The organism is Streptomyces adelaidensis, assembly GCF_016598475.1.
In the GTDB taxonomy this organism is placed as follows: Bacteria; Actinomycetota; Actinomycetes; order Streptomycetales; family Streptomycetaceae; genus Streptomyces; species Streptomyces adelaidensis.
Window position 1 is genome coordinate 1 of record NZ_JAEMUX010000058.1, and the last position, 55,537, is coordinate 55,537.

General features: G+C 71.7%; 52 protein-coding genes and 5 pseudogenes. 25 read left to right on the forward strand and 32 right to left on the reverse strand.

The window, feature by feature from the left end:
* The 5 genes and pseudogenes from I8N67_RS43015 to I8N67_RS28125 form a co-directional block, all read right to left on the reverse strand.
* A partial coding sequence (locus tag I8N67_RS43015) for a hypothetical protein (protein ID WP_234046418.1) occupies nt 1–467 on the reverse strand: 467 nt, incomplete at its 3' end.
* Nucleotides 468–791: 324 nt separating this feature from the next.
* A pseudogene (locus I8N67_RS28110) lies at nt 792–1,097 on the reverse strand (L-lysine 6-monooxygenase); the annotation flags it as partial.
* Complete coding sequence (locus I8N67_RS28115; RefSeq protein WP_234046419.1) at nt 1,040–1,279, reverse strand: hypothetical protein; 240 nt, start codon at nt 1,277–1,279, stop codon at nt 1,040–1,042. The pseudogene I8N67_RS28110 and the gene I8N67_RS28115, both read right to left, overlap by 58 nt.
* Nucleotides 1,279–3,156 (reverse strand): ABC transporter ATP-binding protein, encoded by a 1,878-nt coding sequence (locus tag I8N67_RS28120; RefSeq protein ID WP_200306884.1) that lies wholly within the window; start codon nt 3,154–3,156, stop codon nt 1,279–1,281. The genes I8N67_RS28115 and I8N67_RS28120 overlap by 1 nt, the downstream gene beginning before the upstream one ends.
* A complete protein-coding gene (locus I8N67_RS28125) occupies nt 3,153–4,997 on the reverse strand; it encodes an ABC transporter ATP-binding protein (protein ID WP_200306886.1) in 1,845 nt (614 codons plus the stop codon). The genes I8N67_RS28120 and I8N67_RS28125 overlap by 4 nt, the downstream gene beginning before the upstream one ends.
* Nucleotides 4,998–5,242: 245 nt before the next feature.
* On the opposite strand from I8N67_RS28125, the gene I8N67_RS28130 reads away from it, so the two are divergent.
* The gene (locus tag I8N67_RS28130) at nt 5,243–6,805 is read left to right on the forward strand and encodes an amidohydrolase (protein WP_200306888.1); all 1,563 of its coding nucleotides are present in this window, start codon (nt 5,243–5,245) and stop codon (nt 6,803–6,805) included.
* A gap of 112 nt (nt 6,806–6,917) precedes the next feature.
* Here I8N67_RS28130 and I8N67_RS28135 read toward each other — a convergent pair whose 3' ends face one another.
* Together I8N67_RS28135 and I8N67_RS28140 are read right to left on the reverse strand one after the other, a co-directional pair.
* On the reverse strand, nt 6,918–7,868 hold the full coding sequence (locus I8N67_RS28135; protein ID WP_200306890.1) for a Dyp-type peroxidase: 951 nt from the start codon (nt 7,866–7,868) through the stop codon (nt 6,918–6,920).
* Between the two features lie 273 nt (nt 7,869–8,141).
* On the reverse strand, nt 8,142–9,128 hold the full coding sequence (locus tag I8N67_RS28140) for a LacI family DNA-binding transcriptional regulator (protein ID WP_200307023.1): 987 nt from the start codon (nt 9,126–9,128) through the stop codon (nt 8,142–8,144).
* Between the two features lie 224 nt (nt 9,129–9,352).
* On the opposite strand from I8N67_RS28140, the gene I8N67_RS28145 reads away from it, so the two are divergent.
* On the forward strand, nt 9,353–10,042 hold the full coding sequence (locus tag I8N67_RS28145; protein ID WP_200306939.1) for a hypothetical protein: 690 nt from the start codon (nt 9,353–9,355) through the stop codon (nt 10,040–10,042).
* A gap of 144 nt (nt 10,043–10,186) precedes the next feature.
* Entirely contained in the window at nt 10,187–10,651 is a 465-nt protein-coding gene (locus I8N67_RS28150; RefSeq protein WP_200306941.1) for an RpiB/LacA/LacB family sugar-phosphate isomerase, read from the forward strand.
* Here the strand turns inward: I8N67_RS28150 and I8N67_RS28155 are convergent.
* The 4 genes from I8N67_RS28155 to I8N67_RS28170 all read right to left on the reverse strand — a co-directional run bounded on the left by I8N67_RS28155 (nt 10,623) and on the right by I8N67_RS28170 (nt 15,164).
* Entirely contained in the window at nt 10,623–11,627 is a 1,005-nt protein-coding gene (locus I8N67_RS28155; RefSeq protein ID WP_200306943.1) for a serine/threonine-protein kinase, read from the reverse strand. The two genes, I8N67_RS28150 and I8N67_RS28155, sit on opposite strands and share 29 nt — an antisense overlap.
* A complete protein-coding gene (locus I8N67_RS28160; RefSeq protein WP_200306945.1) occupies nt 11,620–12,321 on the reverse strand; it encodes a hypothetical protein in 702 nt (233 codons plus the stop codon). Before I8N67_RS28160 ends, I8N67_RS28155 begins: the two co-directional genes overlap by 8 nt.
* 5 nt (nt 12,322–12,326) lie before the next feature.
* Complete coding sequence (locus tag I8N67_RS28165; protein WP_200306947.1) at nt 12,327–14,651, reverse strand: FHA domain-containing protein; 2,325 nt, start codon at nt 14,649–14,651, stop codon at nt 12,327–12,329.
* A 102-nt stretch (nt 14,652–14,753) separates the two neighbouring features.
* Nucleotides 14,754–15,164 carry a hypothetical protein gene (locus tag I8N67_RS28170; RefSeq protein WP_200306949.1) on the reverse strand — a complete coding sequence of 137 codons (411 nt, stop codon included), beginning with the start codon at nt 15,162–15,164 and terminating at the stop codon, nt 14,754–14,756.
* A gap of 426 nt (nt 15,165–15,590) precedes the next feature.
* Here I8N67_RS28170 and I8N67_RS28175 point away from each other — a divergent pair, with 426 nt between their 5' ends.
* Complete coding sequence (locus tag I8N67_RS28175) at nt 15,591–15,974, forward strand: nuclear transport factor 2 family protein (RefSeq protein WP_200306951.1); 384 nt, start codon at nt 15,591–15,593, stop codon at nt 15,972–15,974.
* A 108-nt stretch (nt 15,975–16,082) separates the two neighbouring features.
* Nucleotides 16,083–16,361, forward strand: coding sequence for a DUF1905 domain-containing protein (locus I8N67_RS28180; protein ID WP_200306953.1), 279 nt, complete (start codon nt 16,083–16,085; stop codon nt 16,359–16,361).
* Nucleotides 16,362–16,441: 80 nt separating this feature from the next.
* Here I8N67_RS28180 and mgrA read toward each other — a convergent pair whose 3' ends face one another.
* Nucleotides 16,442–17,440, reverse strand: a complete 999-nt coding sequence (gene mgrA / locus I8N67_RS28185) for an L-glyceraldehyde 3-phosphate reductase (protein WP_200306955.1) — start codon at nt 17,438–17,440, stop codon at nt 16,442–16,444.
* Nucleotides 17,441–17,567: 127 nt separating this feature from the next.
* Here mgrA and I8N67_RS28190 point away from each other — a divergent pair, with 127 nt between their 5' ends.
* Nucleotides 17,568–18,479: a LysR family transcriptional regulator gene (locus tag I8N67_RS28190; RefSeq protein WP_200306957.1), complete on the forward strand. Its 912-nt coding sequence runs from the start codon at nt 17,568–17,570 to the stop codon at nt 18,477–18,479.
* Between the two features lie 628 nt (nt 18,480–19,107).
* A complete protein-coding gene (locus I8N67_RS28195; protein ID WP_200306959.1) occupies nt 19,108–19,647 on the forward strand; it encodes a mycothiol transferase in 540 nt (179 codons plus the stop codon).
* Here the strand turns inward: I8N67_RS28195 and I8N67_RS28200 are convergent.
* The 7 genes from I8N67_RS28200 to I8N67_RS28230 all read right to left on the reverse strand — a co-directional run bounded on the left by I8N67_RS28200 (nt 19,605) and on the right by I8N67_RS28230 (nt 26,717).
* Entirely contained in the window at nt 19,605–20,699 is a 1,095-nt protein-coding gene (locus I8N67_RS28200) for an adenosine deaminase (RefSeq protein ID WP_200306961.1), read from the reverse strand. The two genes, I8N67_RS28195 and I8N67_RS28200, sit on opposite strands and share 43 nt — an antisense overlap.
* 81 nt (nt 20,700–20,780) lie before the next feature.
* Nucleotides 20,781–21,176: a VOC family protein gene (locus I8N67_RS28205; RefSeq protein ID WP_200306963.1), complete on the reverse strand. Its 396-nt coding sequence runs from the start codon at nt 21,174–21,176 to the stop codon at nt 20,781–20,783.
* Nucleotides 21,177–21,417: 241 nt separating this feature from the next.
* Nucleotides 21,418–22,617, reverse strand: coding sequence for a hypothetical protein (locus I8N67_RS28210; protein ID WP_200306965.1), 1,200 nt, complete (start codon nt 22,615–22,617; stop codon nt 21,418–21,420).
* 106 nt (nt 22,618–22,723) lie between these two features.
* The gene (locus tag I8N67_RS28215; RefSeq protein WP_200306967.1) at nt 22,724–23,650 is read right to left on the reverse strand and encodes an oxidoreductase; all 927 of its coding nucleotides are present in this window, start codon (nt 23,648–23,650) and stop codon (nt 22,724–22,726) included.
* Nucleotides 23,651–23,691: 41 nt separating this feature from the next.
* Nucleotides 23,692–25,059, reverse strand: a complete 1,368-nt coding sequence (locus I8N67_RS28220) for a phosphoinositide-specific phospholipase C-related protein (RefSeq protein WP_200306969.1) — start codon at nt 25,057–25,059, stop codon at nt 23,692–23,694.
* A 159-nt stretch (nt 25,060–25,218) separates the two neighbouring features.
* Complete coding sequence (locus tag I8N67_RS28225; RefSeq protein ID WP_200306971.1) at nt 25,219–26,106, reverse strand: glycoside hydrolase family 19 protein; 888 nt, start codon at nt 26,104–26,106, stop codon at nt 25,219–25,221.
* 236 nt (nt 26,107–26,342) lie between these two features.
* The gene (locus I8N67_RS28230; protein WP_307835393.1) at nt 26,343–26,717 is read right to left on the reverse strand and encodes a MarR family winged helix-turn-helix transcriptional regulator; all 375 of its coding nucleotides are present in this window, start codon (nt 26,715–26,717) and stop codon (nt 26,343–26,345) included.
* Between the two features lie 105 nt (nt 26,718–26,822).
* Here I8N67_RS28230 and I8N67_RS28235 point away from each other — a divergent pair, with 105 nt between their 5' ends.
* Nucleotides 26,823–27,236: a hypothetical protein gene (locus I8N67_RS28235; RefSeq protein WP_200306973.1), complete on the forward strand. Its 414-nt coding sequence runs from the start codon at nt 26,823–26,825 to the stop codon at nt 27,234–27,236.
* A gap of 461 nt (nt 27,237–27,697) precedes the next feature.
* Here the strand turns inward: I8N67_RS28235 and I8N67_RS44340 are convergent, their stop codons facing one another.
* From I8N67_RS44340 to I8N67_RS28250, 3 genes are all read right to left on the reverse strand, one after another.
* Nucleotides 27,698–28,147: a response regulator transcription factor gene (locus I8N67_RS44340; RefSeq protein ID WP_307835394.1), complete on the reverse strand. Its 450-nt coding sequence runs from the start codon at nt 28,145–28,147 to the stop codon at nt 27,698–27,700.
* Nucleotides 28,148–28,469: 322 nt separating this feature from the next.
* Nucleotides 28,470–28,973, reverse strand: a complete 504-nt coding sequence (locus tag I8N67_RS28245) for a MarR family winged helix-turn-helix transcriptional regulator (protein WP_200306975.1) — start codon at nt 28,971–28,973, stop codon at nt 28,470–28,472.
* 138 nt (nt 28,974–29,111) lie between these two features.
* On the reverse strand, nt 29,112–29,993 hold the full coding sequence (locus I8N67_RS28250; RefSeq protein WP_200306977.1) for a hypothetical protein: 882 nt from the start codon (nt 29,991–29,993) through the stop codon (nt 29,112–29,114).
* Nucleotides 29,994–30,266: 273 nt separating this feature from the next.
* On the opposite strand from I8N67_RS28250, the gene I8N67_RS43965 reads away from it, so the two are divergent.
* Nucleotides 30,267–30,665, forward strand: a complete 399-nt coding sequence (locus tag I8N67_RS43965; protein WP_267912833.1) for a hypothetical protein — start codon at nt 30,267–30,269, stop codon at nt 30,663–30,665.
* 99 nt (nt 30,666–30,764) lie between these two features.
* Complete coding sequence (locus tag I8N67_RS28265; RefSeq protein WP_200306979.1) at nt 30,765–31,808, forward strand: acyl-CoA dehydrogenase family protein; 1,044 nt, start codon at nt 30,765–30,767, stop codon at nt 31,806–31,808.
* Between the two features lie 100 nt (nt 31,809–31,908).
* On the opposite strand, the pseudogene I8N67_RS43025 reads toward I8N67_RS28265, so the two are convergent.
* The 3 genes and pseudogenes from I8N67_RS43025 to I8N67_RS44690 all read right to left on the reverse strand — a co-directional run.
* Nucleotides 31,909–32,206, reverse strand: a pseudogene (locus I8N67_RS43025) (acyl-CoA dehydrogenase family protein); the annotation flags it as partial.
* Between the two features lie 8 nt (nt 32,207–32,214).
* Nucleotides 32,215–32,352 (reverse strand): annotated as a pseudogene (locus I8N67_RS43030) (dimethylsulfone monooxygenase SfnG); the annotation flags it as partial.
* A gap of 189 nt (nt 32,353–32,541) precedes the next feature.
* Nucleotides 32,542–32,625, reverse strand: coding sequence for a putative leader peptide (locus tag I8N67_RS44690; RefSeq protein WP_372443813.1), 84 nt, complete (start codon nt 32,623–32,625; stop codon nt 32,542–32,544).
* Between the two features lie 137 nt (nt 32,626–32,762).
* On the opposite strand from I8N67_RS44690, the pseudogene I8N67_RS43035 reads away from it, so the two are divergent.
* Together I8N67_RS43035 and I8N67_RS28280 are read left to right on the forward strand one after the other, a co-directional pair.
* A pseudogene (locus tag I8N67_RS43035) lies at nt 32,763–32,959 on the forward strand (LysR family transcriptional regulator); the annotation flags it as partial.
* 246 nt (nt 32,960–33,205) lie between these two features.
* On the forward strand, nt 33,206–33,661 hold the full coding sequence (locus I8N67_RS28280) for an SPW repeat protein (RefSeq protein WP_200306985.1): 456 nt from the start codon (nt 33,206–33,208) through the stop codon (nt 33,659–33,661).
* Between the two features lie 195 nt (nt 33,662–33,856).
* On the opposite strand, the gene I8N67_RS28285 is transcribed toward I8N67_RS28280, so the two are convergent.
* Complete coding sequence (locus I8N67_RS28285; RefSeq protein ID WP_200306987.1) at nt 33,857–34,627, reverse strand: ArsR/SmtB family transcription factor; 771 nt, start codon at nt 34,625–34,627, stop codon at nt 33,857–33,859.
* A 190-nt stretch (nt 34,628–34,817) separates the two neighbouring features.
* On the opposite strand from I8N67_RS28285, the gene I8N67_RS28290 reads away from it, so the two are divergent.
* From I8N67_RS28290 to I8N67_RS28305, 4 genes are all read left to right on the forward strand, one after another.
* Nucleotides 34,818–36,038 (forward strand): aminoglycoside phosphotransferase family protein, encoded by a 1,221-nt coding sequence (locus I8N67_RS28290; RefSeq protein WP_307835395.1) that lies wholly within the window; start codon nt 34,818–34,820, stop codon nt 36,036–36,038.
* A complete protein-coding gene (locus I8N67_RS28295; RefSeq protein WP_200306989.1) occupies nt 36,039–36,593 on the forward strand; it encodes a nucleoside/nucleotide kinase family protein in 555 nt (184 codons plus the stop codon). It abuts the gene before it with no gap.
* A gap of 154 nt (nt 36,594–36,747) precedes the next feature.
* On the forward strand, nt 36,748–37,011 hold the full coding sequence (locus I8N67_RS28300; RefSeq protein WP_200306991.1) for a GlsB/YeaQ/YmgE family stress response membrane protein: 264 nt from the start codon (nt 36,748–36,750) through the stop codon (nt 37,009–37,011).
* Between the two features lie 185 nt (nt 37,012–37,196).
* Nucleotides 37,197–38,114, forward strand: a complete 918-nt coding sequence (locus tag I8N67_RS28305) for a GNAT family N-acetyltransferase (RefSeq protein WP_200306993.1) — start codon at nt 37,197–37,199, stop codon at nt 38,112–38,114.
* Nucleotides 38,115–38,138: 24 nt separating this feature from the next.
* On the opposite strand, the gene I8N67_RS28310 is transcribed toward I8N67_RS28305, so the two are convergent.
* The gene (locus tag I8N67_RS28310) at nt 38,139–38,933 is read right to left on the reverse strand and encodes a GNAT family N-acetyltransferase (protein ID WP_200306995.1); all 795 of its coding nucleotides are present in this window, start codon (nt 38,931–38,933) and stop codon (nt 38,139–38,141) included.
* Between the two features lie 215 nt (nt 38,934–39,148).
* Between I8N67_RS28310 and I8N67_RS28315 the strand changes: the two genes are divergently transcribed.
* Together I8N67_RS28315 and I8N67_RS28320 are read left to right on the forward strand one after the other, a co-directional pair.
* A complete protein-coding gene (locus tag I8N67_RS28315; protein ID WP_200306997.1) occupies nt 39,149–39,652 on the forward strand; it encodes a nucleoside deaminase in 504 nt (167 codons plus the stop codon).
* Nucleotides 39,653–39,719: 67 nt separating this feature from the next.
* Nucleotides 39,720–40,892, forward strand: a complete 1,173-nt coding sequence (locus I8N67_RS28320; protein WP_200306999.1) for an acyltransferase family protein — start codon at nt 39,720–39,722, stop codon at nt 40,890–40,892.
* On the opposite strand, the gene I8N67_RS28325 is transcribed toward I8N67_RS28320, so the two are convergent.
* Nucleotides 40,870–41,718 carry a GNAT family N-acetyltransferase gene (locus I8N67_RS28325; protein WP_200307001.1) on the reverse strand — a complete coding sequence of 283 codons (849 nt, stop codon included), beginning with the start codon at nt 41,716–41,718 and terminating at the stop codon, nt 40,870–40,872. The genes I8N67_RS28320 and I8N67_RS28325 overlap by 23 nt on opposite strands.
* A gap of 316 nt (nt 41,719–42,034) precedes the next feature.
* Here I8N67_RS28325 and I8N67_RS28330 point away from each other — a divergent pair, with 316 nt between their 5' ends.
* From I8N67_RS28330 to I8N67_RS28340, 3 genes are all read left to right on the forward strand, one after another.
* A complete protein-coding gene (locus I8N67_RS28330) occupies nt 42,035–43,672 on the forward strand; it encodes an alpha/beta hydrolase (protein WP_200307003.1) in 1,638 nt (545 codons plus the stop codon).
* Between the two features lie 125 nt (nt 43,673–43,797).
* Nucleotides 43,798–44,331, forward strand: a complete 534-nt coding sequence (locus tag I8N67_RS28335) for a DUF4232 domain-containing protein (RefSeq protein ID WP_200307005.1) — start codon at nt 43,798–43,800, stop codon at nt 44,329–44,331.
* A 167-nt stretch (nt 44,332–44,498) separates the two neighbouring features.
* Nucleotides 44,499–45,608: a baeRF3 domain-containing protein gene (locus I8N67_RS28340; RefSeq protein ID WP_200307007.1), complete on the forward strand. Its 1,110-nt coding sequence runs from the start codon at nt 44,499–44,501 to the stop codon at nt 45,606–45,608.
* Between the two features lie 40 nt (nt 45,609–45,648).
* On the opposite strand, the gene I8N67_RS28345 is transcribed toward I8N67_RS28340, so the two are convergent.
* Nucleotides 45,649–46,062, reverse strand: a complete 414-nt coding sequence (locus I8N67_RS28345) for an SsgA family sporulation/cell division regulator (RefSeq protein WP_200307009.1) — start codon at nt 46,060–46,062, stop codon at nt 45,649–45,651.
* A gap of 476 nt (nt 46,063–46,538) precedes the next feature.
* Here I8N67_RS28345 and I8N67_RS28350 point away from each other — a divergent pair, with 476 nt between their 5' ends.
* Nucleotides 46,539–47,969 carry a PP2C family protein-serine/threonine phosphatase gene (locus I8N67_RS28350; RefSeq protein ID WP_200307011.1) on the forward strand — a complete coding sequence of 477 codons (1,431 nt, stop codon included), beginning with the start codon at nt 46,539–46,541 and terminating at the stop codon, nt 47,967–47,969.
* A 3-nt stretch (nt 47,970–47,972) separates the two neighbouring features.
* Here the strand turns inward: I8N67_RS28350 and I8N67_RS28355 are convergent, their stop codons facing one another.
* Complete coding sequence (locus I8N67_RS28355) at nt 47,973–49,475, reverse strand: DNA-binding protein NsdB (protein WP_200307013.1); 1,503 nt, start codon at nt 49,473–49,475, stop codon at nt 47,973–47,975.
* A 232-nt stretch (nt 49,476–49,707) separates the two neighbouring features.
* On the opposite strand from I8N67_RS28355, the gene I8N67_RS28360 reads away from it, so the two are divergent.
* Together I8N67_RS28360 and I8N67_RS28365 are read left to right on the forward strand one after the other, a co-directional pair.
* Nucleotides 49,708–50,853, forward strand: a complete 1,146-nt coding sequence (locus tag I8N67_RS28360) for an aminoglycoside phosphotransferase family protein (RefSeq protein WP_200307015.1) — start codon at nt 49,708–49,710, stop codon at nt 50,851–50,853.
* 243 nt (nt 50,854–51,096) lie between these two features.
* On the forward strand, nt 51,097–53,070 hold the full coding sequence (locus tag I8N67_RS28365; protein WP_234046421.1) for an N-acetylmuramoyl-L-alanine amidase: 1,974 nt from the start codon (nt 51,097–51,099) through the stop codon (nt 53,068–53,070).
* A gap of 60 nt (nt 53,071–53,130) precedes the next feature.
* Here the strand turns inward: I8N67_RS28365 and I8N67_RS28370 are convergent, their stop codons facing one another.
* Complete coding sequence (locus I8N67_RS28370; protein ID WP_200307019.1) at nt 53,131–53,628, reverse strand: hypothetical protein; 498 nt, start codon at nt 53,626–53,628, stop codon at nt 53,131–53,133.
* Between the two features lie 311 nt (nt 53,629–53,939).
* Nucleotides 53,940–54,560: a CGNR zinc finger domain-containing protein gene (locus I8N67_RS28375; RefSeq protein WP_200307021.1), complete on the reverse strand. Its 621-nt coding sequence runs from the start codon at nt 54,558–54,560 to the stop codon at nt 53,940–53,942.
* A 418-nt stretch (nt 54,561–54,978) separates the two neighbouring features.
* Here I8N67_RS28375 and I8N67_RS28380 point away from each other — a divergent pair.
* Nucleotides 54,979–55,326 (forward strand): annotated as a pseudogene (locus I8N67_RS28380) (DUF3626 domain-containing protein); the annotation flags it as partial.
* Nucleotides 55,327–55,537 lie beyond the last annotated feature (211 nt).

A 55,537-nucleotide genomic window follows, 5' to 3' on the forward strand; every position in this document is an offset into this window, starting at 1 on the left:
TAGACCTGCTGAACGACCGATGCCCTCAGGGCGGCTGACGACCGGTCGGAGACACGCGGCTCGCCGGCGTCGCCCACAGTCGGCACACTGCCCGGAACCACGACTTCGCTGACCGACGCTGCAAAGCGGGACTGCGCGAGCACCGGGCCCTGTTGCGGCTGCGCGGACGCGCAGTGCTCGCCCGGGTGACCCGCGCCGTGGTCGGCGCGTCCGTCACGGGGCCCGGCGAACAGCTCGGCGGCCGGGCGGGGGCCGACCGACCGATCGGCTGCCGTGGCGGCCGACGGCGTGTCCACACCATGGTGCGGGGGTTCAGGCGCCGCGCTCACGCTTGTTGCCGCGCTGGTCACCAGGTGTCCAGCGGCGCTTCCCGGAGTCGCTCCGTGCGTCAGCACGACGGCGAACAACACTACGGCGAGGCCCAGCACGCGCAGCAGCGGGACCGCGGAAGCGCGGGCCCGGGCCATGCGTCGGGGAGACCAAGCCGTAATCACGCCGTGATGCTAGCGCGCCCCGGAGGCCGCTCGTCCGGCACCCCGGGCACACAGCGTCAACTCGCCATGCAAATGACCGGTTTGCATCGGCGAGCATCGGCGTCGATGACCGCCCACCACCGGGTGCGGTCGCCCGGCGGCCCTTCGTCCACGGTCTGGAGGCGGGGCACCTGTCGGCCTGGCCTGGCCGTAGGCCGACAGGTGCACCGCTGCACCGCCCGACTACATCTGGCCCCTCTTCATCCCTTCGTCCTCCTCATCTCGCCCTCCTCATCTCGTCCTTCACATTCGCTCTTCTCATTCGTGCGAGGCCGTCAGGTCCGTGGCGCGGTGGCGGGCCAGGAGGGAGGCGCAGATTTCGCCGGCGCGTACGGCGGTGGTGGACAGGAGCGTCGAGGTGAGTCCGTGGGTGTGTTCGGTGCCGCCCTGGAGGTAGATGTCGGCGGTGACGTTGGGGGCGGTCGTCACGCGGTGGTCGCGGCCGACCCGGAGGGCGTCCTCGTCATCGCGCAGGCAGAGTTTGCCGATCTCCCCCAGGTTGTCGGCTATGCCCTGGGGTTGATATCCGGTGGCGTAGACGAGCAGGTCGGAGGAGAGGACCTCGTCGTGCTGCCGTACTTGTGGTCGACGGAGACCGGGAAGGCGGACTCGCCGGAGGTGCTCGCCTCCGCTCCGGCGTCCGAGGTGTCGGAGTCCGATGCGCCGCCACCGCAGGCGGTGGCGAGGAGCAGCGTGGCGAAGGCGAGCGCGACGGCGAGCCGTGGCGCTCTGCGGGAGCGGAACATCAGCGGTCCTTCGGTTCGGGTTCCTGTGGAGCGGTACGTGTGGGGGTCGCGGTGGCCGGCCGGGGGCCGGTGTCGCGGGCGTCCGACCAGGCCGCCCACAGGGCGGCGTAGGTGCCCCGCGCTGCGCGCAGTTCGTCGTGGATGCCGCTCTCGACGACGCGGCCGGCGTCCATGACGACGACGCGGTCGGCGGTCGCCGCCTGGCTGAGGCGGTGGGCGACGATCAGCGCGGTGCGGCCGTCGACGGCGCGGGCGACCGACTTCTCCAGGGCGCGCGCTCCTGCGCTGCCCGCCTCGGCGGTGGCCTCGTCGAGGATCGCCAGGGGCGGGTCGGCGAGGATCAGCCGGGCGAGCGCGAGGGCCTGCGTCCGTTCGCCGCTCAGCCGGTGGCCGCCGTCGCCGACGACGGTGGCGAGTCCGTCGGGGAGGGCCTCGGCCCAGGCGAGGGCGTCGACGCGGTCGAGCGCGGCGCGCAGTTCGTCGTCGTCGGCGCCGGGTTTGGCGAGCCGCAGGTCGTCGGCGAGGGGGCCCGCGAAGACATGGGTCTCCTGGGTGATCAGGGCGATCGTGCGGGAGGCGGCGGTCCCGAGTTCGGTGGGCGGGACCCCGCCGACCAGGACGGTGCCGGTGGTGGGGGGCTGGATGCCCGCGACGAGTCTGGCCAGGGTGGTCTTGCCGGCCCCGCTGGCGCCGACGAGGGCCACGCGCTCGCCGTGGCGGATCGTCAGGTCGATGTCGTGCAGGACGGGGTGGCCCGTCCGGTAGGCGTGGCTCAGCCCCCGGACGGTGACCGCGGCGCTGCCTGACCCGACGGTGCGGCGCGGCGCCGGGGGTACGGGTTCGTCCGTGACGCCGACGAGCCGGGCGAGGCCCGCCGTGGCGGACTGGGCGTCATCGAGGAGGGCGAGGGCCGCGTTGACGGGGCCGAAGAGGCTGTGGAAGTAGAGGGCGGCCGCGGTCGCCGTACCGATGCCGGCCGAGCCCTGGCGGACCAGCCAGTAGCCGGTGACCAGGACGGCGGCGAGGCCGATGTACTCGGCGATGTGCAGGCGGCTGTAGAAGCCGAGGACGAGCCGTACGCCCCGCATGGTCAGCGCCACCACGGACCAGGACCGCTCGGTGACCCGCTCGGTGTGCTCCCTCTCCAGCCGGAACGCCCGCGCGGTGGAGCCGCCGCCGATGGTGTCGAGCATCTGCTGCTGCTGAGCGCCGGCGGCCACCCGCTGCTCGGCGTAGAGCGGGACGGCGCGGGTGACGTACCAGCGGGCGGTGGCCGCCTGTACGGGGACCGCGAGCAGCGCGGCCAGCAGGAACCGCCAGTCCAGGAGGGCCATGGCGCCGAGGGTGAGGACGATGGTGAGCAGGGAACGCCCCAGCGCGGGCAGCGCGTTGCGTACGGCGTCGGCGATGAGGGAGACATCGGCGGTGACCCGGGCGGTCAGGTCGCCGGCGCCGGCCTTCTCGACCCGGTCCAGCGGGAGCGCCAGGGCCCGTTCCACGAAGCGTTCGCGCAGCCGGGCCAGGGTCGTCTCGCCGAGCCGGGCGATCAGCGACAGCCCGAACCCGGCGGTGACGCCCTGCGCCACGGCGACGGCCACCAGCAGGCCCGCGGTGGCCGTGATGGCGTCGACGGACCCGCGTTCGGCGGCGAGGTCGACGATCCGGCCGAGCAGGGGCTGTACGAGCAGGCCGACTGCGGTGGAGGCCACCATGACGGTGAACGCGGCCAGCGCCGACCGGCGTTGCGGGCGCAGCAGTTCGGCGACGGCCGCCCGGGTGCGGGCGGGGGTGGCGACGGGGAGCAGTTCGGGTGCGGCGCGACCGCCACTGCGGGCCGCGGTCTCGACGGTGCCGAGGCTGTCGGCGGGCTCGGTCATGTGAGGACCGTCGTGCGGTAGTCGGCGCACTCGTGGACGAGGCGCTCGTGGTCGCCGGTCGCGGTGATGCGGCCGTCGTGGAGGAGGACGACCCGGTCGGTGACGGCGAGCAGGACGGGGCTGTTGGTCACCAGGAGTGTGGTGCGTCCCCGGCGGAGGTCGCCGATACCGGCGGCGATCCGTGTCTCGGTGACGGCGTCGACGGCGGTGGCGGGCTCGTGCACGACGAGGACGGGCGCGTCGGCCGCGAGGGCCCGGGCCAGGGCGACCCGCTGCCGCTGACCGCCGGACAGGGAGCGGCCGCGCGCGCTGACGGCGGTGTCGACGCCGTCGGGCAGCGCGCGGGCGACCTCGTCGGTGCCGGAGGCGGCCAGCGCGGCCGTGACTTTCCCGGGAGCGGCGGCCGCCGCCGTGACGTTCTCCAGGACCGTGCCTTCGAAGAGGTCGGCGTCGTGCTCGGCGACGAGGATCGCCGCGCGTACGTCGCCGAGGCCGAGCGCGGTGAGTGCCGTGCCGTCCAGTTCGACGGCGCCGTCGTCGGGGTCGGTTCGGCGGCCGAGGCAGCGCAGCAGCGCCGTGGCGTCGGCGGGGTCGGTGGTGGCGACGCCGACGGTCTCGCCGGGGGCGATGTCGAGGTCCACGCCGCGCAGGGTGCCGTACGTGAGGGCGCGCAGCGTCAGGCGTCCCTCGACGCTCCGGGCCAGGGCGCCCTCGGCCGCCGGTCCCGGCAATACGGCGCCCGGGGCGTCCAGCACCTCTGCGGTGCGGGCGGCGGAGGCGCGGCCCTGGGCCGTGCTGTACGACAGGGCGCGCGGCGTCAGGCGTCCCTCGACGCTCCGGGACGGAGTGCCGTCGGCCGCCGGTCCCGGCGATACGGCGCCGGGGGCGTCCAGCACTTCCGCGATGCGGGTGGCGGAGGCACGACCCTGGGCCAACTCGGCGTTGACCCAGGCGAATTCGGTGAGCGGGCCGATGAGGAAGAGGGCGAGCCCGACGGAGGAGACGAGTTCGCCGAGGCCGATGTCGCCGCGGGCGGCGAGCCGTCCGCCGACGAGGGCGACCAGGGCGATGAACGTGCCGGTGAGGATGGTGACGACGCCGTTCTGCCAGGCCTCGGCGCGGGCGGCTCGCAGGGTCGCCGCGAGCGAGTCCTGGCTGACCCGCCGGTAGCGGGCCACAGCGGCCGACTCGGCGCCGATGCCCTTGAGGACGCGCAGTCCGGCCACCAGGTCGGCGGCGACGCCGGAGGCCCGCGCCGCGCGTTCCTGTTCGGTCGCGCTGCGGCGTTCCAGAGGCTTGCTCAGCAGGTGGCCCAGTCCCAGCAGCAGCGGGGTGCCCAGCAGGACGAGCAGGCCCAAAGCCACCGAGACCCGCAGCAGTGCCACCGCGCTGACCACGAGGCCCGCCGTCGCCGCGAAGGCCACGATGAGGGCCATGGCGACGGCACCGACCCGCTTGGCGTCCTCGGTGGCGATGTTCGTCAACTCGCCGGGCAGGCGGCCTTCTTCGGCTCCGCCCTCGGGGGCGAGGAGACGGCCGACGAGTCGGGTTCTGAGGTGGTGCGCGGCGGTGACCGACGCGCGTTCGCCCGCCCGGGCGCTGGCGCGGAAGCTGTAGGAGAGCCCCACGTACACGGCGGCGAGGACGGCGAGCCAGCGGAGCAGTCCGGGGACGTCGCCGTCCACGACCCCCCGTTCGATGGCCAGTCCGATGAGGACCGGCACGAGGGCCTCGCCCGTCTGGTGCGCCATCCCCAGGACGGCGCCCAGCACGACGTCCTTGCGCTGTCCGCCCACGGCGCGCCACAGCACGTTCCGTCCCGGCGGGTCCGCTCTTTTCACGCATCCCTCCGGACCGGTTTCGCCACCACAGGAAACGCACAAGAAAACTTAGGTAGGCTAACTATATTTGTCTTCTTGGACCAGCCCTGAAGTGCCGTCGAACCGAACCGACCTCCCCCGAACGCTGGGACATTAGCCGACGAAGGCGTCAACTGGCAGGCGGATCACGGCACTTCACCAACCCGAGACCTCACCTCCCGATCCCCCTGAACTGCCCCGAACCCCCTGACCGGAAAGACCTGTTCGTGCTCTGCACCAGGATCACCAACGCCCGCATCATCACCATGGACCCTGACCGCCCGGCCGCCCGGGAGCTCGGGATCTGGCGGGGGCGCGTAGTCGGCCTGGACGAGGACGTGGCGGGGCTTCCGGCGCGGCGGACCCTGGACCTGGGCGGCGCCACGGTGCTGCCCGGCTTCATCGACGCCCATGTGCATCTGGCGTGGACGGGCCTCAAGGCCAGGTCGCCCAGCGTCGCGCCGAGCCGACGGGCCGACGACGTGCTCCGCGCGGTGGCGGAGGCGGTGGCCGAGGCCCCCGTCGGCGGCTGGGTGGCCTTCGGCGGCTATGACCAGCGCACGCTCGACCGGCCCCTCACCGCGGCCGACCTCGACGCGGTCAGCGCCGGACGCAAGGTGTATCTGGGCCACCTCTCGGGGCACGCGTGTCTGGTCAACTCGGCGGTGCTGAGCGGACTCCCGGCGGACGTGGCCCGGCCGGACGGTTTCCTCGCGGAGGGCGCCATGGGGGCCGCACTGCGGTCCAGGCCGCCGCACTCGCTCACGGAACTGGCCTCGGCGATCGAACACGCCGCGCGCCTCTGCCGGTCCGAGGGCGTCACGGGGTGCGCCGAGGCGGGCGTCGGGGCCCGCCTCTTCGGGCACAGCCCCATCGAGGGCGCCGCGTATCAGCTCGCCCACGAGTCGGGCCGACTCCCGCTACGGGTACGGCTCATGGTGGCGGCCGACGCGCTCCACCCGGTCGGGGCGGCCGCCGGGGACACCACGAGCCGGGCGATCGACCTCGGCCTGCGTACGGGCTTCGGCGAGGGCACGCTCTCCCTGGGCGCGCTCAAGATCTTCGCCGACGGCGGCATGATGGCCCGTACGGCGGCCCTCACCAGCCCCTGTCTGGGCGGCGACGACTCGGGGCAGCTCATGCACGAGCCCGACGTGCTGGAGAGCACGATCGTCGAGGGGCACCTCGCCGGCTGGCAGCTCGCCGTGCACGCGATCGGCGACCGGGCCCTCGATGTCGCCCTGGACGCGCTGGAGCAGGCCCAGAAGCTGCGCCCGCGCCCGGAGGCCCGGCACCGCGTCGAGCACGCGGGCCTGGTCCGCCCCGACCAGCTGCCCCGGCTGGCCGCGCTCGGTGTCACCGTCGTCATCCAGCCGAGCTTCCTGCGCTACTACGGCGACGACTACGCCACGATCATGGGTGCGGACCGGGCCGGCTGGCTGTACAGGGGCCGGGGCTTCCTCGACCACGGCATCCGGGTCGCCGGCAGCTCGGACCGCCCGGTCGCGAACGGCGCCCCGCTGCGGGCGATCCAGTTCATGGTCGAGCGGGCCTCGGAGTCCGGCCGTCTCATCGGCGCCGACGAGGCGATCACCGTGGAGGAGGCGCTGCGCGCCTACACCACCGAGGCCGCCCGCGCCTGCCACTGGGAGGCCGACGCCGGCAGCCTCACCCCCGGCAGGCGGGCCGACCTCGTCGTACTGGGGGACGATCCGCGCCGGGTGGACGTGTCGAGGATCGGGGAGATCGAGGTGGTGCGGACGTTCGTCGAGGGCGAGGACGAGTTCTGATCCAGGACCGAGTTCTGATCCGGGACCGACTTCTGATCCGGGACCGACTTCTGATCCGGCGACGATGTCGGGCAGGGACGGAGGCAGGGCGCTCGGTTCGATGAGGCGTCGATCAGTTCGGTGGGCGCCGGGTGGGGAAGGCGCGCAGGAAGCCGGCCGAGGGCACGAAGAACATGGTCCCGGTCACGGCCCGGGAGTAGTCCAGGATCGGGTCGTGGCCGGCCGGCGGTTCGCCGATGAACATCCTCCGCAGCATGGCCTCGGGGATCTCGGGGTCGCGGGCGTAGGCGATGAAGTACGTGCCGAACTCGCCCCGCCCGGGCCTGCCGAAGGGCATGGCGGCGCGGAGTATGCGCTGCTGGGTGCCGTCCGGGCCGATGAGCGTGTTGACGTCGACGTGCGAGCCCGCCACGTCCAGTTCGAGGTTGGTCAGCTTGGTCCGGCCGATGACCTTCTCCTGCGCCTCGACGGCGAGGGCCTCCCAGGAGTCCACGTCGTGCAGGTACTTCTGCACGAGCGCGTAGCTGCCGCCCCGGAAAGCGGGGTCCTCGTCGCCGACGAGGACGGTCTCGGCGGCCAGGCGCCCGACCGGGTTCTCGGTGCCGTCGACGAAGCCGAGGAGGTTGCGGGAGTCGAAGTACGCGAAGGCCTGGACCTCGTCCTCCAGGGTGGCCGCGCCGCGCAGCTGCCGCATGATCTCTGCGGCCAGCGCTAAACAGAGGTCCACGCGCGTCGCACGGATGTGGAAGAGCAGGTCGCCCGGTGTGGACACGGCCCGGTGCCGGGGGCCGTCCAGCTCCCGGAACGGGTGCAGCGCGGCGGGCCGGGGCGCGCCGAAGAGCCGGTCCCAGGCCGCCGCGCCCACGCCGGCCACACAGCCCAGGGCGCCGTCGGGGCTGGAGAACCCCACCGACCGTTCCAGCCCGGCGAGTCCGGCCAGCACCCCGCGCGCCGTCGGCTCACCGCCGGGGGCGACGGTGACGACCAGAAAGACAGCGGCGGGAGTCAGCGGGCTCAGCATCGGCTGCGGCAGAACGTCTTCGGGCACGACCGGCAGCGCCATGGCTCCCCCTTCACGACACATGTGCGGAACACGCGTGGACCTTCGTCCACTCACGACTTCACGGGCGGCTCCCGGCGGCCGACGGCGCCCTCGACTCCGTCGTCGCGCACCGCATGCCCCGGGCACGTTCCGCCCCCCTCACCATGCCCGGTCGGGACAAGGGCGATGCCCGTCGATCCCCACTCCCCCGCAAACAATGACGTACGACACAACCCCGCAGGTCATACGGGTCGACGACCGCCGCCCATGAGCCGAGGACCCGCCCGAGCCCGCCTAGGCCGGGGGCCGCGCGGTGGAGTCGCGGACGACGAGGTCGACCGGTGGGTCGCTCGCCGGCAGGGGGTCGGAGTCGGGGTTCTCGATGGCGTGCACGAGGTGCTTCAGGCCCTCCCGCGCCACGGCGTCGAACGGCTGGCGCACCGTGGTCAGCGGCGGAGTCACATAGGCGGCGACGGCGATGTCGTCGAAACCGACGACACTGACGTCGTCCGGTACGCGCCGCCCTGCCTCGGTCAGCGCGCGGATCAGCCCGATCGCCATGTCGTCGTTCGCGGCGAACACGGCGGTGACCTCGGGATCGGCGGCCAGCGCGCGGCCCGCCGTGTAACCGGACGCGGCCGACCAGTCGCCCTCGACGACCGGCGGTTCGTGCGCGCCGCGCGCCGCCAGCGCGGCCCGCCAGCCGGCGAGGCGGTCCCCGGCGACGTACCACCGGCGGGGACCGGCGAGATGATGCACCGTCACATGCCCCAGCGCCAGCAGGTGTTCGGTGGCCGCCCGCGCCATCAGATCGGCGCCGCCGCCCGCCGTGACCACCCTGGGCGCGGTGAAGGGCAGGGGCGCGCCGAAGACGAGTACGGGGACGTCGACGCGGACGGGCACCTCCCCCTCGTCGATCGGCTCGGAGATGATGATGCCGTCCACGCCCTGGCCGAGGAGCGAACCGACGGCGCCGGCGATGCCCGCCGGGTCGCCCTCCATCGTGTTGACCACGTGGAGCGCGTAGCCCAGGTCCCGTGCGACCCGTTCGATGCCCACGAGCAGGGTGGCGGGCCCGTACAGCGCCGTCCCGAGCGACACCACGCCGAGGGAGCGGGTACGTCCGGAGGCCAGTGCCCGCGCCGCGCTGTTGAGCCGGTAGCCGAGCTGTTCGGCGGCGTCGAGCACGCGGCGGCGTACGTCGGCCGAGACATAGGGCTCGTCGTTGAAGACCCTGGACACGGTCTTCTGCGAGACCCCCGCCAGCCGGGCCACATCCACACTGCGCGGCGCGGCGGAGCTCCCGCCCCGTCCTGCCGGTCGCGTCACGACGCCTCCCGATGTCCCCGTGTCCGCCGTATGACGTATGACAACGCAGTCATCTCTACGCAGTCGGGATGAGGCGCGTCAAGTCGAGAGCCGCAGGCCATCGAGGCCGCGACGACCGTATACGCAGGCGACCGAACGCCCAATACTGTGCCCAGACATCACCAGGGGGGCATGCGATGAAGTGGTTCCAGCGCGACCGGGGGAAGCCAGGGAAGCGACAGGCCGATGTGGTACCGCTTTCCGGAGTCGCCCAGAGCGACGACGCCCCCCGGCAGGCGCCCCCACTGCTCACCGCGGGCGGCCCGGCGCTGCAACAGATCGGCGGCGACGGCGACAAGGTCGCCCAACTCACCACCGGGCAGGGGCCGGTCATCCTCGACATCACCCACGCAGGGGCCGGACACTTCGTCGTCGACGCCCTGGACGGGAGACTGCACTCCCAGAGCCAACTGGTCTACACCGACGGTCCCTTCTCCTGCCGTTCGCTGGTGAACGGCGACGACCGGCCGGTGAGCGCGCTCCGCATCCAGGGGGACGGGCCGTGGACGGTCGCGGTGAGCCCCGTGTCGAGTGCGCTGACCTGCGAGGGTGACACGCGGCGCGGCGCCTCGGACGTGCTGCGGCACACGGGCGGCCCCGCGATCGCGACCCTCCGGTACGAGGGCGACCCGCGGTCCGACGACGGCGGCTACTTCCTCGTCGACACCTTCGAGCCGGACGGGAACGGTTTCCTCGACGAGTTGGCCAGTCACGTCGGCCCCTGGCACGGCGAAGCGCCGCTCACCGGCCCCTGCCTCATCTACGCCCGCTCCGACGGCCCTTGGTCCATCAGCGTGCGGCCCCTCGGTTCCCCCACCTCACCATGAGGGCCACCCGGGCCCAAAGGGCTTGAAGCACTTCAGGGCGCGGCGGATCCCCCCGCAGGTGATCCGCCGCGCCCTGAACCTGTCTCCCGGCCCCCGTGTCCGCTGCGAGTGCTAGGGCGTCGGGGGGCCGGATAGGCTCGGGGTATGCGGATCTCCGTCTCCTCGGACATGGACGAACCCGTCGCCCGCTTCCTCCTCGCGGAGTTGCGCGACCGGGGCCACGAAGTGCTGACGCACGGCGCGCTGCGCCCCGGGGACGACCCGCGGTGGGCGGCCTGTTCCGAGGCCGCGGCGCGCGAGGTCGCCTCCGGTGCGTCGGACCAGGCCGTCGTGTGCTGCTGGACGGGCACCGGCGCGTCGATCGCCGCGAACAAGGTGCCCGGGGTGCGGGCGGCCCTGTGCACGGACTCGTACACGGCCGACGGTGCGCGCCGCTGGAACGACGCCAACGTCCTGGCGATCGGTCTGCGCCTGACCTCGGAGCCGCTCCTCAAGGAGATCCTCGACGCCTGGTTCGCCGCCGAGGCCAGCGAGGACGCCGACGACCGGGAGAACGTGGCCCGCGTCGAGGGGCTCGACGTCAGCCGGGGGCCCGGCCGGGCCCGCTGAAGACCGCCCTGGCCCACAGGGGCGGTTCCGGCGGGGGCTGCGGCGGTCCCGGTGTCGTCGTCCCGGCCGCCCGGGTCGGCGCGCGCTCCGCCCGGAAACCGTGTGCCGTGACGGCGGCCCTGAGCGCGGCCACGAAGGACAGGCAGGAGTCGTAGCGGTCGTCCGGGGACTTGGCGAGCGCCTGCGCCAGGACCTCGTCGGCGGCCGACGGCAGGTCGGGGCGCCCGCTGGTCAGCGGGGGCGGCTCGTCGTACTGATGGGCCCACAACAGGGCCATGTCGTCGTCGCGTTGGAAGGGCGGCCGGCCGGCGAGCGTCTCGTGGACGACACAGGCGAGGCTGTAGACGTCGCAGCGGCCGTCGACCGGCTTGCCCGAGATCTGCTCCGGCGCCACGTAGTCGAGGGTCCCCACGAACTGTCCGACGCTCGTGAATCCCGTCAGGGACAGCGACTTCTTCGTCAGGCCGAAGTCGGTGAGGTACACGTGCTCGGGGTGGTCGCTGTCGGTGCCCTGCGCGACCAGGATGTTGCCCGGTTTGACGTCCCGGTGCACCAGGCCGTGGTCGTGCGCCGCGTCGAGCGCGGAGGCGACCTGGGCGGCGATCCGCGTGGCGGTCGTCAGGGGCAACGGGCCCTCCCGGTCCAGGAGATGCCGCAGATCGCGCCCGGCGACGTACCGCATGGCGATGTAGAGCACGCCGTCCGTCTCCCCCGCCTCGAAGACCGGCACGATGTGCGGATGGTCGATGGCGGCGGCCACCCTCGACTCGTGCGTGAAGCGGCGGCGGAAGGTGTCGTTGCGGGCCAGTTCGGGGGCGAGGAGTTTCAGCGCGACCGTCCGGTCCAGGCGCAGGTCCTTCGCCCGGTAGACGACGGCCATGCCACCGCGGCCGATCTCCCGTTCGATGCGGTAGCCCGCGATCTGGCGTCCGACGAGCTCCGACGGGCGTCCCGCGAACGGTTGCGTCTCACCCATCGGGCGTCACCGGCGGGACCAGCCGGGTGGGTTCGTGATCGGCCGGCCCGCGCTCCGCCGGTCGCCGCTCGGCCGCCGCTCGGTGATCCGCGGGTTCGCGTCCGGGTTCGCGTCCGGGTTCACCTTCGCGTTCGGATTCCCGTACGACCCGTGTCGGCCCCGGAGCGGGTGCGGCGGCCGGTGGTACGTGCGGGGCGGCCGGGGCGTCGTGTGGTTTGTCCGCCACGGCGAAGGTGCTGAGCCGTGCCCCGTCGCAGTACACCCACCGCTCGTGCGCGGCGTCGAACAGCCACAGCGACTCGCCGTCGACGACGACCCCGATCCGCAGGCCCCTCGTACGGTCGCGGAAGGACTCCCCGTCGAGACTCCCGGTCGCCAGGGCCTCCGCCTCGGTGCGGTAGCGCGCCACGGCTTCCTCGACGCGGGCCAGCAGGGGGCGCGGGTCGGCCGTGCGGGCGGGCGCGGTACCGGCGGCGGGCGGGTCCTGGGGTACGGCGACGAGGAGGCGGCCGTCGACCCAGGCGGACCAGCCGTTGGCGCACAGGACATGGCCCCAGTCGCCGCGCCGGTCGAGGAGCCGCACGGGCAGCAGCGCGTCGAGGGGCACGGTGGAGCTGGACGGGTCGGGGGTGTCCCAGGCGGGCAGTCCGCCCGGCGGGACGACATGGGTGGGAAGGAATCCGGGGGTCGTCATCGCGGCTACTTCCGCATCACCGCGGGTTCGCGGCGGCGCAGGAGGCGGGCGACGAGGTAGCCGCAGAGCAGCGAGAGGACGACGAGCATGCCCATGTCCAGCAGCCATACACCCGCCGAGTGCTCGAACAGCGGGTCCGCCTTGTCGGGGACGATGCGTTCGAGGTCGATCGTGCCGGCCATCGCGGCGAAGGCCCAGCGCGACGGCACCAGCCACGCCAGCTGTTCGAGGACGATCGTGCCCTTGACGTCCAGGAGCGCGCCGCAGAACACGACCTGGACGATCGCGAGGAGCACCAGCAGCGGCATGGTGACCTCCTCCTTGCGGACGAGCGCGGAGACGACCAGGCCGAGCATCATCGCGGTGAAGGAGAGCAGCGCCACGGCCACCGTGATCTCGACGAGGGGTGGCATCAACACGCCCTCGCCGCCGGGTGCGTTGAGGTCGACGCCGAGGAGGGCGACCAGGGTGAGCACGACGGCCTGGAGCACGGTGATGGTGCCGAGGACGACGACCTTGGACATCAGGTACGCCGATCTGGACAGGCCGACGGCGCGTTCGCGCTGGTAGATCACCCGTTCCTTGACCAGTTCGCGCACCGCGTTCGCGGCTCCGGTCAGGACGCCGCCGACGCACAGGATGAGCAGGGCGTTCATGGCGGTCTCGCGGTCCAGTTCGCTGCCCGCGAGCGCTCTGGCCATCGCGCCCATCACGAACGGCAGCGCGATCATGATGGCGAGGAAGGTCCGGTCGGCGCCGAGCGCGGCCGCGTACCGGCGGACCAGGGTGCCCAGCTGGGTGCCCCAGCTCTGCGGCTTGGGCGGCGGCGCCACGTCGACCGGGGCGGCCTCGGGCAGGTAGGGCCGGCTCATGGACGCGGTGACGTACTGGCGGTGGAAGGGCGAGTCGAGGTACTCCCCCGCCCAGTCCCGCTCCCGGTCCCGTTCGAAGGCCTCGAACGCCTCCGGCCACTGTTCGAAGCCGAAGAAGGCGAGGGTGTCGTCCGGCGGCCCGTAGTAGGCGACCTTGCCGCCTGGCGCGAGGACGAGGAGCCGGTCGCAGACGTCGAGGCTGAGGACGCTGTGGGTGACGACGATGACCGTACGGCCGTCGTCGGCCAGGCCACGCAGCATGTGCATCACCGAGCGGTCCATGCCGGGGTCGAGGCCGGAGGTCGGTTCGTCGAGGAACAGCAGGGACGGTTTCGTCAGCAGTTCCAGGGCGACGCTGACCCGCTTGCGCTGGCCGCCGGAGAGGCTGTGGATGGGCTGGTCGGCACGTTGTTCGAGGCCCAGTTCGCGGATCACCTCGTCGACCCGCGCCTGGCGCTCCGCCTTCGCGGTGTCCTGCGGGAAGCGCAGTTCGGCGGCGTAGACGAGGGCGCGGCGGACGGTCAGCTGGGCGTGCAGGATGTCGTCCTGCGGGACCAGGCCGATGCGCTGGCGCAGTTCGGCGTAGTCGCGGTAGAGGTCGCGGCCGTCGTAGAGGACCGTGCCGCTGTCGGCGGGGCGCTGCCCGGTCAGGGCGTTGAGGAGGGTGGACTTGCCGGCGCCGCTGGGGCCGACCACGGCGAGGAGACATTTCTCGCCGACCGGAAACGCGACCTTGTCGAGCAGCGTCTTGCGGCCGTGATCGACGGCGACGGTCAGTTCCTGGACGTCGAGGGAGATCTCGCCGGTGTCGACGTACTCCTGGAGTTCGTCACCGACCAGGCAGAACGCCGAGTGGCCGATGCCGACGATGTCACCGGGAGCGACCGGCGCGCGGTCGACGGGCCGGCCGTTGAGGTATGTGCCGTTGTGGCTGCCGAGGTCGGCGATCTCGTACGTGCCGTCCGGGCGCGCCCGGAGCTCGGCGTGCCGGCGGGAGACGATGAGGTCGTCGATGACCAGGTCGTTGTCGGCGGCGCGGCCGATGCGGACGGTCCGCTCCGGCAGCGGGCGGACGCTGGTGGGCTGCCGGAAGGTGCCGGTGGAGCCGGGGCTGAGGATGCCGGAGGGGCGCTCGGGGGCGAGGCCGGTGAGGACGGCGCTGGGGCCGTCGGGGACGCTCCCGAAGTGGATGACGCTGCCTGGTCCCACGTCCCACTCGTGGACGCGGTGGCCGTCGGCGTACGTGCCGTTGGTGCTGTTCTCGTCCTCGATCGTCCAGTGGCCGGCCCCGGCCCGGAGCACCGCGTGGTGCCACGAGACCCGGTCGTCGTCGAGGACGACCTCGCTGCGCGGGTCGCGTCCGACGTGGTACTCGTGGCTCGGGGTCATGACCGTGGAGCCCGCCTCGGTTTCCAGCACGAGGGCGGGCGCAGTCGGTGCGATCGACCGCTCTGCCATGCCAAAAATTCTACCGATTGGTACGGATATGCGCCTGGCCGCTTCGGCGAGGCGGCAGCCGTACGGATCGGGCGGCCCTGCGGGGTCGCGGAGACGCCGGGATCAGGCGGCGGGAGCGGCGATCCGCTGGGCGATGCGCTGCATGCGTACGGCGTCGACGGATTCGGCGAGCAGCTCGTACTCGGTGGTGTCGTCGTTGGTGGCGATCCGGACCAGGTTCCCGGCGGCCAACTCCTCGGCAACCAGGTCCTGTTGGCCGCTGTCGGCGGACCAGGCGCGCAGCAGGCCCGGCACGTCCGGGACGGTGTGGGCGACCGGGACGACCGCGTTCGGGGGGAAGGTCGGGTTCCCGGGCCGCGGGTCGAGCCGTTCGGCGATCCATAAGGCACGGTCGCGCATCCACCACAGCGCCAACGCCAAGGTGGGCGCACGATAGGTACCGAGCGGCACGCCGACGCGCTGGCCGCCGCACATGCCGTACGCGGTGACATGGCACAGGAATTCGTCGTGCACGCTTCGCTCCCCCGATCGCAACGCCGAACCCGCGCGGCCGGCTCGCCGCGCGGACTTGCTCTCGCCTCGCAGACTTGCTGTTCGCGCACATCGAGCGATGAAGTGTCACGCAGAGTGACTTGACGAGCGCGCACGGAGGCGCGTTTCGTTCATGACTCAATCGCCCTGTCAGTGAGTATCGCCACTCCTGACACTCTGTCACCATGCCAATTCAGCCAGTCTCCTGGCATATGCGAGCGCGCGATTGGCCGAAACGATTCGAAGGCCCCTCCGACCGGGGGCTTCCCCGGCATGACCTCCGAGGTAATCGACGCTCGTAGGCACGGCCGGGCATCGTTTGCGGTGCCGGATCACGAGGAGGCCGCACACGGCTCCGGACCCGGTTCCCGTCCCATACGTATCTCCTCGACGGAGGGTTCAACGATCATGCCCGCGATTCAAGACCGCTACGAGACCGCCGTCGCCCGCTACTTCGCGGCCTGGAACACCGGCGGCGAGGAGGCGCTGGCCGAGGCGGTCGCCGCCGCCTGGACCGCCGACGGCGGCTACACCGATCCGCTGGCCGACGTACGCGGGCACGAGGAGATCGCCGCCCTGATCACCGCGGCGCGGAAACAGTTCCCCGGCCTCGCCTTCCACCTGATCACGGCCGTGGACGGGCACCACGACACCGCCCGCTTCGGCTGGGAACTGGTGGACGAGGCGAGCGGCTCAGCCCCGGTCGCCGGGTCCGATGTGATCACCCTCGACGCCGAGGGCCGTATCCGGAGCGTGTACGGCTTCCTGGACCGGATGCCGGCGGCAGCCTAGAGGACATCTACCCCGCCGTCTCGCCGTCTCGCCGTCTCGCGATGAGTTTCCCCGTTCCCGGCGGTCTCTTGTTCAAAAGAGGAGCACCGGGAAGCGGAGGACACCACCATGAGCACCCTCGACGAGCCGTTCACCGCGGAGCTGCGGAAAAGCCCCGCCAAGGGCGGCTGGACCTATCTCGTATGGCCCGGGTCCGTCGCCTTCTTCGGTACCCGCGGCCTGGTCAAGGTCCGCGGCACGATCGACGGCCACCCCTTCCGCGGCTCCTTCATGGCCCTCGGCGACGGCACCCACAAGCTGCCCGTCAAGGCTGAGACGCGCGAGGCGATCGGTAAGGAGGCGGGTGAGTCGGTGACCGTCAGGCTGGAGGAGCGCATCGAGGCGTGAAGGTCAGGGCCTGCCTCGCCGAACAGCGGGCCGGAGGCCAAGGCCCAAGGCCCAAGGCCCTGGGCCCCGGGCCCGGCAGGTCAGCCCTTCCCCTCGGTGATCGCGTCGATGCGGGCCAGCTCGTCCGCCTCGAAGTCGAGGTTGGCGATGGCACCGACGCTGTCCTCGATCTGGCGGGCGCTGCTCGCGCCGACGAGGGCGGAGGTGACCCGGCCGCCGCGCAGCGTCCAGGCCAGGGCGAGCTGGGCGAGGGTCTGGCCACGGGACTTGGCGACCTCGTCGAGGGCGCGCAGCCTGCCCACCAGGTCCGCGGTGACCGCCTCGGATTTCAGGAACGGACTGTCGCTCGCCGCGCGCGAGCCCTCCGGGATGCCGTCGAGGTAACGGGAGGTCAGCAGGCCCTGCTCCAGCGGGGAGAAGACGATGGAGCCGACCTGGAGCTCGTCGAGGGCGTCGAGCAGGCCCTCGCTCTCGGGCCGCCGGTCGAGCATCGAGTAGCGCGGCTGGTGGATGAGGAGCGGGGTGCCCAGCTCGCCCAGGATGCGGGCGGCCTCGCGGGTCTGCTCGGCCGAGTAGTTGGAGACGCCCACGTACAGCGCCTTGCCCTGCTGGACGGCCGAGTGCAGCGCGCCCATCGTCTCCTCCAGCGGAGTCTGAGGGTCGGGGCGGTGCGAGTAGAAGATGTCGACGTAGTCGAGGCCCATGCGCTTCAGGCTCTGGTCGAGCGAGGAGAGCACGTACTTGCGGGAGCCCCACTCTCCGTACGGGCCGGGCCACATCAGATAGCCCGCCTTGGTGGAGATGACCAGCTCGTCGCGGTACGGGGCGAGGTCGGCCTTCAGCGCGTCGCCGAGGGCGGACTCCGCGGAGCCGGGCGGCGGGCCGTAGTTGTTGGCCAGGTCGAAGTGGGTGACGCCCAGGTCGAACGCGCGGCGCAGGATCTCGCGCTGCGTCTCGACCGACCGGTCGGGGCCGAAGTTGTGCCACAGGCCGAGCGAGAGCGCGGGCAGTTTCAGACCGCTGCGTCCGGTGCGCCGGTAGGGCATGTCCGCGTAGCGGTCGGGGTGTGCGGTGTACAACGCGACTCCAGAGTGGTTGGCACGGGGGGACCGGGGTCCCGGAGAACCGATGTCCACTCTTTCGCGACCTGGGGGCATTGGTCCAACAGAAGAATCCGATGGGATTCAGCGCCTACGCTTCTCAGTCATGGAACTCCGTCATCTCCAGCATTTCGTCGCGGTCGCCGAGGAGGAGCACTTCACCCGTGCCGCCGAACGGCTGCTGGTCTCCCAGTCGGGTCTGTCCGCCTCCGTACGCTCCTTGGAGCGGGAGCTGCAGACGCCGCTGTTCGTCCGCACGACCCGCCGGGTGATGCTCACGCCGGCCGGGCGGGCGCTGCTGACGGAGGCGGAGCGGATTCTGGCCCAGGTGCGGTCGGCCCGGGAGGCGGTGGCCGCGGTGCAGGGCGTCCTGCGCGGCATGCTGGCGCTCGGCTCCGAGCAGTGCGTGGCCGGGGTCCATGTGGCGGGGCTGCTCGCCACGTTCCGGCGGCAGCATCCGGATGTGGAGATCTGTCTGCGGCAGGCGGGCTCGGGCGCCCTCGCCGAGGAGGTCGCGAGCGGCCGCCTCGACCTGGCCTTCGCCGTGCGGGCGGCCCAGGAGGACACCGACCAGCTGCGGGTCGTACCGCTGTCCAGTGAGCCGATGACCGTCCTGTGCCACCCCAGCCACCGCCTCGCGGCAGCCGGCGCCGCCGTGGCTCCGCAGGAGCTGGGCGGCGAGGTGTTCGTCGACTTCCACCCGGACTGGGGCACGCGGCGCACCACCGACGCGGTCTTCGCCGCCGCGGGCGTCCGCCGGGCCGTCGCCCTGGAGGTCAACGACGTACACAGCCTCCTCGAACTCGTGGACGAGAACCTCGGCATCGCCGTGGTCCCGCGCCACTTCCGGCACAAACGCGACTCCCTGACCGCCCTCACCGTCAAGGGCACCTCCGAGAGCGTGTACGAGACGGTCGCACTGCTCCCGCCGCCACAGGGCACGAGCCCGGCCGCCCGGGCACTGCTGGGGCTCCTCGACCAGCAGATCCCCTGCCCGCCGGACGGCGCGGAAGCGTAGGAACCTCCAGCGGAAGAGGGTCGGTCAGTCGGTCCCGGGCACCCTGGTGCCTCCAGGTGGCGTACACGCAGCCACGTACTGATGGCTCACAGGGGACACCCATGACCGGCACGCGCACCACCCGTCGTACCGTCCTGGCAGGGGGCCTCGCCCTGGCCATCGGCCTCGGGTGACGGCCACCGCGTCCGCCGGCGGCCCACGCACCGTCACCGGAGGGCCGACCGACCCGATCACCCGTATCGCCGACTTCTACGGCGCCCATATCGACGCCCGGAGCGACCCGGAGAACGGCGGCAGGCTCGCCGAGGAGCTGCGGAAGTACTACCTGACGGCCGACCTGCGGAAGAAGCTCGAGGCCTCGGAGCAGGTACAACGCGGACGGCGTCCTGCGCGCCCAGAACACCCCCGCCGCATGGAAGGTCACCGGCAACGGCGCCGCGGACCACACCGAGGCCGGCATCACCTTCACCTGGGGCAGCGGCGCGACCACCGAACTGGTCGTCGACATGACCCGCGACCACAAGATCTTCCACATCGGCGCGAAGGGGGCCGCCGGAAGCTGACTGAATCCCTGCGGTGCGCGTCGGGGAGCGGTGCGGGCTCCGGCCGGATGCCCGATGGTGGACGTATGGATGTGAAGGACGTTCTCATCGACGCGTACGGCCGGATCAAGGAGGAGGTCCACGCCGCCGTGGACGGACTGTCCCCGGCGGACCTCCATGCCCGCCCCGCCCCCGACGCCAACTCGATCGCCTGGCTGGTCTGGCACCTCACCCGGGTGCAGGACGACCATGTCGCCGAGGCCGCCGGGCTGGACCAGGTCTGGCTGTCCCAGGACTGGGAGAAGCGCTTCGGGCTGGCGCTGCCGGCCCGTGACACCGGCTTCGGACACCGCCCGGCGCAGGTCGCCGAGGTGCGGGTCGACTCCGGTGACCTGCTGACCGGCTACTACGACGCCGTGCACGAACAGACGCTGCGGTTCGTGCGCGGCCTCGGGGCCGGCGAGCTGGACCGGATCGTGGACGAGCGGTGGACGCCGCCCGTCACCCTCGGCGTACGCCTGCTCAGTGTCCTGTCCGACGATCTCCAGCACGTCGGACAGGCGGCGTACGTACGGGGGTTGATTCAGCGCGAGGAGGCCGCGGAGAGCGCGGAGGCGGACACGTAGCCCGGCAGGACGACGTCCTCAATGAGGGCGCCCCGCTCGTCGAACGGGATGAAGGCGCTCTTGAGAGCGTTGACGGTGACCGTGCGCAGGTCGTCGAGGGTCCAGCCGGCCTCGTCGACGAGCAGGCTCATCTCGCGGGTCATGGTGGTGCCCGACACGAGACGGTTGTCGGTGTTGAGCGTGACGCGGAAGCCGAGGTCCTTCAGGGCCGTGATCGGGTGCTCGGCGATGGAGGTGGCCGCGCCGGTCTGGAGGTTGGAGGTGGGGCACATCTCCAGGGCGATACGGCGGTCGCGCACCCAGGACGCGAGGCGGCCGAGCTTGCCGTCGACGATGTCCTCGGTGATGCGGACGCCGTGGCCGATGCGCTCGGCGCCGCAGACCTGGAGGGCCTGGTGGATGCTGGGCAGGCCGTGGGCCTCACCGGCGTGGATGGTGAAGGGGACACTCTCGCGGCGCAGGCGCTCGAAGGCGGCCAGGTGGTCGGCGGGCGGGAAGCCGTCCTCGGCGCCGGCGATGTCGAAGCCGACGACACCCGCGTCCCGGAAGGCGACCGCCAGGTCGGCGGCCTCACCGACGCGGTCGAACATGCGCATCCCGCACAGCAGCGTGCCCACGCGGACCGGGGTGCCCTGGGCCGCCGCCCTGGCCATACCGGCCGCCAGGCCCTCCTGCACGGTCTCGACGACCTCGGACAGCGCCAGCCCGCCGTTGACCATCAGCTCCGGCGCGTAGCGCACCTCGCCGTAGACGACGCCGTCCTCGGCCAGGTCGAGCACATACTCCTCGGCGGTGCGCAGCAGGCCCTCGCGGGTCTGCATCACGGCGAGGGTGTGCTCGAACGTGGCTATGTAACGCACCAGGTCACCGGAGTTGGCGGCCTCGTAGAACCAGGCGGCCAGGGCCTGCGGGTCGGTCTCCGGGAGGGTGTGGCCGGCCTCCGCCGCGAGCTCCACGAGGGTGGCGGGGCGCAGGCCACCGTCGAAGTGGTCGTGCAGGACGGCCTTCGGGAGGCGGCGGATGGTGTCGGCGTCGATACGGGGCGCGGTCATGGCGTTCGTTCGTTTCTGTGCGGGTGGTGCGGTGGGATGGGGATGGGACGGGATGGGGAGGTGACAGGGGCGTCTGGTGGCTCAGCCGGTGGCCGGCTGGAGGAGGTCCCAGCGGTTTCCGTACAGGTCCTCGAAGACGGCGACCGAGCCGTACGGCTCGTGGCGCGGCTCCTCCAGGAACCTGACGCCGGCGGCCGACATCCGGGCGTGGTCGCGGGCGAAGTCGTCGGTGTGCAGGAAGAAGCCCACGCGTCCGCCGGTCTGGTCGCCGACCCGGCCACGCTGGGCCTCGTCCTTGGCTCGCGCGAGCAGCAGTCCGCCGCCCTGTCCCTCGCTGCCCGGTTCGACGACGACCCATCGGCTGGCGTCGGGTCGCGGTGCGTCCTCGACAAGCCGGAAGCCGAGCGCCTCGGTGTAGAAGCGGATCGCCTCGTCGTAGTCGTCGACCACCAGGGTGACCAGGGCAATGCGTCTCATCGGGGCCTCTCGGGTGGGGCGCGCGTCGTGCGGGGACCGTCCGAGGTTCGCTCGGGGTTCCCGGGAGGTTATACGTAACACGTGCGGGACGCAAATGGCTTCTCGCACGGTTTCTCCAGGGCGGGGCACGACTGAGGCCCCCCGCCGCGCGGGGGGGCCTCAGGTATCGGGGTCGCCGGGTCCGGCGTCAGGCATCCGCCGTCAGGCGCCGGCATCCGCCGTCATCCGCCGGCATCCGCCGTCAGGCGTCCGGCGATGCCTTGCGGAGGGCGGAGATGCAGGTGGTGAGGGCCTCCTGGAGCTCCTCCAGGCGCTGGAGCATGTCGTCCTCGTAGATGGCGTCGAGGTCGACGGCGTCGTCGAGGGTCAGCTCCTCGAAGACCTTCGTGGCCTTCTGGAGACTGCTGTAGAACTTCGTGCGGCGCTCCTGGACCCGCAGCTCGGGGTCGGCCTGCACGGTCTGGACGACGAGTTCCTTGACGGAGTCGTACGCCTCCGTCGCCCACTCGCCGGTGTCCTCGTCGTCGTCCAGCTCGTCGATGAGGGACAGGTGCCGCTCGGCTTCGGCACGGAGTTCGGCGGTGGCGTCGATGACCTGGCCGGCCGCGGTCTTGACCTGCCCGTTCTCGACGATCTGCCGGACGTAGCCGATCCGGCTGGCCGCCTGGGTCTCGTTCGCGACGGCCTTCTTCAGCTCGTCGGTGCGGGCGATGTCGCGGGCCAGTTCCGTCTGGAGGGAGGTGTCCTCCTTGAGGCGGTCGAGGAGCGCGGTGCGGGCCGCCTGCGCGGTGGACGGGTCGGCGAGGATCGCGGCGCGCAGCGCGGTGGGGTTCTCGGCGACCTCCAGCGCCTTCGTCGGGCGGATGCCCTCGGCCTCGGCGGCCGCCGTGATCGCGGTGCCTCGGTCGGAGGTCGCGCTGGAACGGGAGCTGTAGTACGACAGCCACACGTCCGAGTCCGGCAGGTCGATCTCCGCGCCGGGGGCCAGCGCCTCGAACTGCGGGACCATGCCGTCGTCGGCCGCCTTGTCCCACGCCTTGTAGTACCGCATGACCCGCTCAGGCGAGCACCCGGCCAGCTCGGCGAACTCCTTCGCCGACACCTTCGGCGTCTCCCCCGCCGTCTCCCCGCCGGGCCGCACACTCCGCGCCACCTTCAGTGCGAACGCCCAGCCGCCGGTGCGTGCGTACACACCGAACTCCCGGGCGTCGCGGGCGACTTGCTCGTCCACGGCGTCGGTGGCAATCTCGCCCTCGGGCTCCTGGCCGGGCTCCTGTCCGGGCTCCCGCGCGGGCGTCTCGTCGTCGCCGGCAGCCGAGGATGCCGCGTCGTCGGTCGCGCTCGGCTCGACCCAGTACCCGTCGTCCTGCTGCGGCACGGTCACGGCCGTCCCGTCGGCGGGCGGTACGGCCGATGCGGAGTGGGCGGTGGCTACGCTCACGGGTGACTCTCCCGGGTGGTGACGGAGGGCAGGGACAGAACAGGCAGCCTATATGAACCTGTTGATGCTCCTTTGCCCCGGCTCTGTGTCGTGGGTGCCCTGCCCCTCAGGCTGTGGACGTCCCGCCCTGGTGCACGGCGTCCAGCCGGCCCACCTCGTCCGCCGTGAGCCGGAGGGCGCCGGCGGCGACGTTCTCGGCGAGGTGGTCCGGATCTCCCGTGCCGGGGATGGCGAGGACGTGCGGCCCCTGGTGGAGGGTCCAGGCGAGCCGGATCTGGGCGGGGGTGGCGTCGTGCGCGCGGGCGACGGCGAGTACCTCGTCGTCGTGCGCGGTGCTCGCACCCTCGGGCCCGGCGTCGCCCGCGATCGCGAAGAACGGCACGAACGCGATGCCCTGTTCGCCGCAGACGCGGAGCAGTTCGTCGGCTTCGGGGGCCGGGGCGTGCAGGCCGTACTGGTTCTGCACGCAGACCACGGGCGCGATGGCCCGGGCCTCGGCGAGGTGCCGTGGTTCGACGGCGGAGATGCCGAGGTGGCGGATGAGCCCGGCCTTCCTCAGTTCGGCCAGCGCGCCGAAGTGCTCGGCGATGGAGTCCTGGCGCATCCGGCGCAGATTGACGACGTCGAGGTGGTCGCGGCCCAGCTGCCGCAGGTTCTCCTCGACCTGCCCGCGCAGCTGGTCGGGACGGGCGGCGGTGCCCCACTGCCCCGAGTACTCGCGGTGCGGACCGACCTTGGTGACGATGACCAGCTCGTCCGGGTACGGGCCGCCCAGCGCACTGTTGATCAGTTCGTTGGCGGAGCGCAGTGAGGAGAAGTAGAAGGCGGCCGTGTCGATGTGGTTGACGCCCAGCTCGACCGCGCGGCGCAGCACGGCGATCGACCGCTCTCGTTGCCTCGGTGCCCCCAGGTGGAAGGCGGCACTGCCGGTCAGCCGCATCGCGCCGAAGCCGACGCGGCTGACCGGCAGGTCGCCGAGCGTCCAGGTGCCGGCGGCGCGCGCGGTGATCGCGGTGATCGTCTCCGAGGTCATCGCCGCAGTCTCGCACGCGCGGGCCCGGTGCCCGCGGCGTTCTACGGATAGACGTACGTATTCAGCTCCGCCACCGCTGCTGCCGGGTTACCGAGGTCGTAGTGGTCCACAGCAAGGAAGTTGGGCTTCCTGCGGGCGGCCGGCTGGCAGAACCGCCGGGCACGGTCGGCGAGTTTGGTGTTGTCCGTGGTCGCTGTCGAGGTGATCCCGGCGTCACGGAAGTGGTTCATGACGAACAGCGGCTTGAAGCCGGACTCGGTGCGGGTGAGCGGGATGTTGGTGTCGGCGTCGTACCAGCGGCTGTAACAGGACCAGTCGGAGGCGCCGATGCCACCGCCCATGGACCAGTGGTTCTCGACGGTCCACTCCTTCTGGTACATCACGCCGAAGGTGTCCCGGGTGAGCCCGGCGGCCTGGTCGGCGGAGCGGCTGTGGTCCGTGAAGATCAGCAGCCGGTCGTCGGCGGCGATCAGATCGGCCATCTTCGGCCAGCCGTTGGTCCGTACGCCGGTGAGGTCGGGCCGGTGGAGCACGTCGGACAGGCCGTTGACGCGGGCGAGCTCGCCGCGCAGGACGCCCGGGTCGACGTAGTCCTCCAGGAACACGGTGATGACCTGGTCGGGATTCCGCTTGAGGAAGTCGACCATGCGCTGGATGTCCACCCACAGGGCGACGGGCCTGCTGACGAGGGTGCAGCTGTTGTGGCAGAGGATCGCGCCGTCCGAGGTCTGGTGGATGTCCAGCATGAACCCCCGTACTCCGTCGGACAGTTGCCGATCGACGCCTCGGGACTGGTTCGGCACCAAATTCACGAAGGGCGGGGCGAAGCCGCCGTCGACGCCGTTGGCGTAGGCGTTGTGGGAGGTGAGGAAGGTTACCTGGTCGAGGGTGCGTCGGTCGGCCGGGGGCATGGGGCGGGTGGTCGGCGCGACCGGCGTGAGGTACCAGGCGGCGAGGCCGCTCGACGCGCCGACGGTCAGTTGGGCGGGGTGGTTGGAACCGGCCGGCTTGGCGCCGACCGTCAGGTAGCGCTCCGCGCCGGGGACCTTGAGCCGGTACCGGTCGGAGCCGAGTTCCGTGATGTCCCAGGCTGCGTCGGCGCTCGTACAGGCGAGGGTTCTCGCCCGGTCGCCGGAGCGGCCGAGACAACTGCCCGCCGTGTCCACGCTCTCCAGGACGTATGAGGAGCCGCTCGCCCTCAGTTTCCACCGCTGGTGGTCCTCGTCGCCCTTGGGCCGGTGCTGCTCGACCGCTCCCCCGTTGTCGGCGGCGTTGAGCCCGGTGGTGGCGCTCTGCACGTAGTAGGCACCCGGAGCCGGGACGGCGGCGGAGACGGCGGGGGCGGGAGCCGCGACGACGGCGGTCAGCGCGACGGCGGTCGCGAGCAGGGTGGTGCGGGGTCTCGGCATGACGACGCCCTTCATCGGGACGGGGGGTGGGAGCGGGGGCTGGGCGGTGGACCGGGCCGAGCCCCCGCAGCCAAGTCAGGTGCAAGTCAGTGCTGCAGGCCGGTGCCGGCAATCAGCGCTGACAGTCAGGTGCATGACATCATGCTCGGCGTGTCGGCGTCAGCAATACAGATTGCCGCCCGCCGATGTCCCGAGGATCTGGACGAACCGCTGATACGCGCTCACCCGGCTCTGCACCTGCGCGGGGTTCTTGCCGTCGCACTCCAGGGAGCCGTTGATGCTGCGGATCGTGTGCCCGAAGCCAGCGCTGTTGACCATCGCGTTGTGGCCGGTCATGGTGCCGGGCCCCTTCTGCGTGTTCCAGTACCACAGGGCGGTCTTCCAGGCGACGGCCGCGTCGTTCTGCACCAGCCAGGGGTTGCCCAGCAGGTTCAGACCGAGCGCGTCACCGGCGGCCTTGTAGTTGAAGTTCCAGCTGAGCTGGATCGGGCCCCGGCCGTAGTAGGCCGCCTGTCCGGCCGGGCAGCCGTACGACTGGCTCCAGTCGCAGTAGGTGGGGTAGTTGGCGGTGTTCTGCTCGACGATGTGGACGAGCCCGCCGGTCTCGTGGTTGACGTTGGCGAGGAAGGCAGCCGCCTCCTGCTTCTTCACGGTGTCGCTGCCGGTGGTGGCGAAGGCCGGGTAGGCGCTCATGGCCGCCCGCAGCCCGCTGTACGAGTAGAACGAGTTCCGGCTCGGGAACATCTGGTTGAACTGCGCCTCGCTCACCACGAACCCGGAGGGGTTGGTGGGGCCGTTGTCGCAGGCGTACGGCTCCCAGTACCAGGTGCTGATGGTGGGGTCGTAGCCCGGATTGTCGTGCTCGGCCATGTACGCCTTGCCGTCGGTGTAGCGCACGATGTCGCCGGTGACGTAGGACCGGCCGGCCACCCAGCTCGCGTAGCTCGAACAGGGTGCCGCGGACGCGCTCTGGGCCGGCAGCAGGAGGGGCGTGGAACCGCCGATGACCAGCGCGGTCAGTACGGCGGAGATACGGCGCCTCGACACGGGATCAACTCCTTCGCGGAGCACGGCCGCACCCGGGCAGGGGCCCGAAGGGCATGGCTGGGACGGGCCTCGCGCGCACGCGCCGGCGGGGCCGGCGGCGGCGTGGGGGCGGCCGTGGTGGGGGGTGTGGAGGCACACTCAACCGCGTTGGTCTGTACCAGTCAAGGGTGTAGAGCGGTCAACCCGCATGATGGGAGGTCAGCGGGGTGCGGTCGGAGACTGGCGCGCCGGCTCCGCTACCGGCCGGGCCCGGTTCCTCCCGACTCCGCCAGGGCGGACAGGACTTGGAGGCTCCTGAGGAAACCTTCGCGATCCCCGGCCGGCAGCCGGGCGAGCAGCCGCTCCTCACCCTCCTGGATGGCGCACTGGACGGTGTCCCGCAGCTGTCGCCCGTCGGCGGTGAGGGACAGCAGACGCGCGCGCCGGTCGCCGGGGTCGGGCCGGCGGCGGATCAGTCCGCGGCCCTCCAGATCGTCGAGGACCGCGATGATGCGGGTCTTGTCCGCCCGAATGGCATCGGCCAGCGCGGCCTGGGTACGGATCGGCGTCTCGTCGAGATGCAGCAGTTGTCCATTCCGGCGGGCCCTGCCCGCCGACGACGGGGCGAGCACGCTGGAGCGGATCCTGATGGCCCTGGGCCGATCACCGGGCCGGCATGCCCCGTCCGGCGACACGGCAGCGGACTCGCGCCGCGGGCCGGCCGTCCCTGACACGACATGCTGAGGTCGTCATCGGCACCGGGCGGGACCGACCACAGTGGCCCCGTACTGGTCGGCGTCACCGACTTCAGGCTCGACCGGATCAGGGACCTGCCCGGCGTCCACCGGCAGGCCCGCCGACCGGCCGCGCGCCGGCCTGAGCTCGCGGGGGCCCACGGCATGTGGCTCTGGACGATCCCCACCGCCCGCCGGTGCGGCGCCGTGGCCGTCTGGCGCGACCCGGCCGCCCTGCACGGCTTCATCGTCTGGCCGCCCCACGTCGCCATCATGCGCGCCTACAAAGGACGCGGCACGCTGACCTCGACGACATGGCAGGCGGACGGGTTCGACCCGACGGGAATCCGGGCCCGCGCGCAAGCCCTGCTGAGGGCGGCGCCTTCGGAAGAGAGCCGGCGGCGCCGGGCCCGGTGAGCTCGGCGGGGACGACAGCGTGGCGACCGGTGCCGGCGGCGCCCTCACGCTTCGCGAGGCCCAGCCGCTCGACCGCATGCCACCGGTTGCCTGATCAACCCTCCTGATCGCTCGTCGGTCGGCCCGCCGACCTACCGACCTCCCGGCGCGCAAAGGCGGTGGCCAGCGGCCCAGTTGTGCGCGAGCACCGTGAAAGCCGTCACCCCGGTCCACATGCTCGGGGTGCAGCGGGCGGCCGGGCGCCGTCGGTGCGCACACCCCGACACCCGTGCCGATCTGCCTTGCGCCGAGCGGGAGTTGACCGCAGGACGGGCCCGGAGGCATCCCCCGGCGCGAGCGAACCGTGGGGCGAGTACGGTCCCTTGCACTTGCAGTGCCGGCACCATCCCGCTGCCACGCCTGAAGTGCCGCTGTCCAGAACTGTCCAGAACATGCGCCCGTCCTCCAGCACCGGCGCGAACTCAGTCGTCGGGGCAGCCCAGCCAGTAGCCGAAGCCCCGCCGGGTGTGGATCAGGGCGGGTTCTTCGTGGTCGACCTTGCGCCGGAGGCGGGCGACGAGTTTCTCGATCGCGCCGTGGGCGCGGAACTCGCCCCAGACGTGGCGGCCGATCTGCTCCTTGGACAGCACGCTCTCCGCGTTGGCCAGCAGTTGGCGCAGCAGCCGGTACTCGGCGGGCGTGAGGCACAGTGCCCTGGAGCCGCGGCGGGCCTCGCATGTGGTGTCGTCGAGGACGAGGTCGCCGTAACAGGGCATTCCCTCGGGCCGTTCGGAGCCGCCCCGGCCGCGGAGCAGGGCCCGGGCCCGGTCGAGGACTTCGGCGATGCGTACGGGTTTGACGACGTAGTCCTCGTCGGCGGGCCGGAGGCCGGGGACCAGGTCGTGGAGGGTGTCGCAGGCGGCCAGGAACAACAGCGGGGGCCGGTCGGCCGGTTCCGCCGCGCCGCCCCCGCACGAACCGCTCCGGGTCCGACAGCGCGGCGTCCCAGACGACCAGGTCGTACCGGTCCCGGGCGATCCGCGCCACGCCCTCGGCGCCGGTGACCGCCGCCGCGACCCGGTAGCCGGCCAACTCCATGGTGGTGCTGAGGAGTTCGGTGACTTCGGGGTCGTCGACGACGACCAGGATGTGCTGTCCGTCGCCACGCGGGGACGACGGTTTCTCTGTGAGCAAACTGCGCATGACAAGACCGTTCGCGTAGGGCTTGCGTGGGGGGAATCGCGCCGCGTGTCGTCAGTCGAGGGGCCGGCGTTCGGCGGTGTCCTCGGCGTGCTCGACGAAGTCGTCGGCCAACCGCTGGAAGAGTTGGGCGAGTTGGCGCAGGTCCTCGGGCGACCAGTCGGACAGGGTCATCCCGATGCCCCGGCGACCGGCGTCTCTGATGCGGTCGACGGCGGCCAGCCCGGCGTCGGTGATCTGGACACGCTGGGCCCGGCGGTCGGCCGGGTCGGGGGCGCGGATCACATAGCCGTCGGTCTCCAACTGCCGCAACTGCCGGGTGACATGGGAGGCCTCCACCGAGAGCCGGACCGCCAGGACCCCCGGGCGCAGCGGTTCGCTCTCAGCGATGTGCCGCAGGATCGACACGGAGGCGCGGTCCAGGGACAGTCCGCTCTCGGACATCAGACGCTCGTGCTGACGGGCCCGGCCGGCCAGGTACGCGATACGGGTGAGGAGTCGCTCGATCTCGGTCACGTCCGTCAGGGCGGCCGCTTCGGTGGGGCGCGGGGTGGACATGCGACCACCGTAGCAGGAGTTTGCCTAAGTCAAGCAATAGTGGCCGAGTTGGGCCTGACACGCCGATTCCCCGGACGAACGCCGCCGTCCGGGGAATCGAGGTACGGGAATCGAGGTCCGGAAGTCCGGGGCCCGGCCTCAGCCGATCTTCAACTGGTCCGTGCCGTGCCCGATGTGCGCGACGACGAGTCCGGCGCCGGACACCTCCGCGTATTCGGCGGTGTGGTGGCGGAGCGTGGTGCCGACGCCGGGACCCTTGCGCGGCTCGACGGTCCAGCGCAGCTCGTGGAAGAAGAACCAGTCGTCGAAGTGCTGCTTGACGACCTCGATGTCCCGGACGGTGTAGTGGGCGTAGAACTCGTCGAGGTGGGCCTTCAGGTCGTCCTTGGTGTGCACCGCGGACAGGGTGCCGGCCCCGGCCACATAGTTGCGGACACCCGTCTGGATCTCGGGGTGGGCCCGCTCGACGATCGCGTCCACGTCACCCTTGCGGTATGCGTCGAGCAGCGCGTCATGCACCTTGGCCACGGCGTACCGGCTGGCGAGCGCCCCGTCGGCCGGGTCGCCGGGCAGCGGGTCCCGCTGGGTGCGGCCCCAGAAGAGTTCACCGGTGATGCCTTCGGAGCCCATCGTCGGGAACAGCACGATGATGGGGCGCTCGCTCTCGGCGCCGGTGTTCTTGTCGCGGCCCCTGCCGGAGCCGCTCACGAAGGTGTACCAGGAGGCGTTGATCTCCGTCACGGGACGGATTCCGACCACGGCGGCATACCGGTGCATGTTGCGGTAGCTCGCCTCGATGGCCTCGTACGTGTCGACGATCCGCTGCGTCGGGATCTCCTTGCCCTCTTCGAGGACGGGGATGACGGTGTACGCGTAGGGTCCGCTCGGCGCCAGCGTCGCCAGGATGTCCTCGACGATGTCGACGTACTCGGCCTTGACGTGTTTCCACGCGACCGCCGAGGTCCGCACCTGCAGGTCCGACGCGACGAGGAGTTCCTCGACCTTGGCCCGGTCTTTCATGGTCTTTCTCCTTATGGGGCCGAACGGCCCCGGGGGGATGGAGCAAACCATTGCTCGATGTGCCGCCGGGGCAACCCCGACGATCACATGCAAGCGCAGCGGCCTGACCGCTTGCGGCCGGCGACCTGACATCAGCCCGACGTGGCGCAGGTCACAGGGGCCTTGCGCTCTTAACGTCAAGCACTACTGATCGTCCGACGGAGGCACCTCCATGTCCGACGCCCTTGCCCCACCGCCGACGCCGGGGACGAGGCCCCGCGGAGGCCGAACGCCGTGGTGGCGGTGCTCGCCTTCGCCGGGATCGTCGACTCGTTGATGCAGACCCTGGTCATCCCGATCGTTCCCGACCTCCCCCGCCTGCTCGACGCCCCCGCCTCGGACACCGCGTGGGCGGTCACCGCCACCCTGCTCGCGGCCGCCGTGGCCACCTCCATCGGTACGTCGGTCGCCAGCGCCCTCGCCGGCGTCGTCCTCGCCCAGATGACCACCGACTTCGGAGGGTTCGCCCTCCCCTCCGAGAACGGCTTCAAGGTCGTCATGGCCCTCGGCGCGGGCACCGCGCTGCTGGCCTTCCTCCTCGCCTCGCTCATCCCGCGCCGCCGCGCGACCGCCGCCGCGGCGACCTCGGCAGGGGGTTCGGGTGAGCTGGTGGAGGCCGGCGTGCAGTCGTGACCAGGGGCCGGGACGGGGCTGCGCGCAAGATGGAGGAGATGTGATCTTCCGGTCGCGGAAGATGTGATCTTTGAGGGCGGAGGCGGGGAGAATCACCCCATGACCACGTCACCGCACCCCCTCGTCGTCCAGGCGCGCAGGCTCGCCGCCGAGGTGCTCGCGCCTCAGGCGGAGCGCGTCGACCAGGAGGGGGTGCCCGCGAGCAGCATCCAGGCGATCAAGAGGTCGGGGCTGCTCGGGGTGAACGCGCCGGTGGCGTACGGCGGGTCGGGCGCTCCGAACTCGGTGGCGCGCGAGACCGCCGAGATCCTGGCCGGGGCGTGCTGCTCCACGTGGTTCGTGCAGACGCAGCACTACACGCCCGTGCTGACCCTCGTGAAGAGTGAACTCCCGGCCCGGGACGGCTGGTTGGGGAGGCTGGCCACCGGTGAGCTGCTGTCCGGGGTGGCGTACGCGCATCTGCGGAGGTATCCGCGGGTCCCGGTCCGGGCCGTGCCGAAGCGTGGTGGCTGGCGGTTCCACGGGACGGTTCCCTGGTACACCGGATGGGAGCTCAACGATGTGATGCTGCTGGCCGGGGTGACGGACGCGGACGAGGTGGTGTTCGCCTTCACCGAGGCCAAGCAGCAGTCCGGACTGAAGGCCTCGGCGCCGATGCACCTCGCCGCTCTCACGGCCGCCCGTACGGTCTCCCTCCACCTCGACGGGCTGTGGATCCCCGACGACGCCGTGGCCCTGCACGCCCCGTACGAGTCCTGGGCCGCCGGCGACCGCCCCAAGCCGACGAACGCCTCGCCGGCGGTGTTCGGGGTCGCGGAGTCCGCCCTCGGTCTGCTGGATCAGGACGATCCCACCACCAAGGGGCTGCGCCTGCGGCTCGACAAGGTACGGCGGCAGGCGTACGCCCTCGCCGATCATCCGGCGCCGCACGAGCACATGGAGGAGCGTCTGGCGCTCAAGACGAAGGCGTTCGACCTGATGCGCACGGCGACGACCGCCGCGGTCGTGGCCGGCGGCGGCCGGGCCCTCGACCTCGACAGTCGCGCGCAACGGCTGGCCCGCGAGGCACTGTTCCTGCTGGTACAGGGACAGACCGCCGAGGTCCGCCGGGCCCATCTCGGCTCGCTGTCGGCCGCGTACTGAACCCTGGCGCTTGCATCGCGCTAGCTCGCGAACGGCACCTGTGCAGCCGGGGCGGCGGGCTGGGTGATGGGGTGCTGCCACAGACCCTGGGCGGCGAGGTGTCCTGGACGTGCTTGGTGCCGGCCTCGGACTGGGCGTTGCCGAACCGACGGCCCGCGAGGACCTCGGCGAAGCAGAACTTGCGCTGGTCCTCGCCGCCCTGACGGCGGATCACATCGGGGTGGGCGAAGTGGCTCTGCGGGATCTGGGCGAGGCCGCCGGCGGCGGTGGCGAGGAGGCGGAAGATCTCCGCGAGGGTCCCCGCGCGGACGTCCGCGCCACCGTGGTCGGCGGGCACGGTGACGGCGAGCAGCCCGGCGGCCGGAAGCCGGTCCGACTCGGCGTGGCAAACGGCGTTCGGCAGGTTGCCGTTGTTCTCGGCGAGGACGGCGAGTTCACGGTTGTACTCGTAACCCCAGTCGGTGCGCCGCTCGATCCTGCTGGTGACCAGGCCGCCGCTGACATCGGGGACCCAGTAGGCGAATTTCACGGGTTCTGCGGACATGCGGACTCCTATTACGGAGCGGGTTTCGCGGCTTACGGAGAGGGTTTTGCGGCACGTCGAATTCCGCGTCCCCCATGAGGGATTCACGTCATCCCATGGGGCTGGAATTCAGGCGATGAAGGGAGAACACGTCGCACGACCGCGCGCGGCGGCAGGCGGGGTGCGGAGGAGGAAGGGCGGCGGCGAGGATCAGGCCGCGGCACAACAGGAGGCGCCGGAGACGCGCGCGAGGTCGACATGGCGTCGCCGCGTGAGGTCCAGTCGCATCTTCATGCTTTTGATCGTGGCAGCCGCCGGTGACGGCAGTCAAGGAGAACCCGACCGGTCTCGTATCGCGGACCATTGAATTTCACGAAGGTGTGACAGGGAAACCCTTGAACAGGCCGGAAATCTGCGGGAATTCCGCTGCCCTGCGAACAGAACAGCTGGAATACATGGCGGCGGCGACCAGGCTCGGTGCACTGCGCCGGGCAGCCGAGGAACTGCGGCCGTCGACCAGCTGCGGGTCACGGCGGGCGAACGGCACCGCATCAGCCGTCCGGTCCCGCTGGGCACGGTGCACGAGGCGACCGTGCCGTTGCTCATCCCGGTGATCCGTGACTTCCGCAGGACAGCCCGCCGGCGTCCCGCGCGGCTGTCACGGTGGACGACCCGCTCGGCGTCCCCCTGGAGCGACGGGGCACACTCGCCCACCGACCGATCGCAGCCGCCTCGGCCCTGGTGGCAGGCCCGCTCTCCCCTCCGCCCAACCCCTACACATAAAGGTAGAATAAGCGCAGAATGAACATGCGCGGCGCTTACCGCACACCGCACCAGACGCGGTCAGGCCTGCAGAGTTCAAAGGAGTCGAGTCATGGCCAACGTCTCACACAGGAGTGACATCACCAGCCACCCTGACGCATCCGAAATGCAGGCCCGGTACGCCCGCATGCTCGGTGGTCGCGATGTGGCGCTCGTGGACGGACCGGTGTTCCTGCTCGGTCTGTACTGCGCCGTGTCCCCGTGGATACTCCACTACACGACGAGCCAGCCCGCACTGGTGCCCCACAACCTCATCGTGGGCATCGCGATCGGCCTGCTGGCCCTCGGCTTCACCGCCGCACCGGAGCGGATGTACGGCCTGAGCTGGGCCATGTGCGCCCTGGGAATCTGGATGATCGTCTCCGCGTGGATCGTCGGCGACAGCCCGGACGCCGGCGTCGTGGTGAACAACATCATCATCGGCGCGCTGGCTCTGATCCTGGGGCTGATGTGCGCCGGCGCCTCGGCGAAGGGCGGCACGCGCGCGGCCCGGACGCCGCAGGTGTAGACAGGAAAGCCCGCGAGGGGTAACGGCGGCCGACCCGCTCAGGCGGATCGGCCGCCGCCGTCGCCATTCCGGCCCGCCGTAGCGCTACCGGATCACCGGGGCCGGGCGGGGCCATCGGAGCCTGACTGGACCGTCGCAGCCGGACAGGACCGCTGAGCCGGACAGGACCGTCTGAGCCGGACGGAGCCGTGCCCGTCACCGGCCGCGCGGCACCTGCCATGGCTCCTGCGGCAGCACGCTGCCAGTTTCGAGCAGCGATTTGAGGTTGGACAGCACCGCCGGCCAGCCGAACGACACCTCGGCGAGCGCACCCTCGTCCGCCAGGTCCTCGTGGGTCACGGTGAGCCGCACGATGTCGGCGTGCGGCTCGATGTCGAAGGTGACCCGCGAGTACGTGTCCTCCTTGCCCTCGTTCGCGGGCTCGGCCCAGGTGGTGACCAGGCGGGTGAGCCGCTCGCTCTCCACGACCGTGCCCACGACATCGGCGACGCCGGAGCCGTCGGTGCGGACGTGCGCCCAGCGCGAGCCCTGCCGCCAGTCCGACTCGTTGCGGTGCCCCCAGTACTCGGCGGTCAGATCGGCACTGGTGAGCGCCTCCCAGACCTTCTCGGGCGTGCTCGCGATATAGGTGACGTACACGAATGTGGGCTTGTCGGTCATGGCTTCCTCGGCTCGTCGCTTCACGGCGCCCAGCGCCCTCAGTCGTGGGCGCTCGAACTTGTCGATCCACCGCTCCTGGATCTCGTGGAGCGGGACCGGATTGAGGTAGTGCAGCTTTTCCCGCCCACGCCGCACCGCGCTGACCAGGTTGGCGGCCTCCAGAGCGGCCAGGTGCTGCGTCACGGACTGCCGTGTCATGGCGATGTGCTCGCACAGCTCGCCCAACGTCTGGCCGTTGTGCTCGTGCAGCCGGTCCAGCAGCCGCCTGCGCGTCTCGTCGGCCAGCGCCTTGAAGACCTTGTCCATCCCTGAGTCGCTCTCTGATCGCACACTCAACGTTATGCAGGCAATTACCTGCATGTCAATGCCGAACGAGGCACCTCGATGCCCTTTCGTCACGGTTTGCAATGTTTCACGTGGAACGTCGCCCTGTCCGGCCTTGTGTCCGGGCCTTAATTCGTTCGCCGGTATACGTCACGACATCCACACTGTCGCCGTGAGTCGAACCGTCAGCGCATGGGTGACCTCGGGTGCGAACTTCCTCGGTGTCACCGGCCCCTTCCCCGTCGACGTGCCGTGGTGGGCCGAGGTCGAGCCGGTCATCGGCCGGCTGGAGCGCGTACTCGGCGCACCCGTCCTCGTACTGCGCCTCCTGGAGGTCGCCGGAGGTGAGGGCGGACGGGATGGGCATGTGACGTACCACGTGGAGGCGTTGGAGCCGCCGAGACCGGGGGTTTTGGAGCAACGACCGGTGGATCAGCGGCTGTTGGACGCCGACGACTCGCTACGGGCCCCGTGGGCGAGGGCCGACGGCCTGCGGGAACTGCTCGGCTGGGCCGCGCGGACGCTGGCCGCGCTGGGGCGTCCGGTGACGGGGCCGGTCGAGCAGCGGCGGACATGGAACCTGGCGGGACTCTTCCGCCTGCCCACCGAGCAGGGCACGGTGTGGCTCAAGGCGACGCCGGGCTTCGCCTCCGACGAGGCGATGCTCATCGCCGCGTTCGCCCAGGCGGATCGGGGGCTCGTGCCGACGGTTCTCGCCGCCGGCGAAGGGCGGATGCTGCTGGAGCACATCCCCGGCGAGGACTGCTGGGGGGCCGACGCCGCCACGGTCGAGGCCGGGGTTCGCCGGTTCGTCGCCGCGCAGGCCGCGCTGACCGGACGGCGACCGCCGGGGCTGCGGGACCGGCGGGACCGGGTCCTCCGCGAGCTGGTGCGCGAACTGCTCGACAGGGGCGTCAAGTTGGACATCACCGATAAGGAGCGGGCCACGGCAAGGGAGGTGGCGGACCGGTGGGCGTCGCTCGCCGCGTGCGGGCTCCCCGACACGGTCGTCCACGCCGACTTCCATCCGGGCAACTGGCGCAGCGACGGCCGGCCACCCGTCGTCATGGACTTCGCCGACGCCCACTGGGGCAACCCGGTCCTCGACTGTCTGCGCCTGTGCGACTTCCTGCCCGAGGCGGTGCGCTCCACGACCGTCCGCACCTGGGTGGACGCCTGGAAGGCCCATGTCCCGGCGAGCGATCCCGCCCGAGCGCTCGCCCTGGCCGAGCCGCTGGCGCATCTCTCCTACGCCGTGCGCTATCAGGAGTTCCTGGACGACATCGAGGCGTCGGAGCGGCCGTATCACGAGAGTGATCCGGCCGCGGTGATCCGGAAGGCGGTGCGCTGCGCCGCACGCCCTGACTTCGACTCCCTGGAGGTGGCGGGCTAGATGGATCGCGCCGAGGTGCTGCTGATCGGGGGGCGGGCCGGGGTCGGCAAGTCGACGGTGGGCTGGGAGATCTCCGACCGACTGCGGGCCGCCGAGGTCGCGCACGCGGTCATCGAGGGCGACTTCATGGCTCAGGTGCACCCGGCCCCCGCCGGGGATCCGCACCGCTCCGACATCGCCGAGCGCAACCTCACCGCTGTGTGGGGGAACTACACGGCGCTCGGCCACCGGCGGCTCGTCTACACCAACACCCTGAGCGTTCTGGCCGAGACGGCGGGCACCTTCCAGCGGGCCATGGGCGGCGACGTACGGATCGTCCGGGTGCTGCTCACCGCCACCGACGACACCGCCGCGCGGCGGTTCAGGGGGCGGGAGATCTGCTCCGAGCTGGAACGGGAGCTGACCGGCAGCGCGTACAAGGCCCGGCTGTTGGACGAGCGGGCGCCGACGGACACCGTCCGGGTGGCGACCGACGGCCGTTCCGTGATCGACATCGCGGCGGAGGCGCTGGCCGTCACGGGTTGGCCGGCGGGCCACGAAGACGGGCGGCCATGAGTGACGGTCATGCATGACGGGCTCCGGTGAGGGCTGTCGGTGACGGCTGTCGGTGACGGGCTCGTGGAGAACGTGAAACCGAAACGGACTGCACTCGCGTTCGAAGGGCACTCGCCCGCTTGCGGGGGACCCGACGAAAGAGGGCAGAGATCAGATGGAGATCGACGGCATCATCAGTGCCATCGTCATCGGCATCGTCATCGGTGTACTCGGGCGGCTCGTCGTGCCCGGTCGGCAGCGCGTCGGCATCCTGCTGACGATCCTCGTCGGCATCGTCGCCGCGTTGATCGGAACGGCGATCGCGGCGGGGGTCGGTGTGGCCGAGACCGATGGGGTCGACTGGGCCGAGTGGCTCATTCAGATCGGGCTGGCGGCCCTGGGGATCGTGGCGCTGGACCGTACGAGGGCACGGCGCTGAGGGTGCGCGGGGCGACGGGCCCGCGGTCGCGCGCGCCCGGAATTCAATTGCGGGTCACCTCGCCCGGCGGCTAGCGTCGCCGGGCCTCGCCCTGCTGCCCGCAAGCCGCCGGCTCGCCGGTCCGCGCGCCCGCACACCCGCACACCCGCACACCCGCACACCCGCACACCAGTCCCGGAGCCCCCTTGCCGCCGCGCATCACCCCGCTCACCGACCCCGCCCCCACCCCGTCGAGCCGCCGTCTGGCCTGGCTGGCGTCCGGGGCCGACGGCATCCCCCACGGCTCGGCCTTCCTGCGGCTGTTCACCAAGGAAGGGCAGACGCATCTCGCGGAGCTGGACGTCGCCGTGCACCCGGCCGAGCGACGGCGGGGCGTCGGCACCGCGCTCCTCGGCACCGCCATCGGCTCGGCGCGTGCCGAACGGCGCCGCGCGGTCATCGCCCAGGCCCAGCCGGGCTCCCCCGGCGACCTGTTCCTCGCGGCGCGCGGCTTCCGCCGGGTGCTGACGCTGACGTACGCCCGGCTGGAACTGGCGGACATCGACCTCGGCCATATCACCCGCATCGCCGAACAGCCCCGTCCCGGCTACTACTTGACCGGCTGGACAGGCACCGTGCCGACGGAACTCGCGCGGAGCTACGCCGCGTCGCGTCGCGCGATGGACGACATGCCGATGGGTGACACCGACTACGGGACCGTGGTCTGGGACGTCGAGCGGGTCGTGGCCGCCGCCGAGGCGATCGCGAGGCGCGGCGACTCGCTGTTCACCGTGGCCGCGGTGCACGGGCCGACCGACACGATCGTCGGCTTCTCGGAGCTCGTCCTTCCGGGCGGCGCCGAGGACAGCGACAAGCGGGGCGGCGAGCAGGACTGCGCCGAGCGCGCCGGGCAGCATTACGGTACGGCCGTCCTGCCCGAGCACCGCGGCCACGGGCTCGGGCTCTGGATGAAGGCGGAGGCGATCCGCCACGCCCACAGTCTGCACCCGGATCTGGCCCTGCTCACCGACACCGCGGAGCACAACGCCCCCATGCGTCGCGTCAACGACACGCTCGGCTACCGGCCCACGCACACGGCGGTGGGGTACCAGCTCGACCTGTGACGAAGGCAGTCGGCCCCGGCGGCGTCACGCCGCCGGTGCGCTCCCCACCGCGTACTCGTACGGCGTGGTCGTGGTGAGCGGTTCGAAGCCCAGGCGGGCCAGGATCGGGCGGCTGCGGGCGAGGGCGTCGACCTGGACGTAGCGGTAGCCGCGTTCGGCGGCGACGCGGGCGCGGTGGGCGACGAGGGCCCGGTAGACACCTCGGCCGCGCCAGCCCTCGACGGTGCCGCCGCCCCACAGGCCGGCGAAGCGCGTCCCGGGGACGAGCTCCATTCGGGCGGCGCTCACCGGTTCGTCGCCGGCGAGTGCCACGACGGCCATCACCGTGTCGGGGTCCGCGGTGAGGTGGGCGAGAAGCTGGTGCCGCATGCGGGAGCTGTCCGTGCCGAACGCCTTCTCGTGGACGTCGGCCACGAGGTCGACGCCCGCACGGTCGGTGACGGGCAGGATGCGTACGCCCTCGGGCGGCTCGACGTCGAGGGTCAGGTCGGCGACCTCGGCGATCATCAGGGTCTCTTCCGGAGCGGCCTCGAACCCGGCGTCGCGCAGGCGTTGCCCCAGGTCAACGGGCAGATCGTGGCCGTACAGCTTCCATTCGAAGTCGCGCCCGAGGCCCGTGAAGTACCGGATCTGCTCGGCGACGGCCGCGTCGGCGCCCGCCTCGTCCAGATCGGACCAGACCACGCCGCTCCACCCCTTCTCGGAACCGACCTGGCGCACCACCCCGCCCACGCGCTCGATCCGGGCTCCGGGCCCGTCCGGGCGGGCGCCCTCCCGCATGTCCCGGTCGAACAGTGCCAGCACACCAGCGTGATCCATACGCTCACTCCATCATCAGTCGTTCGCCCTGGCAACGGAATTCACCCGCCATCTCTCACACGGGAACGGCTCAGCCCCAGGGCATCCCGGTTCGCTGAGCCGCCCGGTGGGGCCGTACGGGTGTCGCTCGTGGAAAGGAATGCGATACGAACACACGCCGTAGGGTGCACCCGGCGAGCGCGACCGAACGGTCCCCCAGGAGGGTGTGTACGACCATGGTGAGCGAGTCCGAACTGGTGTACCTGCGGCGCTGTGTGGGGCTTGCGGCCGAGGCACTGGAAGCGGGTGACGAACCGTTCGGCTCGGTGCTCGTCGGCGGTGACGGCACGGTGCTGGCCGAGGACCACAACCGGGTGGCGGGAGGCGACCGCACCCGTCACCCCGAGTTCGAACTGGCGCGCTGGTCGGCCGCCCGGCTCACTCCCGAGGAGCGTGCGGCGGCGACCGTGTACACCTCGGGCGAGCACTGCCCGATGTGCGCGGCCGCTCACGCGTGGGTGGGCCTCGGGCGTATCGTGTACGTCGCCTCGTCCGAGCAACTCGCCGTTTGGCTGGGCGAGTTGGGGATACCCGCGCCGCCGGTGCGGACGTTGCCAGTGCAGGAGGTCGCGCCCGGTGTGACGGTCGAGGGCCCGGTGCCCGAGTTGGTCGGGGAGGTGCGCGCGCTGCACCGCCGGTTCCACGCCAAAACCGTCGGCGGCACCGTCGACGATGACTGAGACCGGCGTGGCGGGGCAGGCGGGACGGGGTCCGTTGTCGTTGTCGTTGTCCGGAGACCTTTCGCCGATGTCCGAAGACGTGGTGCAGCACGCCCGCCCCGCCCCCGTGGCCCCGCCCGACCAGGAGAAACCGCGGCCGGGACGGGCCTCGCGGGACCCGTACTTCGACAACGCGAAGTACCTCACCATCGTGCTGGTGGCCTGCGGTCACGCGTGGGAGCCGCTGACGTACGGCAGCCGGGCCGCGACAGCCGCGTATCTGACCGTGTACGCGTTCCACATGCCGGCCTTCGCCGTGATCTCCGGCTATTTCTCGCGCGGCTTCGACATGGCGCCCAGCCGGCTGAAGCGGCTGCTGACGGGGGTGGTCCTGCCGTATGTCGTGTTCGAGACGGCGTACACGCTGTTCTACCGGTGGGCGCGGGACGACCCGGGTTATCCGCTGAGCCTGCTGGATCCCTGGTACGTGATGTGGTTCCTGGTCGCGCTCTTCATCTGGCGGCTGACCACTCCCCTGTGGCTGCTGCTGCGTCACCCGCTGCCGGTCGCGCTCGGTCTCGCGATGCTGGCGGCGGTCTCACCCGATCTCGGCGGGGAGATCTCCATCCAGCGGGTCCTGGGCTTCCTGCCGTTCTTCGTGCTGGGGCTGACCCTGCGGGCCGAGCACTTCGAGCGGCTGCGCACCCGTCGCGTGCGCCTGTACATGGTCCCCGTCGGGCTGGGGGCGCTCGCGGCGGCGTACTGGGTGGCGCCGTGGTTCGACGCGGGCTGGTTCTACCACCGGGGCAGCGTCACCGGCCAGGGCGTGTCCCGCTGGACGGGCCTGCTGACCACACCCGCCCTGTTCTGTCTCGCCGTGCTGCTGACGGCCTGCTTCCTCGCCTGGGTGCCGCGTCGCCACCTGTGGTTCACGGCGCTGGGCGCGGGCACAATGTACGGCTACCTGCTGCACGGCTTCGTGATCAAGTGGGCGCGCTTCCGGGACTGGTACGCCGCCGAGTGGCTGCACACGCCGCTCGGGGAACTCGCGGTCACGGCCATGGCGGTCGGCGGCATCACCCTGCTCTGCACGCCGCCCGTGCGCGCCGTGCTCCGTTGTGTCGTCGAGCCGCGGATGGAGTGGGCTTTCAAGAAGGGCGACGCCGCCAGGACGGGAGGACCCGCCGAGCCCACCGTCCCGGCCGATCCCGCCGGGACGGGCGGCGCCGCCCGCTCGCCTAGCCGAGCTCCAGAGTCGTGACCCCGAAGACACGATCCTCCGCGTACGGCCGGATCGAGCCGGTGTACATCCGGGCCGTCTCGAAGGAGGGCGTCAGTCCGTACTCCTCGACCAGCGCCACCGCGGCCGTGTTCGGCTCCGGGACGTCGACGGCCAGCTCGCGGCCCGCGGCCTCGGCGGCAAGGCCGGCGAGGAGCGCCCTGGCGTCCGCGTCGGTGTCGGCGAACAGCGGGCCGATCCGCAGGGCGTCCCGGCCGGGACGGATGACCCCGTATCCGGTGAGCCGCCCGTCGACGACCCGCGCCAGCGCCCGGTGTCCGTCGGCCGTCAGCCAGCGCTCGAGGAAGCGGGGACGGTCGGCCGGGTGGCAGGCGCTGTCGTACGCCGCCACGGACCGCGCGTCCTCGACCGGCCGGACATCCGCGGGCACGGCCGTCTCGGGCACGACGCCCGAGAAGCGGAAGGTGCGGTGGGCGGGCTCGAAGCCGGACTGCCGGTAGTTGTCCTGCTGCGCGACCACACCGTCGAGGCCGACCGTACGGTCACCGGCGTGGGCGAGCGCGGTCTTCCAGGTGGCGAGGCCGTGGCCGTGGCCGCGCAGGTCCGGGCGGACGAGATAGAAGCCGAGGAAGGCGTAGTCGTCGCCGTAGGTGACGACGGAGACGGAGGCGACCGGCTCCCCGTCGAGCCGGCCGACGAAGAAGCCCTCGGGGTCCTGCGCGAAGAAGCACGACGGGTCCGAGAGCCCCGGGTTCCAGCCCTCGTCCCCCGCCCATCGGGCGACCACCGCCCAGTCGTCGGGCGTCGCCCGGGTGACGACGAGGTCCTGATGCCCCGGAGAGGTCATCTCTGCGCTCCGTTCGATGAGGTCGGATCGAGTCGACGGATGCGGTGGTCGGCCGCACCCCCGCAGCATCCTCGCCGAAGCGGATCGCCCCCGCGACGCCGCGAACCGGCCGACCTCGTCCGGCAACGGGCCTTGTGCGCGGCCGGTTTCACGCGTACGGGCGACCCGTGCACGGCCGTCGTGCGGCATCGGCGGGGCGCAGGGTAGGGCAGTTCCGCCCGTCCCGCCCGCTGGGAGGCGTGGCCGCGGGGGTCCGCTTATCGTGATCCGGGGGTCGTCCCCGGTCGCCCCTGGCCGGGTGTCCCAGGAGGCACGCATGCGGTCCACGCACAGACGGTGCCCGCTCGCCGGAGCCGCGGTCGCGGTCCTGGCCCTGCTGGGGGCCGGACTGCCGGCCACGGCGGCGGGCGCCGACGACGAGCAGGACGACAAGCGGTCCGGCCTGAACCGGTTCTACGACCAGAAGATCAAGTGGTCCAGGTGCGAGGGCATGGAGGTGCCCAAGGACCTGCGCTGCGGCAAGGTCACCGTGCCGCTCGACTACGCCCGGCCCAAGGCGGGCACCCTCGACCTGGCGATGGCCCGCTACCGGGCCACCGGCGACGCACGCGGTTCCGTGCTGCTGAACTTCGGCGGCCCCGGCCTCCCCGGCGTCCCCGAACTCGCCTACGGGGGCGATGAGTTCATGGACCTCACAAAGGGCTACGACGTCGTCTCCTTCGACCCGCGCGGCGTGGGCCGCTCCTCCCCCGTCAGCTGCGGCGACGGCACCGACGAGGCCCTGGAGGCGACCGACGACGCGAACGACCCGCAGGCCGCACTCAAACAGCTGAAGCGGGCCGCCAAGGCATGCAGGAAGAACTCCGGGCCGGTACTGCCGCACATCGGCACGCTCAACGCCTCCCAGGACCTGGACATCATGCGCGCCGCCCTCGGCGACAAGAAGCTCAACTACCTCGGTTTCTCCTACGGGAGCCGGCTGGGATCGGTGTACGCGGCGCAGTTCCCCGAGAAGGTGGGCCGGATGGTCCTCGACGGGGTGGACACCCTCACCGAGCCGCTGACCGAGCAGGGCCTGGTGGGCGCCGAGGGCCAGCAGACGGCGCTGGAGGACTATCTCGCCGCCTGCACCGAGGAGCTGACGTGCCCGTTCGGGCAGGACACCCGCTCGGCCCGTGAACAGGTGGTCCAGCTGGTCGACTCGCTGGACGAGTACCCGGTGCTCGGGGACTTCGGGCAGGAGTTCTCGGGCCAGGACCTCGTGGGCGCCATCAGCCACGCCCTCTACAGCGAACAGATGTGGCCCGCGCTCACCCAGGCCCTCAACATGCTCGTCCACGACGGCGACACCCGGGGCGTCATGGCGCTCGCGGGCGGCGGTTTCGCCGTACCGCCCGGCCGGGACAGGCCCGTCGAGCCGAACCGCCCCGGCGAGCCGTCCACTGTGGGGAAACCGAGCGCGTCCGGCTCACCGACGCCGGACGGCGGGCTGGTCGACGCCGAGGACGTCCCGCTCGACAACCTCCCCGCCGCGCTCATGGCCATCAACTGCACCGACGACCCCGACCGGCCCACCGCCGACCGGATCACCGACGACCTCGAAGAGCTGCGCACGGCGTACGAGGAGGCCTCCCCCGTGTTCGGCCGGCACCGGCTCACCCAGGTGCTGATGTGCTACGGCCGCCCCAAGGGCACCGACTTCATCCGCGAGGAGGTGCGGGACGTGGACACTCCGAAGCTGCTGCTCGTGGGTACCCGGGGCGACCCGGCCACCCCGTACCGCTGGACCATGGAGACGGCGAAGCGGCTCGGCTCCTCGGCGGTCGTCCTCGACAACAAGGGCAAGGGGCACACCGGGTACGGCTCGTCCAAGTGCGTGCACGAGAAGGTCGACGAGTTCCTGCTGTACGGGTCGCTGCCGGACGACGGAAGTTCATGCGGAGCCGACGGTTGAGCATCGGGCGTGTAACACGGACAAGTCCGCTACAACCCCGGCCGCGTCTCGCGCGTCACACTGGGTGTGCGTCACCTTTTGTGCGCACCGCACCCGTACGTGACCAAAACTGGGGGATTCCACCGATGCGTATCCGTTCCGTCCTCGCCCTCTCGACCGCGGCGACCGCCGGCGCCGCGCTGCTCCTCACCGCGGCGCCGCAGGGTCTGGCCGCCCAGCCGGCCGCGAAGACCCCGGTCTGCAAGGCGAAGGTCCTCAAGCTGGGGGCCAAGCAGTCGACGAAGGACACGAGGGTCGTGCACATCACCGTCAAGAACACCGGCACCCGCACCTGCACGATCGACCGTCTCCCCGTCGTCACCTTCGGCGACCTCGACGGGGCGGCCCAGCCGGTGCCCTCGGGCGAGAGCGCGCCGTACAAGGTCGGCGCCGGGAAGACGGTGTACGCGGCGGTGCGTACGATCGCCGACCTCAAGGACCCCGAAGCGCGCCGTGTCGGGACGGTCACCGTGTCGGCCAACCCGGCCTACAACGGCCGTACCTTCACCGCGAAGCAGCTGGGCGCGGGCAAGAAGGTGAAGGTCTGGGAGCCGGTGACGACCTGGTGGAAGCCGTCCAAGGCCGCCGCCGACAAGTCGCTGAAGAAGGAAGTCGGCTGACCCTCGCGGCAGGTCCACAGCAGTGAGTCGAGCCCGTCGGGCGCGCGCCTTGACCGGTGCGCGCACACGGGCTCGGCCCCTGTCGTGGTCCGATCGGCGCGGCCGCCCGCACCCGTCGCCGAATCATCCCAAGTGCCCGACATGCGAATCGGTCCTATCGTGAAGTCATGGAGCATGCCCTCACTCCCGCGACCCTCATCGAGCTGCGCCGCCCGCGGCCCTATCCCGCCGTGTCGGTGCTGACGCCGACACACCGCCGTGAACCCGAGAACGCGCAGGATCCGGTCCGGCTGCGCAATGTGGTGGCCGAGGCCAAGAAGCGGCTGGAGCACGATCCCGCGGTGACCCGGGAGCGGCGCAACGACGTCGTCGAGCAACTGGACCGGGCGCTGGCCGAGGTGGACCTGAGCCACGCCGAGGACGGCCTCGTGATCTTCGCGGCGCCCGGTGAGCACCAGGTCTGGTCACTGGCCCGGCCGGTGCCGGAGCGCGTGGTCCTCGCGGACACCTTCCTCACCCGGAACCTGGTGGCCGCGCAGGCCGCCGAGCGGCCGTTCTGGGTGCTGTCGGTCTCCGCCGACCGGGTCGCGCTGTGGAACGGCGGCGGCGACCGTGTCACGGAGGCCCGCACCGGCGGTTTCCCGCTGGGCAGAACGCTCGACAACTTCGACGCCGAGCGGCAGGAGCGGATCGGCGACCTGCCGAGCACCTTCCGCGACGAAGGCATCCGGCACTTCCTGCGCGACGCCGATACCGCGATGGCCCGGGTGCTGCGCACGCACGCGCGTCCGCTGTACGTCACCGGGGAGACGGCGGCGCTGTCCCTGCTCGACGAGATCGGCACGGTCACCAAGGACGCCACCCACATCCCGCACGGCGGTCTCGCGCACGGCACCCACGAGGCCGTGTGGCAGGCGGTCCGGCCCCTGGTCGCGGCCGAGGACCGCAGGAACGCCGACGGCGTGGCGCGGCGGCTCGAAGCGGCCCGAGGTCACAAGGCGTTCGCGGCCGGCGTCGACGAGGTCCGGCAGAACGCGCAGCAGGGCCGCATCGCGCTCCTGGCCGTGGAGGAGAACTACCGCACGAGCGTCCGCGCCGACGGCGAGGGCGGCGGGGGCGGCCATCTCGTGCCGGCCGAGAGCGGAGACCTCGACGTCCGCGAGGACATCGTGGACGAGATCGTCGAACGGTGCCTGGACACCGGCGCCGAGGTCCGCTTCGTCCCCGACGGCACGCTCGGCGACGCCCGCGGCATCGCGGGCGTACTGCGCTACTGAACCCCGGCCCGCCGGCACCGAAGCCCGGCCGAGGTAGGCGTCACACGCCACCGAGGAGCGTCGTCAGACCCCGGTCCAGCGCCGGGCCCAGCTCCTCCCTCCCGGCCGCGACGACGGCGTAACTGCGCAGCAGGAAACGCTTGAGCGCCGCCGTGTCGAACTGCAGGAGCGCCATGCCGTACGGCGAGTGCAGCTCCACCACCGTGCGGGAGCGGCCGCAGGGCCAGATGTGCACGTCGCCGGTGCCGGCGGGCGCCTGCACCCCTTCCTCCAGCAGATCGCGGGAGAAGGTCCAGGTCACCGTGGAACCGCTCAGCGAGATGTCGGCCGGGAAGTCGAGGTGCACGGCCAGCGGGTCGTCGGAGGAATAGCGCAGGCTCGCGGGCACCGGCACCTCCCGGTCCTCGGCGGTGACGAGGAGGGCGCGGGCGGGCTGTTCCAGCGTGACGGTCATCAACGGTCTCCGTTTCGGGTGAAGCTCTTCCAGAGCGGGCCGGCCGGTGCGCCGACACGCCTCTTCGACCTCGCGGAGGGCTTTCGTATTACGCGACTTCCCTGGATTCACCCCTGTGACCCATGTCACCCACATATCGACTCCGCCCCCGTCCAGAGCATGGACACGCTCCGGTTTACCTATGCCGCGACAAGGAATCGAGGAGGCTCGCACATACGACTCTCGAACATGGGCATGAGTGACGCGTGACGCATGACCGACGGTCCGTCAAGTCACGTACGATTCCTACGACTTGACCCTTCCGGACGCCTTCCGGCTTGCCGTGGTGGAGCCCATCCGCAAGGACGGAGGCATATGCCAGGAGCACCACCGTATCGGGTCTTGCCAATTCCCTTACAGCGCGTCGTGGGCTGTGCAACAGTCGTAATCGGCCCTTCCGTCAGCGTTGGTCGTAACGTCCCCCCTCGGAGTACGTGATGCCGTCCCATCTCTCTGCGGATCGTCCCGCCGCCCCACCGCCCCGGCGCGGCTCGGTCGACGCGCTCATCTCGCAGACCCGGCGACTGCGGGGCGACGTGGACGCGGTACGGCGGGACGCGCCCGTCGACGGAGTGGACCCCGAGAGCCGGTGGCAGCGCGCGCTCTGTGATCTGGCGCTGCATCAACTCAATGACCTCGATGGCCACTTGGCACAGCTGCGGGACGGCCCGGCCCGGCCGAAGGCCCCCGTGGCCACGGCCGATCTCCCGGTCGCGCCGGTCGCCCCGCCCCGGCGCGAATCACTGCTCACCCGGGTCGGCAGCGCCGAGTGGAACCTGCTGACGGACGAGGCGAGCTGGTCCGGGGAGCTGTACCAGATCCTCGGCCGCGACCCGGCCGCCCCGCCGCTCACCCTCGACGAGCTGCCGTCCCTGGTGCTCGACGACGACCGGCCGCGACTGACGGCGATGGTGACGGACTGTCTGATCGACGCCAAGCGCATCGACGGGGAGTTCCGGATCGTCCGTCCCGACGGCGCAGTGCGCACCGTGCACATGATGGGCGAGCCCGTGCTCGACGACGACGGCGGTACGGCCTCTATGTGGGCCGTACTGCGGGACGTCAGTGAACTGCGGCGCAGCCAGCGGGCCGTGAGCGAGACCCGTGACTCGCTGCACCGCCAGCGGCACCGGGCGCAGACCGAGCACCGGCTCGCGGTCGAGCTGCAGGAAGCCGTGCTGCCGCCGTGGCGCGGCTCCCTGCGGCTCCCCCACCAGGGCCCCGAGAAGCTGGACCTCGCGGCCCACTACCTGCCCTGCTCGACGAGCGCCCTGATCGGCGGCGACTGGTACGACGCCCTCGAACTACCGGGCGGCGACAGCCTGTTGAGCATCGGCGACCTCACCGGCCACGGTGTCACCGTCACCTCGGGCATGGCGATGCTGATCGGCGCGCTGCGGGGCATGGCGGTGGCGGGCACCGAGCCCGGCCGGCTGATGGCCTGCCTCAACCAGTTACTGGACACCACCGTGCAACCGGCCCTCGGCAGCGCCGTCTGCTGCCGCTACCGGCCGGCCACCCGCACCCTGGTCTGGGCGCAGGCGGGGCACCCCGCCCCGCTGCTGTTCCGCGCCGGGACGGGGCGCGTGTTGAAATCGCCGGACGGCGTACTGCTCGGAGCGACCTCCGGTGCTGTTTACGGGCAGGCCGAGGTGACGCTCGAACCGGGCGACCTGCTACTTCTGCACACCGACGGGCTGGTCCCCTGGCGTGGTGGCACGGCAGGCGTCCAGCGCCTGTTGGACCTGGCGCCACGGTTCGGCGAGGCGCGGACGGCCCAGGAGTGTGTACGGACAGTGGTGGAAGAGTTCGGCGAGACCGAGCGCGCGGACGACGCCTGTGTGCTCGTCGCCAGAATCAGCTCCTGACGGTCACGCCGACGCGATGTCGCCCTTGTTCTTCGGCTGGGTCGGCGGCAGGGCGAGTTTGATCTCCTCCCGCAGGTCCTGGATCTTCGGATAGCTGGAGTACTGACCGGTGAGCCGGTACATCTGACGCAGCCGGTCCCAGGTGCGGTGGGAGGAGTTGGAGCCCATAGCCGCCAGGGCGAGACGAGCGTAGCTGGACGCCTGTTCGGGATCGTCGGCGATGAAGCTGGCCGAGGCCATCGACAGGAAGTCGAAGATCTTCGACCGCTGCCGGCCGTCGACGCGCAGTTCGAGCGCCCTCTCCGCGAAGTGCTGGGCCTGCCTGGCCGCGGTCGGGTCGTGCTCCGCGAGGGTGCGGTAGGCCAGGGCCTGCATGCCGTAGAGGTCTTCCTCCTTGAACATCTGCATCCAACTGGGCGGCGGCACGTCCCCCCGGTCGGAGCCGAACAGGTCTTCGGCCTGGCCGAGGGTGCGGCGCATGGCCTGGCCCTTGCCCATGGAGGCCTGTGCCCAGGCCTCGACGGTGTAGAGCATGGCCTTGGTGCGGGGCAGGACCTGCTCGCCTGAGCCGGACTGGGCGAGCTTCATGAGGTCGAGCGCCTCGTCGGGTTTGCCGAGGTGCACCAGCTGTCGGGCCGCCCGGGAGAGGGCCTCGCCGGCGCGGGGCCGGTCGCCGCCCTCCCGGGCGGCGTGGGCGGCGATGATGAAGTACTTCTGGGCGGTGGGTTCGAGGCCGATGTCGTGGGACATCCAGCCCGCGAGGACGGCGAGGTTGGCGGCGACGCCCCACAGGCGCCGCTGGAGATGTTCGGGGTGGCGGTAGGAGAGCATGCCTCCCACCTCGTTGAGCTGTCCCACGACAGCCTTGCGTTGCAGCCCGCCGCCGCGGGCCGCGTCCCAGGCCCGGAACACCTCGACCGAACGCTCCAGTTCCTCGATCTCCTGCGCCCCGATGGGGGCGGCCTCGTACCGGTCGAACCCGGCGGGGTCGGCGTGCAGGGGATTGTCGAGGTCGGGGGCGTCGGCCTTGAGGGCCGGATCGGTGTGCAGCCAGTCGTGCATGGCGCTGCTGAGTACGGAGGCGGATCCCGCGGTGAGCGCGACGCCCGCACCCACCAAGCCGCGTCGGTTGAGCATGAGGTCCATTCCCGTGAATTCGGTGAGGACCGCAGCAGTCCGTTCGGGCGCCCACGGCACACCGTCGGGATGTTCCACATTCCCGCCGCCCTGCCGTTTTCCCGTACGCCCGTGCCGGACCAGACCGAGGTCCCCAATGGTCACGACACGGCCGAGACGCTCGGTGAACAGCGCCGCCAGCACCCGGGGCACGGGATCGCGCGGGATCTCTCCCATGTCGATCCAACGCCGTACCCGTGAGGTGTCGGTCGCCAGCTGGGGGTGGCCCATGGCCGCCGCCTGCCGGTTGACCAGCCTCGCGAGTTCTCCCTTGGACCAGCCGGCCAGGCCGAACAGGTCTGCGAGTCGGGTGTTGGGTTGTCCGCTCACGTCAAGCCCCCAGGTTCTCGGCTGAGTTGACAGTAGCCCGCTGTCAGTTGCTCCGGGACTATTCGCCAGGGTTTCGCCAGGGTGCGCCACATGGTGTGCCAGGGCCGATCCGGTGTCAGGTAGGAAAGCGCCACCCCGACCCGGTCGCCCAGGGACACTCCCCAGGGTGCGCCTGGCCGGCCGGGGCGGGTAGCGCGTCATAGCAGGCACACGAAGGGATCTGTATCCACCCATGTACGCAGCATCGTCCTCCGTGTCCGCACCGCCCCGGTCCCTGCACCCCCGCCAGCCGGGCAGCGGTGGCCCCTTCCTCGACCCCTCACGCACAGCGGCGGCCTCCGTGCTGGGCACCGGCCGGACGCGGCGCGTCCCGGGGGTCGGCACCCAACCGCTCAGCGGGAGACTCGACTTGTCCGGCCCTCAGGGCGCGCAGCTGCGCACGGCGATCGCCTCGGTGCATCGCATCTGTCCGGAGTTCACTCCGGTCCAGGTGCTGCGCCGAAGCGGCCGATCGGTGCTGCTCGTCGGTACGACAGGGCGCAGCACGGCCGTCGCCAAGTGCTTACTGGACCACTCCTCCATCTGGGAGGAACGGCTCAGGCACGAAATAGCCGCATACCGCTCGTTCGTCCGACACCGCCCGCCGGTGCGGGCGCCGAGGCTGATCGCGGCGGACCCGGACAACTGCACCTTGGTCATCGAGCGGATGCCGGGCCGGGTGGCCGCCCTGCAGCGGCATCCGGTGGAGGCGCCGCCGCGCGCCGACATTCGGGCGGCGCTCGGCGCGATCTGCCGGCTGAACGCGTGGCGGCCACCGGCGGGCACGTTCGACGCCCCGCTGGACTACGCGGAGCGGATCTCCCGTTTCCATGAGCTGGGTCTGCTCACCGACCGGGACATGGGCGATCTGCAGAAGCTCCTGCACGGCATCGCGCACGCCTCGGGCCGCCAGGGCATGGGCCAGTTCTGCCACGGCGACGCCCTGCTGTCGAACATCCTGCTCTCACCGGCCGGTCCAGTGCTGGTGGACTGGGAGCACGCGGGCTGGTATCTGCCAGGGTACGACCTGGCGACGCTGTGGGCGGTGCTCGGGGACGCCCCGATGGCGCGGCGTCAGATCAGTCAGCTGGCGCAGTCGGCGGGCCCGGCCTCGCGGGACGCGTTCCTGGTGAACCTGATGCTCGTACTGACCCGTGAGATCCGCACCTACGAGACGGCCGTGCAGCGTTCGATGCACGACTCGACCCCGGCGACACCGGGCCCGGCCCACCCGGCTGCTGCGCCGTCCGGCGAGGAACAGCGGCTGCTGCTCAGGCGGCTGCACGACGACTGCCAGTTGGCCCGCAAGGCCGTACGGGCGGCGGTCGGCACTCGCTGAGGGGAAACGGAGGTCCGCGGTGTGCCCTGGACAGGGGCGCGCCGCGGACCTCCGTCATGACCGGGGAGGCAAATCGCAGGCGAGGCGCTGGCAGGGGCAATGGCAGGGGCAATGGCAGGGGAGGCAATCACCCGGGAAAGGGTCTCCTCCGGGCATGATTGACGGATCGTCGGCCGACCGATAGCACTGATGCCGTTCGGTCCCGCACGCCCCACCGACGCCCCACCGTTCCAGGAGGCCGCCTTGCGAGGATCCCCCACCGACCGCGGGCCCGCCCCGCACCGCAGACGTATCCGCAGCACGGCGGTCGCCGCAGCCCCGGCGGTGTTGCTGTTGCCGCTGCTGGGTGCGGCCCCGCCCGTGAGCCAGTCGTCGTCCTCGGTCCGTCTGCAGGGCGCCTTCGCCGCCGCGGCCGCCGAGTACGGCGTACCGCGCAGCGTGCTGCTCGGTGTCTCCTATCTCCAGTCCCGCTGGGACGCGCACGGCGGCGCGCCCAGTGTCACCGGCGGCTACGGCCCGATGCACCTCACCGACGCGCGGACGGCCCTGGCCGAGGCGCCGCACCACAACGAGGGCGCGGAGGATGCCCGCGGCGACGATGCCCGGGCGCCCCTGGTGCCCGCGTCCGACCTGCCCGAGAATTCCGAACTGCCGTCACGGCTGCGGACGTTGACGAAGGCGGCCGAGCTGACGGGCCTGCCCGCCGAGTCCCTGCGTACGGACGCCGAGGCCAATGTGGCGGGCGGTGCCGCGCTTCTCTCCGCCGCGCAGCGGGAGCTCGGCGCGGAGCCGAGTGCCGATCCGGCGGACTGGTACGGGGCGGTGGCGCGCTTCTCGGGCGCCGACGACCGGGCGACGGCGTCGGCGTACGCCGACGAGGTGTTCGCGGTGATCCGCGACGGCGCCGGGCGGGTCACGGACGCCGGCCAGCGGGTGACGCTCGCCGCCGAGCCGGATCTGAGCCCGGCCACCGGGCAGCTGTCCCGGGCCGGGCTGCGCGCGGCGGCAGCGGCCGGCACGGAGTGCCCGAAGACGGTGTCCTGCGAGTGGATCCCGGCGCCGTACGAGGAGTTCGGCGACAAGGACTACGGCAACCACGACCTGGCCGACCGGCCGAAGTCCCAGAGCATCCGGTACATCGTCGTCCATGACACGGAGGCGACCTGGGACACCACTCTGAAGCTGGTCCAGGACCCGACCTATGTGTCGTGGCACTATTCGCTGCGCTCCACGGACGGGCACATCGCCCAGCATGTGAAGAACAAGGACGTGGGCTGGCACGCCGGCAACTGGTACGTCAACGCCAAGTCGATCGGCCTGGAGCACGAGGGCTTCCTCGCCTCGCCGGACGCCTGGTACACGGAGGCGATGTACCGGACGTCGGCGCGGCTGGTGAAGTACCTCGCCGGGAAGTACGGCGTCCCGCTGGACCGGCAGCACATCCTGGGCCATGACACCGTGCCGGGCCCGACGTCGGCGACGATCCCGGGGATGCACACCGACCCTGGCCCGTACTGGGACTGGCGGCACTACTTCGAGCTGCTGGGCAGGCCGTTCGGCGCGACGTCCGGCAAGAACAGCGCTGTGGTCACCGTGCTGCCCGACTACGCGGACAACCGGCCCGAGTTCACGGGCTGCGCGAGCGGGGGCGCGCCCTGCGCAGTGCACGGCTCCAGCGCCGTACGCCTGTACAGCGCGCCCGATGTGACGTCACCCCTGATCAAGGACATCGGCCTGCGGCCGGGTGGCGGCGACTCGACGATCGATGTGAACGACCTCGGTTCGCGGGTCTCCACCGGGCAGCAGTACGCGGTCGCCGGGCGGCATGGCGACTGGACGGCGATCTGGTACCTGGGACAGAAGGCCTGGTTCCGGAACCCGAAGGGGCAGCCCACGGCGGTCGGCGCGAGCGGTCTGGTCGTCACGCCCAGGAAGGGGCTCGCCGAGATCCCGGTGTACGGCCGCGCCTACCCGGAGCAGGCGGCCTACCCGGCGGGGGTGCCCGCCCAGGCGGTGTCCCCGCTGCCGTACAAGCTCCTGAAGGGCCAGAGGTACGTGGCGGGTGACCGGGTGCCCGGTGAGTACTACTACGCGGTCTCCTTCGACCCGACCGGGCACAAGGTCGTGGTCGGTGAGGACCAGTACTACGAGATCCAGTTCGGCCACCGGGTGGCGTTCGTGCGGGCGGCGGACGTGCGGGTGCTGCCGGCCGGGTGAGGGGACGGGAAAGCGGAAGGGCCGGGTGCGCGCGCCCGGCCCTTTTCGTCTGTGCTCTCCTCAGCCCTGCTGGAACAGCTCCGCCGGGAGCGGTTTGAGCAGTGCGTAGAGGTCGTCGGTGATGGGGCGGTCCCAGGCGGCGATGGTGACCAGGACGTTGTCGCTGCGGTCGAACTGGACGCAGGAGATCCGGGACTCGGAGATCTTGAGGCGGCGGACGATCAGGAGGTTGTCCCCCTGCATCACCGGGAGGTCCTCGGACCCGACGACCGTGATGTCCTCCTCGTTCTCCAGCGCGACGAGCAGCTGGGCCACCTCGAAGGGGACCTCGCCCTCGGCGATCTCACGCGCGGGGGAGCCCTCCGGGAGGTTGCCGATGATCATCGCGGGGCCGCGGCCGCCGTAGAGGTCGTAGCGCAGGAAGACGCCCTGGCAGCTGCCGTCGGGGGCGGGCAGCAGGCCGGCGCCGAGATTGCCCGGCCAGTCGCCCGGGTCCATGGCCAGTACGTCGAATTCGGGACCGGCAGGTGTGGCGCTGCGGCGGCGGAGGAAGGACATGTCGCCATGGTACGTGCCCGGAGGGGCTCGGTGTCGGGTGGGCGAGGCGATTGCCGGGGCCGGTCCGGGCCCGGTGCGTTCACCCGTTCGGAGGCTGTTCGCCCAGCGCCGGGGGCGGTCCGGCACGGTCGGTGCCGACCTTCCGGCAGACCGCCGAGAGGCGTCGGGCGACGGTCTGCCAGTCGGTGTGCGGTTCCGTCGGCGAAGAGGGTCGTCCGGCCGACTACGGGCGCGGCCGGCGTAGACGATCAGCGCTCGGCTCGGCCGATCGGACCCTCGCCGTCGTCTTCTGTTCGGCGCTGCCGACCGGGCTACCGGGCGGACAGCTGTCCGGAGGTCTTCTTGTGCCGTTCGTGGTGGCGGGCGACGCGGGCGCGGTTCCCGCAGGACGGCTTGCACCACTCCTGGCGCGGGTGCTCCTTGAGGAAGTAGCGCACACAGCGGGGCGCGTGGCAGGCGCGCAGCCGCTGCCGCTCGGGGCCGGCGAGGAAGGCGAGGGCCGCGCGGGCAAGCGCGGCGGTGAGCGGGTCCTCGCCGGTGGCGGGCTCATGGCGTACGACCGGTTCGGCGTCCGGGCCCCAGGAGAGCACCGGGACTGTCGGCGTCAGGGCGGCGGCCCCGTTGAGCCGCGCCAGGGCCTCGGGGACGGGCAGCAGCCGGGCGGCATCGGCCGGGCTGGGCTCGCTGGGGCTGATGGCGCGGGCGAACAGGGCCCGGACGGCTCCCCGGAGATCGCGTACGGCGGCGAGCGCGGCCTCGTCGGCGGTGAACCCGGCGGCAGCCGGCAGGACGTCCCCGTGCGCCCTGACCCAGATGGTGAGCCCCGCGGGCCCGGTCAGGTCGTCGTCGGCGACGCCGCCGCCACCGTCGTGGCGGACGGTCAGGGCCAGATCCAGGACGAGCCGCGCGTCCGCGCTGATCGAGTACTCCATGGCACTAATGATAGGCGAGCCGTCATCCATTAAGGGGGGTGAGCGGCGGCAGTACAGTCGAACGGTTGGCCGACGTGACTCGTCGGGCGCAGCGGGCGACGGCGGAGGGGGCGGCACGGGCCTGGCCGCGGTGCGGGTCTTCGCCATGCGGGTGAAGGGGAGGGCGATGACCCCGGCCGCGTGATCTGCCTTACGGCGACAGCCAGTTGGAGCTCGTCTGGCACAAGCCCCCCCCGGTGGCGCGGGGAGCCGGACCGCCCGCGTCGATGGTTCATCGAGCAGATCGCACAGATACGGGTCGGCCGCGAGCCTGACCGCCCGGCTGCGGGCGGGGTGCGGATGCCGGGCCACGGTGATCCAGGCCGCCCACGTCGGGGAGCGCTCGGAACCGGAGGCCTGGTAGGCCAGGTCGAGAGCCGCGCTGGTCCTGGACCCCTGCTACCGAGATACGACGGTCGAGGCCGCGGCCGTGCGTACTGGCTGTCCAGTGGAGTGGCACCCAGGCTTCCGACTCAAGATTGAAGAACTCCGCCGGCATCCCGGCTACCGCGGCCAGGAGTACGTCGACTTGGCCACGCAGATCGCGGTCGATGGCGTGCTCGATCCTCGGATCGTCGGAAATGCTGCACGTGCCGGCCGCTACGACCCCCAGGCAGTCAAGAAGGTGTGGCATTATCTGGCGCGACTCGGGGCACCCCCGAAGGTCACTGGCAGGCTGGCGACTCCGGAACCGACGGAGGGAGCTGTACTCGATAGCCTTCGTTGAGGCGATCGAAGGCGTGATGGCCCTTGACATCCGCGTCACCATGCGAGGACGTCCCCGACGCGGGAGCCGAATGACTCTCGTACGGCTGTGGTTTCGTACGTGGGAGCGAGCAACGTTTGTCGACGGTTTTGGGCAGCACTTTGCGATCACACGGCTCGGAAACGTCGACGAGAACCAGCAACGCTGCTGGCGCCTGAGGGCCGTTCATGCG

Coding starts and splice junctions, on each gene's coding strand:
- I8N67_RS28115 (WP_234046419.1), bottom strand. CDS start 1,279: ATGTTCCGCTCCCGCAGAGCGCCACGGCTCGCCGTCGCGCTCGCCTTC.
- I8N67_RS28120 (WP_200306884.1), bottom strand. CDS start 3,156: ATGACCGAGCCCGCCGACAGCCTCGGCACCGTCGAGACCGCGGCCCGC.
- I8N67_RS28135 (WP_200306890.1), bottom strand. CDS start 7,868: ATGGCGCTGCCGGTCGTGCCCGAAGACGTTCTGCCGCAGCCGATGCTG.
- I8N67_RS28145 (WP_200306939.1), top strand. CDS start 9,353: ATGAAGTGGTTCCAGCGCGACCGGGGGAAGCCAGGGAAGCGACAGGCC.
- I8N67_RS28150 (WP_200306941.1), top strand. CDS start 10,187: ATGCGGATCTCCGTCTCCTCGGACATGGACGAACCCGTCGCCCGCTTC.
- I8N67_RS28155 (WP_200306943.1), bottom strand. CDS start 11,627: ATGGGTGAGACGCAACCGTTCGCGGGACGCCCGTCGGAGCTCGTCGGA.
- I8N67_RS28160 (WP_200306945.1), bottom strand. CDS start 12,321: ATGACGACCCCCGGATTCCTTCCCACCCATGTCGTCCCGCCGGGCGGA.
- I8N67_RS28165 (WP_200306947.1), bottom strand. CDS start 14,651: ATGGCAGAGCGGTCGATCGCACCGACTGCGCCCGCCCTCGTGCTGGAA.
- I8N67_RS28175 (WP_200306951.1), top strand. CDS start 15,591: ATGCCCGCGATTCAAGACCGCTACGAGACCGCCGTCGCCCGCTACTTC.
- I8N67_RS28180 (WP_200306953.1), top strand. CDS start 16,083: ATGAGCACCCTCGACGAGCCGTTCACCGCGGAGCTGCGGAAAAGCCCC.
- I8N67_RS28190 (WP_200306957.1), top strand. CDS start 17,568: ATGGAACTCCGTCATCTCCAGCATTTCGTCGCGGTCGCCGAGGAGGAG.
- I8N67_RS28195 (WP_200306959.1), top strand. CDS start 19,108: ATGGATGTGAAGGACGTTCTCATCGACGCGTACGGCCGGATCAAGGAG.
- I8N67_RS28200 (WP_200306961.1), bottom strand. CDS start 20,699: ATGACCGCGCCCCGTATCGACGCCGACACCATCCGCCGCCTCCCGAAG.
- I8N67_RS28205 (WP_200306963.1), bottom strand. CDS start 21,176: ATGAGACGCATTGCCCTGGTCACCCTGGTGGTCGACGACTACGACGAG.
- I8N67_RS28215 (WP_200306967.1), bottom strand. CDS start 23,650: ATGACCTCGGAGACGATCACCGCGATCACCGCGCGCGCCGCCGGCACC.
- I8N67_RS28220 (WP_200306969.1), bottom strand. CDS start 25,059: ATGCCGAGACCCCGCACCACCCTGCTCGCGACCGCCGTCGCGCTGACC.
- I8N67_RS28235 (WP_200306973.1), top strand. CDS start 26,823: ATGCTGAGGTCGTCATCGGCACCGGGCGGGACCGACCACAGTGGCCCC.
- I8N67_RS28245 (WP_200306975.1), bottom strand. CDS start 28,973: ATGTCCACCCCGCGCCCCACCGAAGCGGCCGCCCTGACGGACGTGACC.
- I8N67_RS28250 (WP_200306977.1), bottom strand. CDS start 29,993: ATGAAAGACCGGGCCAAGGTCGAGGAACTCCTCGTCGCGTCGGACCTG.
- I8N67_RS28265 (WP_200306979.1), top strand. CDS start 30,765: ATGACCACGTCACCGCACCCCCTCGTCGTCCAGGCGCGCAGGCTCGCC.
- I8N67_RS44690 (WP_372443813.1), bottom strand. CDS start 32,625: ATGAAGATGCGACTGGACCTCACGCGGCGACGCCATGTCGACCTCGCG.
- I8N67_RS28280 (WP_200306985.1), top strand. CDS start 33,206: ATGGCCAACGTCTCACACAGGAGTGACATCACCAGCCACCCTGACGCA.
- I8N67_RS28285 (WP_200306987.1), bottom strand. CDS start 34,627: ATGGACAAGGTCTTCAAGGCGCTGGCCGACGAGACGCGCAGGCGGCTG.
- I8N67_RS28295 (WP_200306989.1), top strand. CDS start 36,039: ATGGATCGCGCCGAGGTGCTGCTGATCGGGGGGCGGGCCGGGGTCGGC.
- I8N67_RS28300 (WP_200306991.1), top strand. CDS start 36,748: ATGGAGATCGACGGCATCATCAGTGCCATCGTCATCGGCATCGTCATC.
- I8N67_RS28310 (WP_200306995.1), bottom strand. CDS start 38,933: ATGGATCACGCTGGTGTGCTGGCACTGTTCGACCGGGACATGCGGGAG.
- I8N67_RS28315 (WP_200306997.1), top strand. CDS start 39,149: ATGGTGAGCGAGTCCGAACTGGTGTACCTGCGGCGCTGTGTGGGGCTT.
- I8N67_RS28320 (WP_200306999.1), top strand. CDS start 39,720: ATGTCCGAAGACGTGGTGCAGCACGCCCGCCCCGCCCCCGTGGCCCCG.
- I8N67_RS28325 (WP_200307001.1), bottom strand. CDS start 41,718: ATGACCTCTCCGGGGCATCAGGACCTCGTCGTCACCCGGGCGACGCCC.
- I8N67_RS28330 (WP_200307003.1), top strand. CDS start 42,035: ATGCGGTCCACGCACAGACGGTGCCCGCTCGCCGGAGCCGCGGTCGCG.
- I8N67_RS28335 (WP_200307005.1), top strand. CDS start 43,798: ATGCGTATCCGTTCCGTCCTCGCCCTCTCGACCGCGGCGACCGCCGGC.
- I8N67_RS28340 (WP_200307007.1), top strand. CDS start 44,499: ATGGAGCATGCCCTCACTCCCGCGACCCTCATCGAGCTGCGCCGCCCG.
- I8N67_RS28345 (WP_200307009.1), bottom strand. CDS start 46,062: ATGACCGTCACGCTGGAACAGCCCGCCCGCGCCCTCCTCGTCACCGCC.
- I8N67_RS28350 (WP_200307011.1), top strand. CDS start 46,539: ATGCCGTCCCATCTCTCTGCGGATCGTCCCGCCGCCCCACCGCCCCGG.
- I8N67_RS28360 (WP_200307015.1), top strand. CDS start 49,708: ATGTACGCAGCATCGTCCTCCGTGTCCGCACCGCCCCGGTCCCTGCAC.
- I8N67_RS28370 (WP_200307019.1), bottom strand. CDS start 53,628: ATGTCCTTCCTCCGCCGCCGCAGCGCCACACCTGCCGGTCCCGAATTC.
- I8N67_RS28375 (WP_200307021.1), bottom strand. CDS start 54,560: ATGGAGTACTCGATCAGCGCGGACGCGCGGCTCGTCCTGGATCTGGCC.